The sequence below is a fragment of the Kaistia terrae genome (assembly GCF_026344005.1).
Taxonomy (GTDB): Bacteria; Pseudomonadota; Alphaproteobacteria; order Rhizobiales; family Kaistiaceae; genus Kaistia; species Kaistia terrae.
This window is the reverse complement of record NZ_JAPKNH010000008.1, coordinates 1-55861: the sequence shown is the minus strand read 5'-3', so window position 1 is coordinate 55861 and position 55861 is coordinate 1. Positions and strand designations below refer to the sequence as shown.

General features: G+C 64.4%; 56 protein-coding genes (1 of these 56 cut by a window edge). 37 read left to right on the top strand and 19 right to left on the bottom strand.

Annotated features, from left to right (window positions below; translation table 11 throughout):
- From OSH12_RS20010 to OSH12_RS20000, 3 genes are all read right to left on the bottom strand, one after another.
- A protein-coding gene (locus OSH12_RS20010; RefSeq protein WP_380224476.1) for a carbohydrate ABC transporter permease crosses the window boundary here: on the bottom strand, nt 1-97 show its start. 848 nt of this gene lie to the left of the window's left edge; 97 of the gene's 945 nt are visible here — the first part of the coding sequence; the start codon lies at nt 95-97; the stop codon falls past the left edge of the window.
- A gap of 92 nt (nt 98-189) precedes the next feature.
- A complete protein-coding gene (locus OSH12_RS20005; RefSeq protein WP_380224519.1) occupies nt 190-1488 on the bottom strand; it encodes a type 2 periplasmic-binding domain-containing protein in 1299 nt (432 codons plus the stop codon).
- A 297-nt stretch (nt 1489-1785) separates the two neighbouring features.
- On the bottom strand, nt 1786-2649 hold the full coding sequence (locus OSH12_RS20000; protein WP_266345386.1) for a LysR substrate-binding domain-containing protein: 864 nt from the start codon (nt 2647-2649) through the stop codon (nt 1786-1788).
- Nucleotides 2650-2792: 143 nt separating this feature from the next.
- On the opposite strand from OSH12_RS20000, the gene OSH12_RS19995 reads away from it, so the two are divergent.
- Complete coding sequence (locus OSH12_RS19995) at nt 2793-4334, top strand: MFS transporter (RefSeq protein ID WP_266345385.1); 1542 nt, start codon at nt 2793-2795, stop codon at nt 4332-4334.
- A gap of 252 nt (nt 4335-4586) precedes the next feature.
- Here the strand turns inward: OSH12_RS19995 and OSH12_RS19990 are convergent, their stop codons facing one another.
- Entirely contained in the window at nt 4587-5426 is an 840-nt protein-coding gene (locus OSH12_RS19990; protein WP_266345384.1) for an SDR family NAD(P)-dependent oxidoreductase, read from the bottom strand.
- A 175-nt stretch (nt 5427-5601) separates the two neighbouring features.
- Between OSH12_RS19990 and OSH12_RS19985 the strand changes: the two genes are divergently transcribed.
- From OSH12_RS19985 to OSH12_RS19965, 5 genes are read left to right on the top strand one after another with little or no spacing between them, the layout of a single operon-like run.
- Nucleotides 5602-6615, top strand: a complete 1014-nt coding sequence (locus OSH12_RS19985; RefSeq protein ID WP_266345383.1) for a BMP family ABC transporter substrate-binding protein — start codon at nt 5602-5604, stop codon at nt 6613-6615.
- A 20-nt stretch (nt 6616-6635) separates the two neighbouring features.
- Nucleotides 6636-8177, top strand: coding sequence for an ABC transporter ATP-binding protein (locus OSH12_RS19980; protein ID WP_266345382.1), 1542 nt, complete (start codon nt 6636-6638; stop codon nt 8175-8177).
- Nucleotides 8174-9202, top strand: coding sequence for an ABC transporter permease (locus tag OSH12_RS19975; RefSeq protein ID WP_266345381.1), 1029 nt, complete (start codon nt 8174-8176; stop codon nt 9200-9202). Before OSH12_RS19980 ends, OSH12_RS19975 begins: the two co-directional genes overlap by 4 nt.
- Nucleotides 9199-10128, top strand: coding sequence for an ABC transporter permease (locus OSH12_RS19970; RefSeq protein ID WP_266345380.1), 930 nt, complete (start codon nt 9199-9201; stop codon nt 10126-10128). The genes OSH12_RS19975 and OSH12_RS19970 overlap by 4 nt, the downstream gene beginning before the upstream one ends.
- Before the next feature lie 41 nt (nt 10129-10169).
- Nucleotides 10170-11123, top strand: a complete 954-nt coding sequence (locus OSH12_RS19965; RefSeq protein ID WP_266345379.1) for a nucleoside hydrolase — start codon at nt 10170-10172, stop codon at nt 11121-11123.
- Between the two features lie 201 nt (nt 11124-11324).
- On the opposite strand, the gene OSH12_RS19960 is transcribed toward OSH12_RS19965, so the two are convergent.
- Nucleotides 11325-12284 carry a bifunctional helix-turn-helix transcriptional regulator/GNAT family N-acetyltransferase gene (locus OSH12_RS19960; protein WP_266345378.1) on the bottom strand — a complete coding sequence of 320 codons (960 nt, stop codon included), beginning with the start codon at nt 12282-12284 and terminating at the stop codon, nt 11325-11327.
- A gap of 408 nt (nt 12285-12692) precedes the next feature.
- On the opposite strand from OSH12_RS19960, the gene OSH12_RS19955 reads away from it, so the two are divergent.
- From OSH12_RS19955 to OSH12_RS19930, 6 genes are all read left to right on the top strand, one after another.
- Nucleotides 12693-13556: an amidohydrolase family protein gene (locus tag OSH12_RS19955; protein ID WP_266345377.1), complete on the top strand. Its 864-nt coding sequence runs from the start codon at nt 12693-12695 to the stop codon at nt 13554-13556.
- Entirely contained in the window at nt 13553-15079 is a 1527-nt protein-coding gene (locus tag OSH12_RS19950; protein WP_266345376.1) for a sugar ABC transporter ATP-binding protein, read from the top strand. Before OSH12_RS19955 ends, OSH12_RS19950 begins: the two co-directional genes overlap by 4 nt.
- Entirely contained in the window at nt 15076-16062 is a 987-nt protein-coding gene (locus tag OSH12_RS19945; protein WP_266345375.1) for an ABC transporter permease, read from the top strand. Before OSH12_RS19950 ends, OSH12_RS19945 begins: the two co-directional genes overlap by 4 nt.
- Complete coding sequence (locus OSH12_RS19940) at nt 16059-17069, top strand: ABC transporter permease (RefSeq protein WP_266345374.1); 1011 nt, start codon at nt 16059-16061, stop codon at nt 17067-17069. The genes OSH12_RS19945 and OSH12_RS19940 overlap by 4 nt, the downstream gene beginning before the upstream one ends.
- Nucleotides 17070-17106: 37 nt before the next feature.
- Complete coding sequence (locus OSH12_RS19935; protein ID WP_266345373.1) at nt 17107-18108, top strand: substrate-binding domain-containing protein; 1002 nt, start codon at nt 17107-17109, stop codon at nt 18106-18108.
- A 119-nt stretch (nt 18109-18227) separates the two neighbouring features.
- Nucleotides 18228-18977 (top strand): SDR family NAD(P)-dependent oxidoreductase, encoded by a 750-nt coding sequence (locus OSH12_RS19930; protein WP_266345372.1) that lies wholly within the window; start codon nt 18228-18230, stop codon nt 18975-18977.
- Between the two features lie 153 nt (nt 18978-19130).
- On the opposite strand, the gene OSH12_RS19925 is transcribed toward OSH12_RS19930, so the two are convergent.
- Nucleotides 19131-20156: an aldo/keto reductase gene (locus OSH12_RS19925; protein ID WP_266345371.1), complete on the bottom strand. Its 1026-nt coding sequence runs from the start codon at nt 20154-20156 to the stop codon at nt 19131-19133.
- A gap of 309 nt (nt 20157-20465) precedes the next feature.
- On the opposite strand from OSH12_RS19925, the gene OSH12_RS19920 reads away from it, so the two are divergent.
- Nucleotides 20466-21503, top strand: a complete 1038-nt coding sequence (locus OSH12_RS19920) for a LacI family DNA-binding transcriptional regulator (protein ID WP_266345370.1) — start codon at nt 20466-20468, stop codon at nt 21501-21503.
- A gap of 1 nt (nt 21504) precedes the next feature.
- Here OSH12_RS19920 and OSH12_RS19915 read toward each other — a convergent pair whose 3' ends face one another.
- Nucleotides 21505-22605 carry a (Fe-S)-binding protein gene (locus OSH12_RS19915; RefSeq protein ID WP_266345369.1) on the bottom strand — a complete coding sequence of 367 codons (1101 nt, stop codon included), beginning with the start codon at nt 22603-22605 and terminating at the stop codon, nt 21505-21507.
- A gap of 21 nt (nt 22606-22626) precedes the next feature.
- Entirely contained in the window at nt 22627-24372 is a 1746-nt protein-coding gene (locus OSH12_RS19910; RefSeq protein WP_266345368.1) for an FAD-binding oxidoreductase, read from the bottom strand.
- A gap of 64 nt (nt 24373-24436) precedes the next feature.
- Between OSH12_RS19910 and OSH12_RS19905 the strand changes: the two genes are divergently transcribed.
- From OSH12_RS19905 to OSH12_RS19890, 4 genes are all read left to right on the top strand, one after another.
- Nucleotides 24437-25357, top strand: a complete 921-nt coding sequence (locus OSH12_RS19905; RefSeq protein WP_266345367.1) for a LysR family transcriptional regulator — start codon at nt 24437-24439, stop codon at nt 25355-25357.
- 198 nt (nt 25358-25555) lie between these two features.
- The gene (locus tag OSH12_RS19900; protein ID WP_266345366.1) at nt 25556-26749 is read left to right on the top strand and encodes an amidohydrolase family protein; all 1194 of its coding nucleotides are present in this window, start codon (nt 25556-25558) and stop codon (nt 26747-26749) included.
- Nucleotides 26750-26772: 23 nt separating this feature from the next.
- Complete coding sequence (locus OSH12_RS19895; RefSeq protein ID WP_266345365.1) at nt 26773-27357, top strand: amino acid synthesis family protein; 585 nt, start codon at nt 26773-26775, stop codon at nt 27355-27357.
- Entirely contained in the window at nt 27354-27920 is a 567-nt protein-coding gene (locus OSH12_RS19890; RefSeq protein WP_266345364.1) for an amino acid synthesis family protein, read from the top strand. The genes OSH12_RS19895 and OSH12_RS19890 overlap by 4 nt, the downstream gene beginning before the upstream one ends.
- A gap of 231 nt (nt 27921-28151) precedes the next feature.
- Here OSH12_RS19890 and OSH12_RS19885 read toward each other — a convergent pair whose 3' ends face one another.
- Both OSH12_RS19885 and OSH12_RS19880 read right to left on the bottom strand, forming a co-directional pair.
- On the bottom strand, nt 28152-29294 hold the full coding sequence (locus OSH12_RS19885) for a CaiB/BaiF CoA transferase family protein (protein ID WP_266345363.1): 1143 nt from the start codon (nt 29292-29294) through the stop codon (nt 28152-28154).
- Nucleotides 29294-30472, bottom strand: coding sequence for an acyl-CoA dehydrogenase (locus tag OSH12_RS19880; RefSeq protein ID WP_266345494.1), 1179 nt, complete (start codon nt 30470-30472; stop codon nt 29294-29296). Before OSH12_RS19880 ends, OSH12_RS19885 begins: the two co-directional genes overlap by 1 nt.
- 198 nt (nt 30473-30670) lie before the next feature.
- Between OSH12_RS19880 and OSH12_RS19875 the strand changes: the two genes are divergently transcribed.
- Nucleotides 30671-31561 carry a LysR substrate-binding domain-containing protein gene (locus OSH12_RS19875; RefSeq protein WP_266345362.1) on the top strand — a complete coding sequence of 297 codons (891 nt, stop codon included), beginning with the start codon at nt 30671-30673 and terminating at the stop codon, nt 31559-31561.
- Between the two features lie 9 nt (nt 31562-31570).
- Here OSH12_RS19875 and OSH12_RS19870 read toward each other — a convergent pair whose 3' ends face one another.
- Both OSH12_RS19870 and OSH12_RS19865 read right to left on the bottom strand, forming a co-directional pair.
- Nucleotides 31571-32122, bottom strand: a complete 552-nt coding sequence (locus OSH12_RS19870) for a MarR family winged helix-turn-helix transcriptional regulator (RefSeq protein ID WP_266345361.1) — start codon at nt 32120-32122, stop codon at nt 31571-31573.
- A 3-nt stretch (nt 32123-32125) separates the two neighbouring features.
- A complete protein-coding gene (locus OSH12_RS19865) occupies nt 32126-32758 on the bottom strand; it encodes a cysteine hydrolase family protein (RefSeq protein ID WP_266345360.1) in 633 nt (210 codons plus the stop codon).
- Nucleotides 32759-33061: 303 nt separating this feature from the next.
- Here OSH12_RS19865 and OSH12_RS19860 point away from each other — a divergent pair, with 303 nt between their 5' ends.
- From OSH12_RS19860 to OSH12_RS19830, 7 genes are all read left to right on the top strand, one after another.
- Nucleotides 33062-34393: an extracellular solute-binding protein gene (locus OSH12_RS19860; protein WP_266345359.1), complete on the top strand. Its 1332-nt coding sequence runs from the start codon at nt 33062-33064 to the stop codon at nt 34391-34393.
- Nucleotides 34394-34540: 147 nt separating this feature from the next.
- Nucleotides 34541-35473 (top strand): sugar phosphate isomerase/epimerase family protein, encoded by a 933-nt coding sequence (locus tag OSH12_RS19855; protein ID WP_266345358.1) that lies wholly within the window; start codon nt 34541-34543, stop codon nt 35471-35473.
- A 2-nt stretch (nt 35474-35475) separates the two neighbouring features.
- The gene (locus OSH12_RS19850; RefSeq protein WP_266345357.1) at nt 35476-36420 is read left to right on the top strand and encodes a carbohydrate ABC transporter permease; all 945 of its coding nucleotides are present in this window, start codon (nt 35476-35478) and stop codon (nt 36418-36420) included.
- Nucleotides 36326-37291: a carbohydrate ABC transporter permease gene (locus OSH12_RS26220; RefSeq protein WP_323180697.1), complete on the top strand. Its 966-nt coding sequence runs from the start codon at nt 36326-36328 to the stop codon at nt 37289-37291. The genes OSH12_RS19850 and OSH12_RS26220 overlap by 95 nt, the downstream gene beginning before the upstream one ends.
- A 2-nt stretch (nt 37292-37293) precedes the next feature.
- Nucleotides 37294-38379, top strand: a complete 1086-nt coding sequence (locus OSH12_RS19840; protein WP_266345355.1) for a Gfo/Idh/MocA family protein — start codon at nt 37294-37296, stop codon at nt 38377-38379.
- Nucleotides 38379-39218 (top strand): NAD-dependent epimerase/dehydratase family protein, encoded by an 840-nt coding sequence (locus tag OSH12_RS19835; RefSeq protein WP_266345354.1) that lies wholly within the window; start codon nt 38379-38381, stop codon nt 39216-39218. Before OSH12_RS19840 ends, OSH12_RS19835 begins: the two co-directional genes overlap by 1 nt.
- 12 nt (nt 39219-39230) lie before the next feature.
- A complete protein-coding gene (locus OSH12_RS19830; RefSeq protein ID WP_266345353.1) occupies nt 39231-40040 on the top strand; it encodes an SDR family NAD(P)-dependent oxidoreductase in 810 nt (269 codons plus the stop codon).
- A gap of 112 nt (nt 40041-40152) precedes the next feature.
- Here the strand turns inward: OSH12_RS19830 and OSH12_RS19825 are convergent, their stop codons facing one another.
- Both OSH12_RS19825 and OSH12_RS19820 read right to left on the bottom strand, forming a co-directional pair.
- On the bottom strand, nt 40153-43305 hold the full coding sequence (locus OSH12_RS19825; RefSeq protein ID WP_266345352.1) for an efflux RND transporter permease subunit: 3153 nt from the start codon (nt 43303-43305) through the stop codon (nt 40153-40155).
- The gene (locus OSH12_RS19820; protein WP_266345351.1) at nt 43305-44420 is read right to left on the bottom strand and encodes an efflux RND transporter periplasmic adaptor subunit; all 1116 of its coding nucleotides are present in this window, start codon (nt 44418-44420) and stop codon (nt 43305-43307) included. The genes OSH12_RS19825 and OSH12_RS19820 overlap by 1 nt, the downstream gene beginning before the upstream one ends.
- A 131-nt stretch (nt 44421-44551) precedes the next feature.
- On the opposite strand from OSH12_RS19820, the gene OSH12_RS19815 reads away from it, so the two are divergent.
- Nucleotides 44552-45211, top strand: a complete 660-nt coding sequence (locus tag OSH12_RS19815; protein WP_266345350.1) for a TetR family transcriptional regulator — start codon at nt 44552-44554, stop codon at nt 45209-45211.
- On the opposite strand, the gene OSH12_RS19810 is transcribed toward OSH12_RS19815, so the two are convergent.
- The 5 genes from OSH12_RS19810 to OSH12_RS19790 all read right to left on the bottom strand — a co-directional run bounded on the left by OSH12_RS19810 (nt 45208) and on the right by OSH12_RS19790 (nt 49591).
- On the bottom strand, nt 45208-45384 hold the full coding sequence (locus tag OSH12_RS19810; protein WP_266345349.1) for a hypothetical protein: 177 nt from the start codon (nt 45382-45384) through the stop codon (nt 45208-45210). The two genes, OSH12_RS19815 and OSH12_RS19810, sit on opposite strands and share 4 nt — an antisense overlap.
- A gap of 188 nt (nt 45385-45572) precedes the next feature.
- Complete coding sequence (locus OSH12_RS19805; protein WP_266345493.1) at nt 45573-46685, bottom strand: glycosyltransferase family 4 protein; 1113 nt, start codon at nt 46683-46685, stop codon at nt 45573-45575.
- Entirely contained in the window at nt 46675-47811 is a 1137-nt protein-coding gene (locus OSH12_RS19800; RefSeq protein ID WP_266345348.1) for a glycosyltransferase family 4 protein, read from the bottom strand. Before OSH12_RS19800 ends, OSH12_RS19805 begins: the two co-directional genes overlap by 11 nt.
- Entirely contained in the window at nt 47808-48794 is a 987-nt protein-coding gene (locus tag OSH12_RS19795; protein WP_266345347.1) for an NAD-dependent epimerase/dehydratase family protein, read from the bottom strand. The genes OSH12_RS19800 and OSH12_RS19795 overlap by 4 nt, the downstream gene beginning before the upstream one ends.
- A 299-nt stretch (nt 48795-49093) precedes the next feature.
- The gene (locus OSH12_RS19790) at nt 49094-49591 is read right to left on the bottom strand and encodes a GAF domain-containing protein (protein ID WP_266345346.1); all 498 of its coding nucleotides are present in this window, start codon (nt 49589-49591) and stop codon (nt 49094-49096) included.
- 170 nt (nt 49592-49761) lie between these two features.
- On the opposite strand from OSH12_RS19790, the gene OSH12_RS19785 reads away from it, so the two are divergent.
- The 11 genes from OSH12_RS19785 to OSH12_RS19735 all read left to right on the top strand — a co-directional run.
- Complete coding sequence (locus OSH12_RS19785) at nt 49762-49992, top strand: hypothetical protein (RefSeq protein WP_266345345.1); 231 nt, start codon at nt 49762-49764, stop codon at nt 49990-49992.
- A 208-nt stretch (nt 49993-50200) separates the two neighbouring features.
- Nucleotides 50201-51358: a tyrosine-type recombinase/integrase gene (locus OSH12_RS19780; protein ID WP_266345344.1), complete on the top strand. Its 1158-nt coding sequence runs from the start codon at nt 50201-50203 to the stop codon at nt 51356-51358.
- On the top strand, nt 51355-52362 hold the full coding sequence (locus tag OSH12_RS19775; RefSeq protein WP_266345343.1) for a hypothetical protein: 1008 nt from the start codon (nt 51355-51357) through the stop codon (nt 52360-52362). The genes OSH12_RS19780 and OSH12_RS19775 overlap by 4 nt, the downstream gene beginning before the upstream one ends.
- 99 nt (nt 52363-52461) lie before the next feature.
- Nucleotides 52462-52647: a helix-turn-helix transcriptional regulator gene (locus OSH12_RS19770; RefSeq protein ID WP_266330495.1), complete on the top strand. Its 186-nt coding sequence runs from the start codon at nt 52462-52464 to the stop codon at nt 52645-52647.
- A gap of 366 nt (nt 52648-53013) precedes the next feature.
- The gene (locus tag OSH12_RS19765; RefSeq protein WP_266345342.1) at nt 53014-53307 is read left to right on the top strand and encodes a winged helix domain-containing protein; all 294 of its coding nucleotides are present in this window, start codon (nt 53014-53016) and stop codon (nt 53305-53307) included.
- Complete coding sequence (locus tag OSH12_RS19760; protein ID WP_266345341.1) at nt 53304-53552, top strand: hypothetical protein; 249 nt, start codon at nt 53304-53306, stop codon at nt 53550-53552. The genes OSH12_RS19765 and OSH12_RS19760 overlap by 4 nt, the downstream gene beginning before the upstream one ends.
- Nucleotides 53549-54244 (top strand): hypothetical protein, encoded by a 696-nt coding sequence (locus OSH12_RS19755; RefSeq protein ID WP_266345340.1) that lies wholly within the window; start codon nt 53549-53551, stop codon nt 54242-54244. The genes OSH12_RS19760 and OSH12_RS19755 overlap by 4 nt, the downstream gene beginning before the upstream one ends.
- The gene (locus tag OSH12_RS19750; RefSeq protein ID WP_266345339.1) at nt 54237-54848 is read left to right on the top strand and encodes a hypothetical protein; all 612 of its coding nucleotides are present in this window, start codon (nt 54237-54239) and stop codon (nt 54846-54848) included. Before OSH12_RS19755 ends, OSH12_RS19750 begins: the two co-directional genes overlap by 8 nt.
- Before the next feature lie 90 nt (nt 54849-54938).
- Nucleotides 54939-55244, top strand: a complete 306-nt coding sequence (locus OSH12_RS19745) for a DUF6074 family protein (protein ID WP_266345338.1) — start codon at nt 54939-54941, stop codon at nt 55242-55244.
- A complete protein-coding gene (locus OSH12_RS19740; RefSeq protein WP_266345337.1) occupies nt 55241-55498 on the top strand; it encodes a hypothetical protein in 258 nt (85 codons plus the stop codon). Before OSH12_RS19745 ends, OSH12_RS19740 begins: the two co-directional genes overlap by 4 nt.
- A partial coding sequence (locus tag OSH12_RS19735; protein ID WP_266345336.1) for a DUF3102 domain-containing protein occupies nt 55491-55861 on the top strand: 371 nt, incomplete at its 3' end. The genes OSH12_RS19740 and OSH12_RS19735, both read left to right, overlap by 8 nt.

Below are 55861 nucleotides of genomic sequence, written 5' to 3'. Positions count from 1 at the left end.
GCCAGGTGAACGGGTTTGCTTCGATGCGTCGTGCGAGGCTGGGCCCGGCCACGCGGCGTTGCGCGGCGCCGATGGCGGCCGCCGTTGTCGTCGGCATGAGGTCACTCCTTGAACGCCCCTCGCGCCATGCGGAGGGGAAGGGCCCTGTCCTGGGGGGAGAAGGACAGGGCCCTGTCGCGAATGCCGGGGTCAGAGGCGCGCGAAGGCGGCCTGGACTGCGGTATTGGCGGCGTCGAGCGCCGCTTCCGGCGTCTTCGTGCCGGAGAGCACGTCGCCCATCATGACCTGGATCTGGTTCGAGATCTCAGGATAGATCGGCACGCCTGGACGGGCCTGGCCGTTGACGAGCGCCTTGGCGAAGGTCTCGTTCGCCTCGGTCTTGAAGACGTCGTACTTGCCGTAGAGGGCGGCGGCCGTCGGCAGCTGCTGCTGCAGCGCATTGCCGGTGCCGGCATAGACTTCCTTGATCACGGCCGCGCACATGGCGACCTTTTCCGGATCGTTGGAGAAGGCGCCGAAGGTCCAGCCGCCGGTGCCGGTCGAGCGCTGGTCGGCGGTCGGGCCGGGGATCTCCGAGAAGGTCCACTTGGCGAACTCTTCCGGCTCCAGCGTGTTCTTGAGCTGGCCGTACTGCCAGTTGCCGCCGATGAACAGCGCCGCCGTGCCGGCTGCCGCCGCCGCGTTGAATTCGTCATAATTGACGATGGTGGCGACGCGCTTCGGAGCAGCGCCCGAATCGACCAGATCCTTGAAGTAGTTGACGGCCTTCAGGAACTTCTCGCGGTTCTCGCCCTCGGCGAAGATCGGCTTGCCCTTGTCGTCGACGAGCTTGCCGCCCTGGGCCCAGAAATTGGCGAGCCAGTCGAAGGTGGTGCCTTCCCAGCGGCCGCCATTGAACAGCACGCCTTCGCCGCCCTTTTCCTTGGAAGCGAGGGCTGCTGCCTTCAGCTCGGCCCAGTCCTTCGGCGCATCCGGAACGATTTCCTTGTTGCGGTAGAGCACGCGCAGATCGGTGTTCCACCACCAGGCGTAGATCTTGCCATCCGGGCCGGTGATGCCTTCGCGGATGAACGGGAACAGGTCGGCGACTTCTTCCTTGGTGAAGTATTCGTCGAGCGGCTTCAGCACGTTGGCGCCCTTGAACAACGCCAGCACGAAGCTGTCGACCGCGGCGCAATCCGGGCCGTTGCCGGACTTCGCCTGCTCGAGCATGCGGGCCTGTTCCTGGCCGATATTGTCGGACATGCGCTCGAGATCGATGCGCCAGCCCGGATGGCGCTGGATGAACTCGCTGAACAGCTTCTGGTAGCCCTCGGCCCAGACCGGATCGGTGCTGGTCGGGCCGTCATTGGTCAGGCGGAGCGTGAAGGATTTGGGCGCATCGGCAGGGCCGACGCGGTCCTTGGTGACGAGATTGTCGGCATGGGCAGTGACGGCGACGAACGCGGCGGCGGATGCCAGCAACGCGGTGCAAAGACGCAAGCGCATCATGAAATCTCCCGTGGGTGTTTCCTCGAACGGACGGCTGTGGCGCCGTCTCTCTTCTTCCGCTCCGCGTTTCCTGCGGCAGCTGAGGCGGATTAAATCACATCGATTTTATATTGCAAGCGGAGTCGCGAAGGGGCTGGCCGCCGGAGCGTGGCGGCGGGGCGGAGGGAGTGTGTGGAGGCGGGCGCGAAGATGTCGGTCGCGCGCCGGTGCAAGCTTCGGAATCGAGGAAGCGCGCCGGCGAAAACCCTCTCCCGCGAGCGGGAGAGGGTAGGGTGAGGGGCTTGCTTTCGCGCCTCAGCCCGTCATCGTCGCGCCGCGATGCTCGCGGAACGCGGCGGCGAGCGTGCGCAGCGCGCCGCGCGACTTGGCGTCGGTCAGCGTCGAATGCAGCACGATTTCCGACGACGGCAGTTCCGGCAGCCCGAAGCGCGGGCCGATCTCGACCGTACCGGCTGGCGCCAGCCGGCAGGAGAACGCGCCGATGGCAAGGCCGGCCGAGACCGCCGCTGTCACCATCGACGAACTGCCGCCGAGAAACACTTCGGTCCAGGGAATGTTGCGGGCGTCGAGCGCGCGGGTGGCGATGTCGCGCACGCCGCAGGAGGGGGCAAGCGCCGCGAGGCGCACCGGTTCGCCCTGGCGGTGCTCGAACTGCGGCACGGCGTACCAGCCGAAATGTTCCGGCCCGATGATCTCGCCATCGCGGCGATCGTCCTCGCGGCGAATGATGGCGGCGTCGAGCTCGCCTCGGTCGAAGGCGTCGAGCAGGGTGCGCGAATTGTCGAGCCGTACCTCGATCGTCAGCCCCGGATCATGCGCATTGAGCCGCGCCAGCAGGGTCGGCACTTCCGGCCCGGCGACATGGGCGGCGATGCCGAGCGTGAAGCGGCGGCGGCAATCGGAGAGGCCCGCCAGCGCCCGTTCATGTGCGGCGAGGAAGCCGCGCGCGCCGTCGAGGAACAGCGCGCCCTGCGCCGAGAGCCGCACCGCGCGCGGCGTCCGCTCGATCAGCCGCTGGCCGATCTTGTCTTCCAGCCGCTTCAGCTTGACGCTGATCGCCCCCTGCGTCGTCCCCAGCGCCTCCGCCGCGCGGGTAAAACTCTGGAAATCGGCAATGGCGACGAAGGCCTGAACCGACTCGACATCCAGCACGGTCATGGAGTGTATCCGGATTTGTTGTCTCTGAAATAGATATCCATCCGGTTTTGCTGTCGTCAACCTCCGGCTAAGGTCGCCGCCGAATCCCTCGCGACGCCAACCCTCCCGCTGGAGCCGTCGCAACCTTGTCGAAAGCCGACCGCATGTCCCATTCCCCATCCCCATCGCGTCGCGCCCTTGTCGCGCTTGCCGCCGTCTGCCTTTCCTCGCTGATGTTCGGCCTGGAGATTTCCAGCGTGCCCGCGATCCTGCCGACGCTGGAGAAGGTGATGCATGCCGATTTCATCGAGCTGCAATGGATCATGAACGCCTACACCCTCGCGGTGACGACGGTGCTGATGGCGACCGGCACGCTGGCCGATCGCTACGGCCGCAAGCGTGTCTTCCTGATCGGCATCGCCGCCTTCGGCTTGGCCTCGCTGATCTGCGGCCTGACGGAGAGCGTCTCGGTGCTGATTGCCGCCCGCTTCGTCCAGGGCCTGAGCGGGGGCGTCATGCTGATCTGCCAGGTCGCGGTGCTGTCGCACCAGTTCCGCTACGGCCGCGCGCGCGGCATGGCGTTCGGCTGGTGGGGCATCATTTTCGGCATCGGCCTCGGTTTCGGCCCGATCGTCGGCGGCGCCATCGTCGCGGTCTGGAGCTGGGAATGGGTGTTTCTCGTCCATGTCGCGCTCAGCCTGGTGACGCTGGGACTGGCGCTCGGCGGCGTCGAGGAATCGCGTGACCCCGAGGCGACGCATCTCGATCTCGCCGGCATCCTGACCTTGTCGCTGTCTGTGTTCGCGCTCACCTTCTTCATCACCCAGGGCCCGGATCTCGGCTTTGCCAGTCGGGCGGCGCTGGCGATCCTCGCCGTCGCGATCGCGAGCTTCCTCGGCTTCCTGGTTGCCGAGAAGCGCAGCCCGCGACCGATGTTCGATTTTTCCGTGTTCCGCATCCGCCCGTTCTCCGGCGCGGTGATCGGCTCGGCCGCGATGAATGTCAGCTTCTGGCCGTTCATGATCTACCTGCCGATCTGGTTCCAGGCCGGCCTCGGCTATGACAGCGTCGCCGCCGGCACCGCGCTGCTCGCCTACACGCTGCCGACCCTCGTCGTGCCGCCTTTGGCCGAGCGCCTGTCGCTGCGCTACCGCCCCGGCCTCGTCATCCCGGCCGGCCTGTTTTTCATCGGCGCCGGCTTCCTGGCTATGAAGTGGGGCAGCAGCGTCGAGGCGGCGAGCTGGCTCACCATGCTGCCCGGCTGCGTGCTGGCCGGCATCGGCCTCGGCTTCACCAACACGCCGGTCACCAACACGACGACGGGCGCGGTCGCCGCCAACCGGGCCGGCATGGCGTCCGGCATCGACATGAGCGCGCGGATGATCTCGCTCGCCATCAACATCGCGCTGATGGGCTTCCTGCTGGTCGAGGGCGTACGCGCATCGCTTCAGTCGGCGCTGCCGGGCGACGTCGATGGCGCGACGCTGCGCCAGCTGGCGCAGCAGATCGCGGCCGGCGCGACGGTTCCGTCCGAGGGCGGCTTGTCGCCGGCGATCGTGCATCAGGCACTGACGCAGGGCTTCGGCTGGATCCTGCTCTATGGCGGCCTCGCCGTCTGGCTGCTGGCGCTGGCGAGCTATGTTGTGTTTGGGCGGGGTGAGGCGGAGACGAGGTCCGCCGTTCCCACGTGCCAGCCTGTGCCATAGCAAGAGAGCCGTCTTGGCCGCTCTGAGCCGGTCGGCCGGCACGACCATCGTCCTGAGGTGCTTCGCGCAAGCGAAGCCTCGAAGGAGGGTCCAGTTGGCACTCCACTCTGGCGAGCGTCGGAAGTCCGACGAGATCGACCCCGATTTCTCCATCAGGCGGTTCGCTGGACCCTCCTTCGAGGCCCGGCTCTGCCGGGCACCTCAGGATGATGGTCGAGCTTTGTCGGGAAAAGTGCCGGGGGCTTGCTTCCCTCAATAAGGCGTTTCGCCCGCGTCGGCGTTGATCGCCTGGCCGCGCACCAGCATGGCGTCGTCGCCGAGCAGGAAGGACGTGACCCGCGCCACCTCGACGGGCTGCAGATGGCGCACCAGCTGCGCCGACAGCATCTTGTCGAAGATCGCCGGCGCCGGCTCGGCGGTGAATTCCGAATAGGCTTCCGAGACCTCCTTCAGCATCGGCGTCGCCACGCCGCCGGGGCAGACGCAGTTGACGTTGATGTCGTAGGGCGCAAGGGCTTCCGACAGCATCCGGGTCATCGAGATCATGCCGGCCTTGGAGGCGCTGTAGGCGAGCGACTCGACATGGCCCTTCTTGCCGGCCTCGGAGGCGATCGAGACGATGGCGCCCTGGATGTCGTGCTCGATCATGTGCGCGGCGACGAGGCGCGAAATGTCATAGGCACCGAACAGATTGATCTCGAACTGCTTCTGCCAGTCGGCGCGCGAGATCGCCAGCGGGTCTGAGTGCAGCACGATTGCCGCGCAGTTGACGAGGCCGTCGACGCGGCCGAGCAGGTCGATCGCCTTGGCGACGCCTTCCGCGACCGCCTCTTCCCAGGCAACATCCATGGCGATGCCGAAACAGCCGCCGGCCGCGCCGCCCAGCGCTTCAGCCGTGGCGTCGACGCTTGCCTGCTTCAGATCCGCGATGACGACGTGGGCGCCCTGCGCGATCAGCAATTCCGCGATGGATCGGCCGATGCCGCCCGTGCCGCCTGTGACGAGGAAGCCCTTGCCGGCATGGATCGGAAAAACCGGTCCTTTGCGCACGGGCAGGGCCTTGTCGGGGCGGCGGGTCACGTATTTCGACATCGAGAATCCAATCGTCGGCAGAGGGTCGTTAAAGCCAGTACACAGGGCAAGTCACTGGACGCGCAGCGGTATCGCCTGCGCGCAGAATAGGCATGATCGATATGCGGTCAATCGTAGTTGTGGCGCCATCCTTGAGTCGATATCTTCCGGCCATTCCACATGCAGGAGATTGCAGATGAGGCTTCGGGGTCTTTTGGCTGGCGCGGCTGCGCTGATGGCGGTGACGACGGCTCAGGCGCAGGACGCCAAGCCGTTGGTCGTCTTCGTCTCGCCCAATCCGGTTGGCGTGAACGACTTCCTGAAGCTCGCCAAGGCCGGCACCGAGAAGGCGGCGGAAGCCGCGGGCGCCACCGCCAAGATCTATGAGAGCACAGACCCGACGACGATCCGCCAGAATCTCGACGCCGCCGCCAAGGAAGGCGCCAAGGTCGTGATCGCTGTCGGCTTCGAGTTCAACGACGTGCTGCCGGAAGTCGCCAAGGCCTATCCGGACACGAAATTCCTGCTCGTCGACAGCTGCCCGCAGACGCCGGTCGCCAATATCTATTGCTCGGTGTTCCGCGAGTATGAAGCCAGCTTCCTGGCCGGCGCCGTCGCGGGCCTGACCAGCGAGACCGGCAAGGTCGGCGCCATCGGCGCGCTCGATATCCCCTTCATCCATCGCTACACCGACGCCTTCGCCGAAGGCGCCAAGCATGTGAAGCCGGAAATCGAGATCGCCCCGACGCTCTGGATCGGCGGCAACAACCCGTTCTCCGATCCGGCTCGCGGCCAGCAGCGCGCCAGCATCATGGTCTCCGACAATACGGATCGGATCATGGCCGGCGGCGCCGGCTCGAATGGCGGCATCTTCAAGGCCATGGAAGACCTTCCGGGCGCCGCCGCTTTCGGCGTTGACAGCAACCAGTGCCCGCAGGCTCCCGGCCTTGTCATGGACAACGTCCAGAAGCGTACCGACATCGTCATTGAAAAGGGCGTCGCGGGCCTGTTCAAGGGCGACCAGCCGGCCTTCGCCACCTACGGCCTCGCCGAGGGCGGCATGACGCTGACCAGCCTGGAGCCGGGCATCGAGGATTCGGGCTGCCTGATCGCCAAATTCCCGGACGTGATCGCCAAGGTGAAGGCGCTGCGCGACGAGGTTGTCGCTGGAACGGTGAAGGTCGCCGATCCGATGCAGCTCGCGAAGTAAGCAGGCGGTTTTTCTGAGATATGTCGACGATCGAGCTCGAAGCCACCGGCATCGTCAAGCGCTACGGGCCGCTCGTCGCCAATGACCAAATCGACCTCTCCGTCTTGCGCGGAGAGGTTCACGCCGTGATGGGCGAAAACGGCGCCGGCAAGTCGACGCTGATGTCGATCCTCTACGGCATGCAAACCCCGGATGCCGGCCGCATCGTTCTACGCGGCACCGAGATGCACTATCGCTCCGCGTTGGACGCCATCGGCGCCGGGATGGGCATGGTGCATCAGGCGTTCAAGCTGTTCAATTCGCTGACTGTCTGGGAAAACGTCGTCTATGGCATGGAGCCGACCCGCTTCGGTTTCATCGACCGGCGCGAGGCGGCAAAGCGCGTCGCGGCGCTGGCCGAGCGCTACAGCCTGCGGGTCGATCCCAACGCCATCGTCGGCCAGCTTTCGGTCGGCGTGCGCCAGCGTGTCGAGATCCTGAAGGCGCTCTATCGCGACGCCCGCGTGCTGATCCTCGACGAGCCGACCGCCGTGCTGACGCCGCAGGAGCGCGACGGCCTGTTCGACATCATCCGCAACCTGACCGCCGACGACCGCACCATCCTGTTCGTCACCCACAAGTTGCACGAAGTGATGGCGATCACCGACCGCGTCACCGTGCTGCGCGACGGCAAGGTCGTCGACCGCATGGTGACGTCAGAGACCTCGGCGCGCGAGATCATCCGCGCCATGACGGGCAGGGCGGTCAACCTGACGGTCGAGAAGAGCCCCGGCAATCCGGGTGCGGTCGTGCTCGAAGCGCGTGGCCTCACCGTCGCCACCGATGGCGGCAAGCCGGTGGTCGACCATGTCGATCTCTCCATTCGCGCTGGCGAAATCGTCGGCATCGCCGGCGTCGCCGGCAACGGCCAGACCGAGCTGATCGAGGCGCTGACCGGCCTGCGCATTCCGGATGGCGGCACGGTCTCGATCCACGGCACCGACGTGACTGCCCTCGACGTCGAGCGCCATCGCGACGCCGGCCTTGCCTATATCCCGGAGGACCGCGCCACGACGGGCACGGCGCTGGCCGCCTCCGCCGCCGACAATCTGGCGATGGGTTTCCAACGCAAGCCACCGCTTTCGAACGGCCGCCTGCTCGATGGCAACGCCGTCACGGCGCATGCGAAAAGGTTGATCGAGAAGTTCGGGGTCAAGATCGGCTCCGAGCAGCTTGCCGTCGGCACGCTGTCGGGCGGCAATCTGCAGAAGGTGGTGGTCGCGCGCGAGCTCTCGCATGCCGCGCCGCTTCTGATCGCCGAGCAGCCGACGCGCGGCGTCGATGTCGGCGCCATCGAGTTCATCCACGGCCAGTTGGTCGCCGAGCGCGACCGCGGCAGCGCCGTGCTGCTGGTCTCGGCCGAGCTGACCGAAATCCTGGCGCTTTCCGACCGCGTCCTGGTGATGTTCGATGGCCGCATCCTGGCCGAACTGCCGGCGGCTGAAGCTGACGAGGAGACGCTCGGCTTGCTGATGGCCGGCCGCGTCCGCGACGCGCATCTCGACGGAACGGAGGCCGCATGAGCGAGCGTAGCGTGCGGGCCTTCCGGTTTCCGCGTATCCCGGCCGTGCCGCTGGCGATCGGCATCGGCATTCTGATCGGCGGGTTGCTGGTGCTGGCCTCGGGCGGTGATCCGATCGCCGCCTATCGCGAGATCCTGATCGGCGCCCTGGCGCCGCAAAACTGGCCGAACACGCTCAACTGGGCCGTGCCCTTGGTCGGCATGACGCTGGTGGCGGCGCTGCCGCTGCGTGGCGGCATGGTCAATCTCGGCGGCGACGGCCAGCTCGTCATCGGCGGCCTCGTCGCGGCGCTGGCAGCCCTCTATCTGCCGCTGCCGGGGCCGCTGCTGATCGCAGCCTCGATCCTCTGCGCCATGGTCGCGTCGGGCCTCTATGCCTCGCTCGCCGCCTGGGGCGAGACGCGCTTCGGTATCCCGATGCTTATCTCGACGCTGCTGCTTTCTTATCCGGTGATCGGCATCGCCTCCTATCTCGTCGGCTTCCCGCTACGCGACATGGCGACCGGCCTTGCCCAGACCCGGATGATCCCCGACGCGGCGAGGCTTCCGGTGATCTCCGGCCCGCTCAATATCGGCCTGATTTTGATGATCGTAGTCGCTGCTGCCGTCGTCTTCTATGACCGCCGCACGGTCGGCGGCTATGAGCTGCGCATGCGCGGGCTGAACGCGAAATTCGCCGGCTATGGCGGCGTCCGCCTGGCGGCGCAGCAGGTGCGCGTCATGTTTGCCTCTGGCGCCATCGCCGGCCTCGTCGGCGCCATCCTCGTGCTCGGCTCGCTCTATCGCTACCAGGACGGTGCGCTTTTGACCCCCGGTTACACCTGGTCCGGCCTGATGGCGGCGCTGCTTGCCGGCGGTGCGCCGCTCGGCGCGATCGCGGCCGGGCTGTTTTTCGCCGGCCTGCAGACGGGCGGCTTCGCCATGCAGCGCGAAACGGCGATCCCGCGCGTGCTCACCATGATCCTGCAATCCGTCATCATCCTGTTCCTCGCGATACGCCACGGCGTGGGCAGGAAATCGTCATGAGCCTGATGAGCTTCATCACGCCGTCGCTGGTCAATTCGGCGGTCCAGTCGATCACGCCGATCCTGCTGGCGGCGCTCGCCGGCACGCTTTGTGGTCGGGTCGGCGTCTTCAACATGGCTATGGAGGGCCAGCTGCTGGTCGGCGCGTTTGCCGCTGTCGTCGGCTCCTACGCCACCGGCAGCGCGCTCGGCGGCGTTCTATTCGCCATCGTCTTCACGGTGCTGTTCTCGCTGATCCTCGCCTATGGCGCGACGGTGTTCAAAGGCGACAGCGTCGTCATCTGCATCGGCATGAACCTGCTGGCCGCCGGGCTTACCGCCTATCTGCTGCGGCAGATGTTCGGCGTCTCCGGCACCTTTTCGGACCCCGGCATTGTCGGGCTGACAAAAATCCGCATCGACGCGATCAATACCATTCCCTGGATCGGCTGGATCTTCTCACGGCAAACCGCGATCACCTGGCTCGCCTGGATCCTGACCGCCGCCGTGACCATCATGATGTTCCGCACGCCGCTCGGCCTCCGGATGCGCGGCGTCGGCGAGGATGCGAGCGCCGCCGGCACGATGGGCATCGACGTCACCCGCTACCGCGTGCTCACCGTGCTGTTCGCCGGCGGCCTGACCGGCCTTGGTGGCGCCCAGCTTTCGCTCGGCACGGTCAGCATCTTTTCGGAAGACATGAGCGCCGGCCGCGGCTGGATTGCCGTCGTCGCCGTCATGCTCGGACGCAACCATCCGCTCTGGGCAGCGCTCGCCTGCGTGCTGTTCGGCGTCGCCGATGCGCTCTCCGTCCGCCTGCAGAGCCAGGGCCTGCCCAACCAGCTTACCGATATCGTGCCCTATGTGGTGACGCTGCTGGCGCTGGCGCTCAGCCATCGCAAGCGGCTGAAGCGCCGCGCCACGGAAACCATCACCGCGCACGCCTGATCGTTTTTCACGCCTATTCCACGAAACCGGGGAACCACGCCATGACCGAAACCTGCCGCATGATCCTCGACGTCGACACCGGCGTCGATGACGCCATGGCGATCTTCTATGCCGTCCGCCGCCCGGGCATAAAGCTCGAGGCGCTGACCACCACCTTCGGCAACACCGACACGGTGATCGCGACCGAGAACACGCTGAAGATCCTGGAACTGCTCGGCCGTCCCGAGATCCCGGTGGCGCAGGGCGTCGGCCGCTCGCTGATCCGCCCCTACAAGCGCATGGCCGATCACATCCACGGCTCCAATGCGCTCGGCGATGTCGAACTGCCCAAGCCGAAGATCAAGGCGACCGACGAGCACGCCATCGACCTGATGATCCGCGTCATCAAGGAGAACCCCGGCGAGATCACGCTCTGCCCGGTCGGCCCGATCACCAATGTCGCGCTCGCTATCACCAAGGCGCCCGAGATCGCCAAGCTGGTGAAGGAGATCGTCGTCATGGGTTCGACGGTGCTGCATCCGGGCATCCACGGCCCGATCGCGCCGATGGTCGACGCCAATTTCGCCAATGATCCCGAGGCCGCGCACATCGTGCTGCAGGCCGGCGCCAATGTCACGCTGGTCGGCATGGACGTCACCATGACGACGCTGCTCTCGACCGACATGATGGACGAGATTTCGCGCGAGGGTGATGATGCCGCCCGCACGCTGATGAAGATCACTTCGTTTTATGTCGACGCCTACAAGACGATGTATCCCGGCATCCAGGGCTGCGGCCTGCATGATCCGCTGGCGGTCGCCGTCGCCGAGGATCCCAGCCTCGTCGGGCTGGAGCGGATGTATGTCGACATCGAGCTCAACGGCGAATTGACGCGCGGTTCGACGGTCGCTGACCGCCGCCGCACGGCGATCCCGTTCCACAACGCCAATGTCGCGATGACCGTCGACCGCCCGCGCTTCGAGGCCGAATTCATGGCGCTGATGAAGGGCCACTGAGGCTTCCGAGCGCCCACGCCTATCGAATCGCTCTGCCATCATCCTGAGGTGCTTCGCGTCAGCGAAGCCTCGAAGGAGGGTCCAGCGGAGCGCTCTCTGGACCCTCCTTCGAGGCACGGCTTTGCCGTGCACCTCAGGATGATGGTCGAGTTTGGTCGCTGCCATCGATCGGACCCTTCGTGGTGGCTGGGCCTGCCGGCCCTACGCCCCTCCGCCCGGTCGCCGCCGCGAAAACTGCTGTTCGATCACCTCGGCGCCCCATTGGGTGCCGAGCCATTCCTTCGCCAGTTCGAAGCCATGCGCTTCGTAAAGCCGCCGCGCCGCGTCGAGGCCTTTCATGGTCCAGAGCTGCGTCGCGGCAAAGCCGGCCTGATCGCAGAAGGCGACGGCCTCGCTCAGCAGCCGGCGGCCGACGCCGCCGCCGCGACAAACCTCGTCGAGGATGAACCAGCGCAGATGCGCCTGGTTGTCGCCGAGATCCTCGCCGTCGATGGCGATCGAGCCGACGATCCGGCCGTTTTGGATGGCGGCCCATGCCTGGTTGCGTGGATTTTCGAGCCGGTTGGTAAACTCGGCTGCGCCGCTGGCCACCGTGCTCTCGAAGAACTGCCCGAAGCCCCAGTGCCGCGAATAGTGCGTGGCGTGCATCTCGGCCACCCGCCCGATCCATCCGGGCTGGTAGCCGGTGACGATTTCGATGGGCGGCGCCGCCGCTTCGCCAGCGGCCGGATCACGTGCCGCCAGGGCGCGTGCGTAAGACGAAAGCCCCAGCGCCACCGCCTGTTGCTCGGCCGGGTTCAGATGCGCGAGCGCCGCTGTCACCTGATCCCGAGCAAAGGCATGGATCCCGGCGACGGTGCGCTGGCCCTGCGCGGTCAGCATCAGCGGCTTGACGCGACCGTCCTCGTCGCCGGCAGCCTCCATCAGTTCGCCCGCGCCGATGAGCTTGCCGAGCATGCGGCTGATGCTGGATTTCTCCAGCTTCAGGACCTGAACGAGCTGGGCGGCGGTCATCGATCCCCGGCGCTCGACCTCCAGCAGCGCATGCACCGCCGAGGCGGAATAGGCGGTGCCGGCCAGCGTCGGGTCCATGAAGCCGAGTTCACGGACGATTCCACGCGATGCGGAACGGATTTCATCAACCAAGGCGACACTGGACACGCGGGAACCTCATTGTCTCGATAGTTGCATTATACAACCATATGGCCCGGTCCTGTCCAGCCGGACATTCGGGCGCAGTGCCGCGCCGTCAATCGGAAACGGGATGAGCAACGTTTCCATTCATCGCTGAAGGCCTGCCCGGATTTCACCACGGCGCATTTTTGAGCAGAAGCGGAGGCATATGAACGGTTTGTTGGATCTCGGCTCAAACAGCGTTGCGTGAAATCCCTGTTGCGTATGCCGAATGTCGCTTGACGTGCGCGGCATGGCATGTTGACGTTTACATGAGGAAAAGGCGCTGGGTGGAGGCGCCTTTGCGGCGTTGAGGAATGCCGTGGAAGGGGAGGGGAAGCGCGTGCGCAACGACGGCGGAGCTATGGTCGTGGCTATTCGGGCGAGAGACATTTGATGTCGCGCGGTCCGATCGTCGATACGCATCTCCATCTCTGGGATCCCAAGAGGCTGCGCTATGCGTGGCTCGACGGCAATGCCGTGCTCGACCAGGCCTATGGGCTCGACCGCTACAATGAGGCGACCGAAGGCCTTGGCGTAGAAGCCATGGTTTTCCTGCAATGCGAGGTCGATACCGCGCAGTATGAGCAGGAAGCCGAGTGGGTCGCCGGCCTCGCCAAAATCGATCCGCGCATCAAGGGCATGGTCGCCTGGGCGCCGCTCGAAAAGGGTGCCGCTGTCGCTGCTGATATCGAGTGCCTGGCCCGCCACGACATCCTGCGCGGCATCCGCCGCATTATCCAGTTTGAGCCGGATCTCGATTTCTGCCTGCGGCCCGATTTCATCGAGGGTGTGCGCACGCTCGCCGATTTCGGCCTCTCCTTCGATATCTGCGTCGATCATCGCCACATGGCGAACGTGCTGAAATTCGCGGCGCAGATTCCCGAAGTGCCGATGATCCTCGATCATATCGGCAAGCCGGCGATCGCGGATGGCCTGATGGAGCCGTGGCGGACCCAGATGCACCAGCTGGCCGAGCTGCCGCATGTCTCGTGCAAGATCTCGGGCGTCGCCACCGAGGCGGATCACGCCAACTGGACCGAGGACGAGCTGAAGCGCTACGTCCAGGTCGCCATCGACGCCTTCGGCTTCGACCGCGTGATGTTCGGCGGCGACTGGCCGGTCGCCGTGCAGGCGATCGAGTTCCGCCGCTGGGTCGCCATTCTCGACGACGTCCTCGCCTCGGCCTCCGACGCCGAGCGCCAAAAATTCTGGCGCGACAATGCCGTCCGCTTCTATCGGCTGGAGACGGCTCGATGACAGTTTCTGCGCCGCTCGTCTCCGCGCGCGGCATTTCCAAATCCTTTGGCGGCGTCGAGGTTCTGAGGAATGTCGACCTCGACCTGATGCCGGGCGAAGTGCACGCGCTTCTGGGGGAGAACGGCGCCGGCAAGTCGACCTTCGCCAAGATTCTCGCCGGCGTGCACCGGCCGACGCGCGGCACGATCGAGCTCGGCGGCAAACCCGTCGAGATCGCGTCTCCGATCGCCGCCCAGCGCCTCGGCATCACGCTGATCCACCAGGAGCCGATCTCGTTCCCGGATCTGTCGGTCGCTGAAAATCTGGTCATCGGCCAGGTCGGCGCCAAGCCGCTCGGCCGCGTCCGCTGGGCCGAACTCGCCAAGGAAGCCCGCCGCCTGATGGGCCTCTTGAACGTGCCGATCGACGTCACCGTGCCAATGCGCGGCCTGTCGATCGCCGACCAGCAGATGGTCGAGATCGCCCGTGCGCTCGCCTCCGATAGCCGGCTGATCATCATGGACGAGCCGACCGCCGCGCTGACGCCGAAGGAGGTCGAGACCTTGTTCAAGATCGTCCGCCGGCTGCGCGAGGAAGGCCGGACGATCATCTTCATCTCGCATCGCCTGGAAGAAGTGCGCGCCATCTGCGACCGCGTCACCATCTTCCGCGATGGCGACAAGATCGAGACGGCGACGACGGCGAGCCTGACCGACGCCGACATCATCCGTCGCATGATCGGTCGTCCTGTGGCCGACTACCTGCATCGCGGCACCAGCCATGTCGGCGAGGTCGCGCTTTCGGTGCGGGCGCTGACGCTGCCGGGCCGGTTCGAGAACATCTCGTTCGACATCCGCAAGGGCGAGATCGTCGGCCTCGGCGGGCTGGTCGGCGCCGGCCGCACCGATGTCGCCCGCGCCATCTTCGGCGTCGCGCCGGCGACCTCGGGTGTGATCGAGATCGACGGCAAGCCGGTGACGATCAACGAGCCGACCGACGCCATCGGCCTCGGCATCGCGCTGGTGTCCGAAGACCGCGCCATCGCAGGCATCTTCCGCACGCTGCCGGTCGAGACCAACATCACCGCCGCCGTCCCGAAGCGGATCGCGCCCAAGGGCATCATCCGCCGGACGGTCGAGAAGGCGCTGGCGAAGGAATCGGTCGAGAAGCTCTCGATCCGGCTTGCTTCCGTGCGCCAGCCGATCGGCGAGCTTTCCGGCGGCAATCAGCAGAAGGCGATCCTCGCCCGCTGGCTGCTGGCCGAGCCGGACATCCTGATCCTCGACGAGCCGACGCGCGGCATCGATATCGGCGTCAAGGCCGAGTTCTACGACATGATCGGCGAACTCGCCGCCGGTGGCCGCGCCATCCTGCTGATCTCCTCCGAATTGCCCGAGTTGCTCGCCTTGTCCGACCGCATCCTCGTCATGTCCGAAGGCAAGCTGACGGCCGATATTCCGCGCGCCGAGGCGAGCCAGGAGACGATCATGCATGCCGCCGTGCCGCGTTCCGGCCGCCATACGGTTTCGGGAGCAGCGGCATGAGCGAGATCGCCCGCCTGTTCCGCGCCCGCGAGGCCGGCATCCTCGTCATGCTCGTGCTGTTCGTGGCCGTCGTCAGCCTGATCCAGCCGCGCTTCTTCTCGACCGAGACGCTGCGCATCGTGCTGCTCGCCGTGCCGCTGATTCTGGTCGCGGCGATGGGCCAGATGATGGTGCTGGTCGCCCGTCACGTCGACCTCTCGATCGGCTCGATCCTCGGCTTCTCGGCCATCGCTGCCGGCATGGTGTTTCGCGATCATCCGGAGCTGCCGCTTTTCGTCGGCTTCGCCGTCGGCGTGCTGTCGGGCGCGGCGCTCGGCTTCGTCAACGGCCTGGTGGTGACGGTGTTCAAGCTGCCGTCGATCATCGTCACGCTCGGCACGCTCAGCCTCTATCGCGGCCTGCTGTTCATCCTGTCCGGCTCGAAGCAGATCGACCCGAACGATATTCCCGAGCCGTTGATCCGCATGGCGCAGACCTCGCCGATCGACATTCCGTGGATCGTCATCATCGCCTTCGGCGTCGCCTTCGCCACCTGGCTGTTCCTGACCTATAGCCAGATCGGCCGCCAGATCTACGCGATCGGCTCCAATCCGGTGGCGGCACCCCTGCGCGGCATCCGTGTCATGCCGGTGACGATCCTCGTCTTCACGCTGTCGGGCGCGCTGGCGGGCCTTGCCGGCCTGATTTACGCGGCGCGCTTCGGTTATGTGAACCCCGGCATCACCGGCGTCGGCTTCGAGTTCACCGTCATCGCGGCGGTGGTCATCGGCGGTGTCTCGATCAATGGCGGCGTCGGCTCGGTGCTCGGCACCGTGCTCGGTGTGCTGCTGCTCGGCTCCGTCCAGGTGGCGCTGCCGATCCTCGGCGTTTCCGGCTTCTGGCAGAACGCCATCTATGGAGGCATCATCCTGATCGCCCTCGTCATCGACCGCACCGTCCGCCAGGGCGGCCTTCGCGGCCTGCTTGCCCGAGGTGGCGCATGACTTCTATCGACAAGAACCCCGTCGCCCCGCGCGTGATCGTTCGCGAGGCCGCGGCACCCCGTCCGCGCTGGCAGGTCTGGCTGATCCGGCCGGAAGTGGTGACGCTGCTGCTTCTGGTGATCGCAGCGATTGTCGCGACCCGGCTGTCGCCCTTCTTCGCCGATCTCGGCTTCATCCTGGAAAGCTCGACCTATTACATCGAGTTCGCCATCGTGGCGCTGGTCCTGACCATCGTCATCATTTCCGGCGAGATCGACCTGTCGCCCGCCGCCCAGATGGCACTGTCCGCCTGCCTGTTCGGCACCGCCTTCAAGGCCGGCGCGCCGATCCCGGTCGCCATGGGCGTCAGCCTGCTGTCGGGCCTGGTGATGGGCGCCTTCAACGGCTTTTTCGTCACCGTGCTGCGGCTGCCGTCGATCATCGTCACCATCGGCACGCTCATCCTCTATCGCGGCCTGGCGCAGGTGCTGGCCGGCGACAAGTCGATCAGCGGTTTCCCGGGTTGGTTCGTCGGCATCGACTACCGCATGGTCGGCATCGTGCCGGTGCCGGTGCTGGTCTTTATCGCCGCGTCGATCCTGCTCGGCCTGTTCCTCGGTATCACCATCTATGGCCGCCAGATCTACCAGATCGGCACCAGCGAGATCGCCGCCATCCATGCCGGCATCCGCGTCCGCCGCATCAAGATGGGCCTGTTCATCGCCTCGGGGCTGACGAGCTCGATTGCAGGCCTGATGGTCGCGTCGCGTCTCGGCTCGGTCCGCTACGATCTCGCGACCGGCGGCGAGCTGACCATGGTGCTGATCGTCATGCTCGGCGGCACCTACATCTTCGGCGGTCGCGGCTCGATCCTGGGAACGTTCCTTGCCGCCTGGCTGCTCGTCATCATCGCCACCGGCATGACCGTCGCCAACATCGCCATCAACGCGCAGCTCACCATCATGGGTCTGCTGCTCATCGTCTCGATCATCGCCACCAACGCGATCTATGCCCGTAGCCAACGCTAACGGGCGCTAACGCAGCACTAACAGGGAGGAACTGAAAATGCTGAGAAGAAACCTGATGCTCGCCGTCGCACTCGGTGCGACGCTTCTCTCCGGAGCGGCCTATGCCGCCGACCCGGTCTCGATCGTCTACATCCCGAAGAACACGGGCAATCCGTACTTCGATTCGATCATCAAAGGCTTCGAGGACGGCTGCAAGACACTCGGCTGCGAGTTCACCACCGTCGCTCCGGCCTCGGCCGAAGCCACCTCGCAGATCCCGTTCGTCACCGCGCAGATCCAGCGCGGCGTCAACGTCGTCGCCATCTCGCCCAACAGCCCGGATGCGCTGAACCAGGTGTTCGACCGCGCCCGCGCCAAGGGCACGATCATCCTGTCGGTCAATTCCGACATGCCCGGCAACGAGACGCACCGCGACGCCGCCATCCTGCCGGTCGACTTCACCAAGACCGGCCCGTCGCAGGTCGAGCTGCTGGGTAAGCAGATCGGCTATGAGGGCGAGATCGCCATCCTCTCGGCCACCACCGACGCGCCCGACCAGAACGTCTGGATCGCGGCGATGAAGGAAACCCTCGAGAAGGATCCGAAATACGCCAAGATGAAGCTGGTCACCATCGCCTACGGCGATGACGACCCGCAGAAGTCGACCACCGAGACCGAAGCCCTGCTCGCGAACTACCCGAACCTGAAGGGCATCATCTCGCCCACCACGGTCGGTGTTGCCGCCGCCGCCCAGGTCGTCGAGACGGCCAAGAAGGCCGACAAGGTCAAGGTCGTCGGCCTCGGCACGCCGAACCAGATGCGCCGCTTCATCGAGAACGGCACGGTCGAGGCGTTCCAGCTCTGGAGCCCCTACAATCAGGGCCTGCTCGCCGCCAACTTCGCCGTCGGCGTCAAGAACGGCACGATCAAGAACGAAGCCGGTACCGTCTTCGAAGTGCCGGGCCTCGGCAAGGTGACCGTCGAGAAGGACAGCGTGATCAAGACGCAGGCCGACCTGACCACCTTCGACAAGACCAACATCGCCGACTTCAACTTCTAAGCTCTCGTCCAGGTTCGATGCCCGCGATGCGCTTCGGCCCGTCGCGGGCATTGTCATATCCACCCCCACATGCTGTGGCGAGCCCGCCGCAGCCGCGCGCCGTCGCAACGGAAGCCATCATGAACAGCTATGATTTCAAGGACCGCGTCGCCATCGTCACCGGCGGCGGCCAGGGCATCGGCCGCACCGTCGCCGAGCGCATCCTCGCCTCCGGCGGCAAGGTCTCGATCTGGGACCGCGACGCGGCGCTGCTCGAAAAGACCGTTGCCGAGATCGGCAGCGCGAATGTCGAGGGTCGCGCCGTCGACATCGGCGATCTCGCCTCGGTCGAGGCGGCAACGGCCGCGGTGATCGGCCATTTCGGCCAGATTGACATCCTGATCAACAATGCCGCCATCGTCGGCCCGAACGCGCCAACATGGGAATATCCGCCGCAGGCCTTCAGCGACGTCGTCCATATCGGCCTTACCGGCACGTTCCATTGCTGCCGCGCCGTCGTCCCGCACATGATGGCGCGCAACTATGGCCGCATCGTCAATGTGAGCTCGGTCGCCGGCAAGGAAGGCAATCCCAATGCCGTCGCCTATTCCTCGACCAAGGCGGGCGTGCTGGCGCTGACCAAGTCGCTCGGCAAGGAACTGGCGACCCAGAACATCTCGGTCAACGCCGTGACCCCGGCGGTCGCCAAGACGACGATGGCGCTGAGCCAGGCGCCGGAATTCCTGGCCTATATCCTGGCGAAGATCCCGCGTGGCCGCATGCTCGAGCTTTCGGAAGCCGCGTCGATGATCTGCTTCCTGTCGTCGGAGGAGAATTCCTTCACCACCGGCGCCACCTTCGATCTCTCGGGCGGCCGCGCGACCTATTAGTCCGGGCTGTCCTTGCTTCCCCTCTCCCGCTCGCGGGAGAGGGTAGGGTGAAGGGCTTGCTTGCTTCTGATTGCGACGGGGCGAAACTTCAAGAAGACCGTCACCCCAGCCCTCTCCCGCTCGCGGGAGAGGGGGTACGCCTGAGTCCTGCGCCTACGGCGTCGGCGCGTCGGCGCGGATCAGGCCTTCATGCTTCAGTTCGGCCCAGAGGTCTGCAGGGATCTCCATGCGGACGAGGTCGAGATTGGTGGTCACCTGCTCCGGCTTGAACGCGCCCGGAATGACCGAGGTCACGGCCGGATGGTGCAGCGGGAACTGCAGGGCCGCCGCCGGCAGCGGCACGTTGTGGCGCTGGCAGACCTCGGCGATGCGACGGGCCTTCTCCAAAATCTCCGGCGTCGGTTCGAAGTAATTGTACTTCGCGCCCGGCACCGGGCCGGTGGCATAGAGGCCTGACGAGAACACGCCGCCGATGACGATGCCGACATTGCGCTCGACGCAGAGCGGCAGCTCCTCCGTCAGCGTCTCCTGCTCGCCCAGCGTATAGCGCAGCGCCAGCAGGAAGAAGTCCATGTCGAACAGTTCGAGGAAGCGCGGGATCAGGCCGAGTTCGTTGATGCCGGCGCCGATGGCGCGGATGCGCCCGGCCGCCTTCAGCTCGGCCAGCGCGCGAAAACCGCCATTGGCGAGCTGGGCGAAGCCGGCTTGCACCATGGGTTCCGAGCCGCGATGCCACCAGTCGAGATCGTGGATGACCAGCGTGTCGATGCGGTTCATGCCCAGGCGCTGGAGGCTGTCCTCATAGGCGCGCATGACGCCGTCATAGCTGTAGTCGAAATAGTGATCGAAATGCAGGCCGCCGGACCAGAAGCCGGTGTCGAACTCGTCGGGCTTCTGGATCGGTGCGCGCAGGATACGGCCGACCTTCGTCGAAAGGATCAGCTCGCCACGATCCTGCTTGTAAAGGAAGCGCCCGACGCGGTGCTCGCTCTGTCCGCGACCATACCAGGGCGCGGTATCGTAATAGCGGACGCCCGCGTCCCACGCCGTCTTCAGCGTCGTCTCGGCATCGGCGTCCGACACCTTGGTGAAAAGTTCGCCGAGCGGCGCCGCGCCGAAGCCGATCTGCGGCAGCATCACGTCGGTGCGGCCGAGTTGTCGGCGCTTGAATGGATCCATGGTCTCTCTCCCTTTCGCGGCCTCGCCCATGACCTGCGCCGAGCTGCCTCATCCGTGCCGATATCGGCCGACAGGCAGGCGTGCGTCGAAGGGCCTGATGGCGAGCCGGCCCATAGAATGGCAGGATCGTGTAAACGTCAACACGGCACCCGAGCCGAGGTTTCGATATCCATCAATTCACATCAAGTTGCGCGATATTCCTTGCTTGTCCATGGGGGCGATGGCAGCTTGTGGGCCAGAGGAAACGCGCATGCGATCGCCGGTCCATGCCCCTGATCCGCAAGAAGACAGGGTAGGGATGTAAACGTTATGTCAGGGAAATTGCCGGGTGGCCGACGCCAGCCGACCATTCATGAAGTGGCGGCGACGGCGGGCGTCTCGATCGGAACCGTGTCGCGAGTCGCCAGCGAGAGCCCGCGCGTCGCGCCGGAGACGCGCGCTCGCGTGCTGGCGGCGATGGCCGAGCTTGGCTACCAGCCGAATGCGGCGGCGCGCGCCATGCGCACCAACCAGACCATGACGATCGGCTTCCTGATCCCGGACATGACCAACCAGGTCTTCGCCCGCGTCGCGCAGGGCGCGGAGACCGTACTGGCGCCGGAAGGCTACATGCTGTTCGCCTTCTCGTCGAACCGCTCGCCGGCGCGCGAGATCGAGTTCCTGCAGGCGGCCCGGCAGCGCCAGATGGACGGGCTGATCGTGACGCTCTCGGACGAGACGGCCACCGGCACGATCGAGGAAATCGCCCGCATGGGCGTTCCGGTCGTGGTGCTCGATCGCGAAATTCCGGTCGAGGCCGACGTCGTCTACAGCGAGCACATGCAGCCGATCGAGACCGTGGTCGAGCAATTGCTGCAACTCGGCCACCGGCGCATCGGCCTGATCACCGCCTCGCACAACATCCGCCCCGGCCGCGACCGCGTCGCCGGCTTCAAGCGGGCGCTGGAGAAGGCTGGCGTGCCGATCGACGACTGGCTGATCCGCGCGCGAACCCAGAGCGCCGAGCGCGGCATGGCCGAGACGCATGATCTCCTGACCGGTCCCAATCCGCCGACCGCCATCCTCGCCGCCGGCAGCGATATTTTCTACGGCGCGCTGAAGGCGGTGCGGCTGCTCGGCCTGTCGATTCCGGACGATATCTCCTTCGTCGGCGCCGACGATGCGCTGCTGGGCGAACTGGTCTATCCGCCGATCACCGTCATCGACCGCGACATGGTCGAGGTCGGGCGTCAGGCGGCGGGCCTGCTGCTTGAGCGGCTGAAGGGCCTCGACGTGCCGCCGCGCCGCATCATGCTCGGCAGCGACGTGCTGCTGCGCAGCTCGATCGCCGCGCCCAAGATTCGCTGACCTAGGCGGCTTTCAGGCCGGCGGCGATGGCGGCCATTGGGTGCGTGGCCGTGGTCTCCGACAGGCGCTCGACCTGGCAGCGGCAGGAAAAGCCGGTGGCAAGCACCGCGGCTTCGCCCTTAAGGGCCGGGGCCCAGGAAGCGTCGAACAGGGTTCGGCTCACCGTCTGTTGGCGTTGCTCATGCCCGAACAGGCCCGCCATGCCGCAACAGCCGGTCTGGGTCGGCCGCACCGCCAGCCCAAGCGCGGCGAACACCTCCTGCCATTGCCTGAGCGCCTGCGGCGCCGCCGAAGCTTCGGTGCAATGGACCATCAGTCTTGGCGCACTCGTGCCAGGCGCGGCCTGTGGCCACGGATCGCCGGCCTCAAGCCGCTGGCGCAGGAATTCCTGCACCAGCATCACCTTCGGCACGGAGGGCGTAACCTCGCGGAACTCGCTGCGGGTCATCAGCACGAAGGCGGGATCGACTCCGATCATCGGGCGGCCGATCTTCTCTAACTCGTTGAGCGCCGCGATCTGCCGTCCGGCCAGCCGGGCGAAGCGCCGGCGCATGCCTTTGGCATGCGCCGCCTTGGAGCCGGGGGGGAGCGTCACGATCAGTGGATGGTAGCCGAGCGCCGCCAGCCCGTCGCAGACCGCCTGAACCGCTCCGGTATCGAAGGTCGCGGTAAAGGCATCCTCCAGAACCAGCACGGTATTTTCGGCCGTGGCGATCGTCCCGATCCTGCTGTGGCGGACAACGGGATGGCCAAGCTGGCGCAGGCCGCGTCCCGAGATTTCAGGCAGATCGATGAAGCCGAGGGCGCGCGCCGCCACGCCGCTTGCCAACGGCATAAGCCGGCGTGCCAGTGGCCGGATGCTGGCCAGCATCGGCGCCATCGCTTCGACCGCGACCGCCGCATGGTCGCGCAGTGGCCGGCGATGGCCGGCATGATAGGCGTCGAGAAACTGCGACTTCAGGGCCGGAACGCTGACATGCGCGGGACAGGCGCTGCCGCAGGCGTTGCAGCCGAGACAGCTGTCGAGCGCTGAATAGGTGTCACGGCCGATCGCGGCGAGTTCTGGGTCCTGCGCTGCCTGTGCCTGTCGCCATTGCCGCACGGCGTCGGCGCGTCCCTTCGGCTACTGGCGCAGGTCACGCGTCGCCTTGAAGGAGGGGCAGATCGGCACGGTCTTGCTGTAGTTCAAGCAGGAGGCATTGCCGTTGCAATGAAAGGCCTTCTCGAAAGCCAGGTCGCCCGGCGCATTGCCCTGCCGAAACGGCAGGTCGACTATGCCGATCCGATGGCGATCGAGCGTGACGAGCTTGCCGGGATTGAAGCGCTCCTGCGGATCGAAGGCGCGCTTGATCTGCTGGAAGGCGGCATAGGCGACCGGGCCGACATAGTCCGGCAGATAGGCGCCGCGAATGCCCTTGCCATGTTCGCCCCAGAAGATGCCGCCATGCTTCGTGCAGAGCGAATAGACGGCATCGGAGATTGCCTTGAAGGTCGCCTGATCGGCCTTGTCGTCGAGATCGAGCGCCGGGCGGACATGCAGGCAGCCGACGTCGATATGGCCGTAGATGCCATAGCGCAGGCCGTGCCCCCTGAGGATCGCGTCGAATCCGTCGACGAAGGCGACGAGGTTTTCGACCGGCACGACGCAATCCTCGACGAAGGCGACGGGCCGCCTCGCGCCCTCGCGCTTGCCGAGCAATCCGACGGCGGCGGCGCGTGTCGACCAGAGGCGGGCGCTGTCGGCGGCGTCGCGGGCGCAATAGGTGCCGATGACGCCGCGAAGTCGCTGCGCGTCCTCGGTCAACCGGGCGACGGAGCGCGCCAGCGCGTCGGCATCCTCGCCGACGAACTCGACGAACAGATACGAGATCCTCGCCTCGGCCTCGCCCCGGATCCCGACGGGCAGGCTGTCCATCAGGCCGGCCTCGCGGGCAAGCCGCTGGACCCAGTCGTCCATGATTTCGATCGCCAGCGGTTCGTGGTCGAGCAGTGGCGCGCCCGCGGCAAGGGCGTCGGCGAAATTGTCGAAGGCGACGACGACGAGGCGCTTGTGCTTCGGCAGCGGCACCAGCTTCAGCCGGATTTTCGTCACGAGGCCGAGCGTGCCTTCCGCGCCGAGCAGCAGCCGCCACCATTCGAGCTGGTCCGTCGCCGGGCGGGCACGTTCGAGATCGTAGCCGGTAAAGCGGCGCGAGATGCGCGGCGTGTTTTCCACCAGTGCCTGCCGCCCGGCGTCGCAGGCAGCGGCAATCTCGTCCAGCATGGGTGCTGCCCAGGCCGGCGACGGCTCGAGGCTGCGGATCGTCCGGCCGCCACTCGTGACCAGATCGAGGCCGAGCACGTTGTCGCTGGTCTTGCCGTAGATCCGCGATCCCTTGCCGGAAGCATCGGTGCTCAGCATGCCGCCGATGGTGCAGCGGTTCGAGGTCGAGGTGTTGGGCGCGAAGAACAGGCCGGTATGGGCGATGGCCGCATTCAGTTCGTCGAGCACGATGCCCGGCTCGACTTCAACCCAGCCCTCCGCCTCGTTCAGCGCGAGGATGCGCGTCATGAAACGCTGGAAATTGACGATGACGCCGCGATTGAGGCTCTGGCCATTGGTGCCGGTGCCGCCGCCCCGCGCCGTGATCGGCAGGCTCTGGAATTCCGCCCGGTCGGCGACGGCCATCAGGGTCGCGACGTCAGCGGCGTCTCTCGGCGCGACGATGATGTCGGGTTCTACCTGATAGACGCTGTTGTCGGTCGCCATCGCGGCCCGGGCAGCGTGATCCATGGCGATGTCGCCGGCGAACCCGGCCTTGCGCAGGGCGCTGGCGAAGGCGGTCGGCGATGGAAGGCGGGGTGTCAGGGCGGCGCTGGCATGGAGCATTGGGAAAGAACCTCTCGGGGCTCTCCTTGAACCATGACCCGGGACTTCGTAACATTAGAATGAAATGAAGAAACATTCGAAAAATACGAACATAGGAATTCGCCATTTTCGCGCCGCCGTGACGCTTGCCGGCGAGCAGTCCTTTGCGCGCGCGGCGGATGCCCTTGGGGTTGTGCCATCGGCGCTGACGGAGACGATCAAGCAGTTGGAGGCGGATTGCGGCCTCCTCCTGTTCAACCGAGAGGCAAGGCCGGTGACGCCGACCGAGGCGGGGGCCGAGTTCCTCGTTACCGCCCAGCGCGTGCTTTCCGACTTCGAGATGGCGCTGCACGATCTCCGCCGCGTCGGCGGCATCGAGCGCGGCGCGGTCAAGGTGGCTGCCGCGCCCTCCGTCGTGCTCTTTCATCTCGCACCGGCGCTGGCGACGTTTCGCGCCGCCCACCCCGCGGTCGAGATCACTGTCTATGATGACGTCGCCGAGCGGATCGGCTCGCTGGTGCTGGATCGGGTGGCGGATTTCGGCATCGCCGAGCGCTGGCACCAGACCGACCAGCTCGACTACGAGCCGTTTCACATCGATCCCTTTGTGTTCGTTTGCCATCGCGGGCACCGGCTGGCGGGGCGGGCGCGAATTGGTCTCGACGAGATCGATGCGGACGAGGTGATCGCGCTCAACGAGAATACCGGCACCGGCAAGCTGATCGCCGCCGCCCCCGGGATTCCGCCGGCCTTTCTCAAGGGGCGGCTGCGCGCGCACGGGACGATTGCCCAACTCACCATGATCTCGCAGGGTATGGGCGTCGCCCTGATTCCGAAGCTGGCGGCGTCGGTGATCCAGAGCCCCGAAATCTGCCAGGTTGCCCTCGCGGATCTCGCGCTGGAGCGGACGCTGTGCATCGTGACGCGGGCGCGGATGGGGCTGTCGCCAGCGGCGGAAAGGCTGCTTCAGTGTCTCCGGCCGCTTGGATCGCTCGGCTCAGGCTGAAAAACAGGCGAAAGTTTGGATCCCGAACCTTCAAATGGTCAATTCTGCCTTGCCAATTCCGTTTGTCTACCTCCAAAGACGAATGACAAAGGCGTTGTTGTTAATGACGAATGGTGAGTCATTATTGTTTGAACTCATATGAATTCGCGTGTAGTGGATGAAGGTAACCTTGCCCATCGGACGCTATGGAGAAATGCGATGTCACACGATCCCGTCTCGGCGCAGCCGAAGGGCAAGCTGGTCATCCGCAACATCGGAATGGTGCTCAGCGGCGCCATGGAGAATCCGATCATCGAGGCGGATACGGTCGTTGTCGTGGACGGCAGGATCGCAGCCATCGGACGCTTCAAGGATGTTGATACCGATCACGCCGATCAGGTGATCGACGCCAACCAGGCCGCCCTCGCGCCGGGGCTGATCGACAGCCATGTCCATCCCGTCGCTGGTGACTGGACGCCGCGTCAAAATCAGATGGGCTGGATCGACAGCACCATGCATGGCGGCGTTACCACCATGATCTCCGCTGGCGAAGTGCATACGCCCGGGCGCCCGACCGACATCGTCGGCCTGAAGGCGCTGGCGATTGCCGCGCAGCGCACCTTCACCAACTTCCGTCCCGGCGGCGTCAAGATCCACGCCGGTGCCCCGATCATCGAGCAGGGCATGGTCGAGCAGGACTTCAAGGACCTCGCGGATGCCGGCGTGCGCCTGCTCGGCGAAATTGGCCTCGGCAGCGTCAAGGATGGCGAGACCGCCGGCAAGATGGTGGGTTGGGCGCGTAAATACGGCATCCAGTCGACGATCCATACGGGCGGCCCCTCGGTTCCCGGTTCGGGCCTTATTGGCGCCGACGTCGTGCTGGCGGCCGGCACCGATGTCGTCGGCCACATCAATGGCGGCCACACAGCGCTGCCGGACCTTGAGATCCGCTGCATCTGCGAAGGCTGCAAGGCCGGCCTCGAGATCGTCCATAACGGCAATGAGCGCGCCGCTCTCTATGCGCTGCGCATCGCCCGCGAAATGGGCGAGATGGAGCGCGTCATTCTCGGCACCGACGGCCCAGCCGGATCCGGTGTCCAGCCGCTCGGCATTCTCCGCATGGTGTCGCTGCTGTCGTCGCTCGGCGATGTGCCGGCCGAAATCGCGCTTTGTTTTGCCACCGGCAACACGTCGCGCATGCGTTCGCTCGACAGCGGGTTGATCGAAGTCGGCCGTCCCGCCGATTTCGTGTTCCTCGCCAAGGCGATGCACTCGGCCGGCCGCGACATGCTCGACAGCATCCAGCTTGGCGATCTGCCCGGCGTCGGTATGGTCGTCATCGACGGCATCGTCCGCTCCGGTCGCAGCCGCAATACACCGCCGGCCGAGCGCCTGCCCTTCATCTGCAACTGATCCGCCCCTTCAAGGAGTTTGAAATGACCGACGTCGTCGTCCGGAAGTTCCTCATCCGCATCGAAGAGATTTTCCATGAGGGCGGACCCGTTTCCGCCAATCCGCCGCGCCGCGGCACGATCATGGCCGTCGTCAAGAACCCCTATGCCGGTCGCTATGTCGAAGACATCACTGGCATGATGGAAGACCTGAAGCCGCTCGGTCTGGAAATGTCGACCCGCCTGCTCAATGCGCTCGGCGGCGACAAGTCCGTCATCGAGGGCTACGGCAAGGGCGCGATCGTCGGCGAGGCGGGCGAACTGGAACATGGTGCGCTCTGGCACATGCCCGGCGGCCACGCCATGCGGGCTCTGCTCGGCGACGTCAAGGCGATCGTTCCCTCGGCCAAGAAGGTCGGCGGCGTCGGCGCCAACATCGACATCCCGATCACGCATATCCACGCTTCCTATGTGCGCAGCCATTTTGACGCCATCGAAGTCAACGTTCCCGACGCGCCCCGCGCCGACGAGATCGTGCTGATCCTTTCGATGACGACGGGCTCGCGCGTTCATGCCCGCGTCGGCGGCCTTGCCGTCTCCGAGATCAAGGGCGAGGACGGCCTGCGATGAGCGTCATCCGCAAGATCGTCACGACGCTGGAAGAGACGCTGATCGAGGGCGACGTCGTCCTGCCGCATCCCTTCCGCAAGGTGTCGGCCGTCGCGGTCGTCTCGAACGCCGGCTCCGGCCGTTATGTCGAGGATCTGAGCGAACTGATGGATCTGGGCGAGCAGCTCGGCGACATCCTGCCGCGTCGCGCGGTGGCGTTGCTCGGCATTCCCGGCGATCAGGTCGAGAGCTTCGGCAAGGCGGTCATCGTCGGCGCCGAGGGTGAGTTCGAGCACGCGGCCGCGATCATGCATCCGAAGCTCGGCGCGCCGTTCCGGGCCGTGCTCGGCAAGGGCGACGCGTTGATCCCATCGGCGAAGAAGCGCGCCAATATTGGGGCCATCATCGATGTGCCGCTTGGCCACAAGGATCATGCGCGCGTCCGCAGCCATTTCGATGCCATGGAAATCCGTATCCCGGATGCTCCCAAGAAGCACGAGATGGTGGTGGCGATTGCCGTCACCGATTCCGGCCGGCCGTTGGCCCGCGTCGGCGGCATGCGCAAGGAAGATATCGGCCAGTAGGCGGGTCTGGCATAGCCTCAATGGCCAAGGGCCGCTGCGCAAGCAGCGGCCCTTTTTGTTTGCGGGATGTTGGGCGCTTTTACCTCTCCCTGAGGGAGAGGTCGGAGCGAAGCTCCGGGTGAGGGTTTAGGGAACGATCCGGTGATGTCGTAAACCCTCACCCGCCGACCTTCGGCCGTCGACCTCTCCCTCAGGGAGAGGTGAGGGCAGCGTTTTGCCCACTGCCGAAGGTCACACCTTGGCCGCCAGCTCGGCCCGGATCTCGTCGCCATGTTCGCCAAGGCGCGGAGACCGTTTGGCGAGCGCCAGTTCGGAGCCGGACATGGTGATCGGCGAACGGACACCGGGAATTCCATCCAGGTCGAGACGCATCGAGCGCGCCAGCACCTGCGGATCGGCGAAGACGTCTTCCAGCGTGTTGATCGGCCCTGCCGGCACATGCGCCACGTCGAGCTTCGCCAACAGCGCATCCCGCTGCCAGTTTGCCAGTTCGCCTGCGATCAACGCCGTCAAGGCGACGCGATTGGCGACGCGGAGCGAATTGGTCAGGAAGCGGGCGTCGGTGGCAAGTTCCGGCTTGCCGATCACTGCCGCGAAGCGCGCAAACTGGCCGTCATTGCCGACCGCCAGAATGAGATGGCCATCGGCGACGGCAAAGGTCTGGTAGGGCGCGATGTTCGGATGGGCGTTGCCGAGGCGGCGCGGCGGCTTGCCGGTGGCGAGGAAGTTCATCGCCTGGTTCGCCAGCACGCCGACCGAGGTATCGAGCAGAGCCATGTCGATATGCTGGCCGAGCCCGGTGCGGGAGCGCTGGGCGAGTGCCGCCTGGATCGCGATGACGCTGTAGAGGCCCGTGAAGATGTCGGAGAAGGCAACGCCGATCTTCTGCGGCTCGCCGGCGGGGTCGCCGGTCAGGTCCATGATCCCGGCCATGCCCTGGATGAGAAAATCGTAGCCGGCGCGCTCGCGATACGGCCCCGTCTGGCCGAAGCCGGTGATCGAGCAATAGACGAGCCGCGGATTGATCGCCTTCAGGCTCTCATAGTCGAGCCCGTACTTTTTCAGTCCGCCAACTTTAAAGTTCTCGATGACGACGTCGGCGTCCGCGATCAGCGCGCGGACCAGTTCGACGCCCTCGGGCGTGCGAAAATCGGCGACGATCGAGCGCTTGCCGCGATTGCAGGCGTGGAAATAGGCAGCGGATTTCTCGCCGCCATCCTCGATGAAGGGCGGTCCCCAGGTTCGGGTATCGTCGCCTTCCGGGCTTTCGACCTTGATGACGTCGGCGCCGAGATCGGCCAGCGTCTGGCCGGCCCAGGGGCCAGCCAGGATGCGCGCCAGCTCGATGACCTTCAGTCCCTCGAGCGCCTGCATCAGAAGAACGCCTGGATACCGGTCTGCGCCCGGCCGAGGATCAGCGCGTGGACGTCGTGCGTGCCCTCATAGGTGTTGACCGTCTCGAGGTTCTGGGCGTGGCGCATGACGTGGTATTCGATCTGGATGCCGTTGCCGCCATGCATGTCACGGGCCTGGCGGGCGATGTCGAGCGCCTTGCCGCAATTGTTGCGCTTGACCAGCGAGACCATCTCCGGCGCGGCCAAACCCTCGTCGAACAGCCGACCGACGCGCAGCGAGGCCTGAAGTCCGAGCGCGATCTCGGTCTGCATGTCGGCGAGCTTCTTCTGGAAAAGCTGCATGCCGGCCAGCGGCTTGCCGAACTGCTTGCGGTCGAGGCCATACTGGCGGGCGCGGAACCAGCAATCCTCGGCGGCGCCGAGCACGCCCCAGGAAATGCCGTAGCGGGCGCGGTTCAGGCAGCCGAACGGCCCCTTGAGGCCGGACACGTTGGGCAGGAGCGCATCCTCCGAAACCTCGACATCGGCCATGACGATCTCGCCGGTGATCGAAGCGCGCAACGATAGCTTGCCGCCGATCTTCGGCGCGGAAAGACCCTTCATGCCCTTTTCCAGTACGAAGCCTCGGATGGCGCCGTCATGGGCTTCCGACTTTGCCCAGACGATGAACACGTCGGCGATCGGCGAATTCGAGATCCAGGTCTTGGCGCCGTTCAGGACGTAGCCGCCCTCGGTCTTCCTGGCGTTAGTGATCATGCCGCCCGGATCGGAGCCGGCATCCGGCTCGGTCAGGCCGAAGCAGCCGATCCATTCGCCGGTCGCGAGCTTCGGCAGGAACTTCTGCCGCTGCGCTTCGCTGCCATAGGCATAGATCGGATACATAACCAGCGAGGACTGGACGCTCATCATCGAGCGATAGCCCGAATCGACGCGCTCGACCTCGCGGGCCACCAAGCCATAGGAGACGTAGGAAGCGCCGACGCCGCCATATTCCGCCGGCACGGTGACGCCGAGCAGGCCCATCTCGCCCATCTCGCGGAAGATCTCGGGATCGGTCAGCTCGTCCAGATAGGCCTTCTCGACGCGGGGCATCAGCCGGTCGGCGGCAAAGGCCTTGGCCGTGTCGCGGATCATCCGCTCTTCATCGTCGAGCTGTGCTTCGAAGTGGAAGGGGTCTTCCCAGGCGAAGCGCGACAGCGCCGGCTGATCCTTGGCCTTCAAGGTCGGGTTTTGAGCGGACATGGCTGTCACCTTTGTAGTCGAAATCGGGAGAGCGCATGGCGGAATGGCGCCGTGCATTGGCCTTAAAACTAGCAAATCGGCTCTGCACGCGATAACAAGGCTTTCAAAGAAGTTGATGAGTAATGGTAATAATAGCACGGTGAGCGACCGCCTATGCGTGAAGGCTATATTCCAACCATCACGGAGCTGCAGGCCTTCTCCGCCTGCGCCCGGCTTGGCGCGACCACGCGGGCCGCACTGGCGCTGAGCCTGACGCAAAGCGCCGTCAGCCGGTCCGTCGGCACACTGGAGGAGCGTCTCGGGGTTCGCCTGTTCCACCGGGTCAAGCAGCGCCTGATCCTCTCCGACGCGGGAAGGGCGCTGCATCGTGACGTCGACCGGCTGCTCAAGGATCTTCAGCAGGCGGCGATGACGGTGATGGCGTTTGGCGGCCATGCCGACGTGTTGCGGCTGGCTGTCCTGCCGACCTTGGGCAGCACCTGGCTGGTGCCACGATTGGCGGCCTATCGCAGTGTGGCACCCAATATGACGTTCGACATTTCAGCCCGTCTCGATGTCGTCGACTTCGAAATCGACGGTTTTGACGCGGCGATCCAGCGCGGCGATCACCGCGTCCCGGGCTCGCATGTGGACGTCCTGATGCAGGAGCAACTGGTCGTGTTGGCTGCGCCATCGCTGCTCGCGGGCCGGAGCATCCTGGCCGATGAGGAACTGTCGAACATGCCGCTGCTGCAGCAATCGACGCGTCCCACGCTCTGGCTTGACTGGTTTCGCGATGCCGGCCTCGACAGTCGAACCATCCTGCGCGGTGCCCGCCTCGAGCATTTCGACATGGTGGTCAACGCGGCCATCGCCGGCCTCGGCGTGGCACTCGTGCCGGAGGTTGTGGCGCGGGCGGCCCTGGCGGCGGGACACCTGGTGCTGGCATCCGAGCGCAGGCTGATCGGCGACCAGCCCTACACGCTGATTTATCCCCATCGCAGCCAGCAGCGAGAGGCCTTCATGCAGTTTCGCGATTGGCTGCTGAAGGAGATCGCCGAATGAGGCCGGGCTTCAGTCGTCGCTGATGCGCTGCAAGAGTTCCAGCAACAGCGCCTGTTCGGCGGCGGAAAGCGGCGCCAACAGCCGGGTGCCGGCCTCGGCGCTCTTGCCCAGCCGTTCGAGCGTGTAGTCGACGCCCTTGTCAGTCAGCGTGATGATCACCATCCGCTGGTCGGTACTCGACGTGCCACGCGTGACAAAACCCTGCTTGCGCAGTTTGCGCACGACCAGGCTGATGGTCGAGGGATCCATGGCCGTCAGCCGGCCGAGGTGGTTCTGCGAGACATCGCCATGCCGGAGAATGGTGGCGAGGGCGGCGAATTGCGTCGGCGTCAGGTCTTCGCCCGCCATGACCTGCTGAAAGCAGGTCGTCGCGCGCTGGTGAACCTTCCGGATGATGTGGGCCGGATGGTGATCCAGATCGTAACCGGTCGCGGCGATCATGTCCGCGATCTGCGACCGGCTATAGCTGGTGCCTGCAGCGGGCTCGTGGCCGGCCTCGCTGTCCTGGCTCTTGTCTTCAATCAATAGGTGTAGCCCCTTGCCCTGCTGGCGTTCAGACAATCCTTAAACCTGACGCAGCGCAAGACCATCCTTGAGGGATGCAACCACGTCGGCAGCGTTAGTCACAACGCCGAAATGGGTCGCGATGTCATAGAGCGTGCTTTCCTGCTCGCGCGCTCCAGTTGCGGCGCAGCAATCCTGCGGAACGGCGACGTCGTAGCCGATGAAGAACGCGTCGTGGACGGTCGAGCGGACGCAGATATTCGTCACGACGCCGAAGACCACGAGCTGCGTGATCTGCATGTCCTTGAGCGTCATGTCGAGATCGGTCTGGAAGAACGCCGAATAGCGACGCTTGATGATGTGGATTTCGTCATCCCGCGCGCCCAGGTCCTCGATGATCTCGGTGCCCCAGCTGCCCTCGACGCAATGCGGGGTACGCTTCACCCATTCACGGTCGCGGCGCATGTTGGCGCGGTGGACGTCGTGAACCCAGAAAACGGGTGCGCCGACGGCGCGGGCGGCCTCGATCACTTCGAGCTGTTGCGGCACCAGTTTCTCATAGCCCGGCAACACCATGGCGCCGCCCGGCTTGCAGAATTCATTGATCATATCGACGACGATGACGGCCGTGCGGCCCTTGTCCAGGGTCAGGGTCTCGCCATGGCGATGATCCGAGAAAACGTCAGCACTCATATGATCCTCCATGCGGGTCCTGCTGCATCACCTGCGCCCCGGCAGGGATCCATCACGCCCTCGGCGCTACGAACTTTATTTGGCTAGTAAGTATATTAGCAGCCTTGTGTCAACCGGATCAAGTTGTGCAAAAGGTAATCACAGTGGAGTCGTATCTGACTGATTTTAATGCAGATTCCGAAAATGAGCGGCGCGCCTCAAGATGCATTGACAAAGGGCGGGATTCGATCAGATTATTGTATGACTATCAATGAATGGAGGGGTCGAGGGGACCTGTTCTCGTCATTGATTGGAGGGACTTCCATGCTCATTCGCAAGCGAACCGTTTCGCGCCTGATGCTAGCCAGCGCCATGACCGTTCTGGCTGCCTTGTCTCCGTCGATTGCCAGTGCCGAGGGTGTCACCCTCAAGGTGTTCGGTGGATCGGCGCTCAATAAATTGGCCCCGCGTCAGGCTCCTGACGTGCAGAAGGCCATTCAGGACAAGGTGATCGCCGGCTTCCTCGCCGCCCACCCCGAGGTCAAGGCCGTCGAGTGGGACGCCCAGGGCCCGCAGGCCAACGACGTCCAGCGCCTGATGACGGCGCGTCTCGCCAATCAGGAAATGGACCTGATCGCGTGCTCGGCCTTCTACACCAACGGCGCCTATGTCCGTCGTGGCCTGCTTCGTCCGATCACCAAGGAAATCGAGGCGTTCTCCGCCAATCTCGACCAGCCGGCGATCGGCGCCTTCACCGTCCGCGGCGAAGTCTACGCCGTTCCGATCACGACGATGTCGACTTCGGCGATCTTCTACAACAAGAAGGCCTTCGCCGATCTCGGCATCCCGGTTCCGCCGAGCTATGAGGACCTGAAGGCCGCCGCGCCGAAGCTCGCCGCTGCCGGCATCATCCCGCTGCTGCATCAGGGCTCGAACACGCCGATGTGGCCGATGTGGTACTTCGAGACCTTCTCGCAGGCCTCCGGCGATCCGATCGGCCGCACGACGGCGATCCTCGACGGCAAGGCGAAGTTCAATGACGCCGACGGCGTCGCTGCCTTCGACCTGATCAAGACGTGGGTCGATGACGGCATCCTTTCGAAGGATTCGCTCGCGGTCGACCAGGATGGCATGCGCTCGGCCTTCGCCAGCGGCAAGAGCGCCATGTATTACGGCGGCACGTGGGAAGTCCCGTCGCTGCAGGAAAGCGTGAAGGGCTTCGAGTGGGGCACCTTCGCCTTCCCGAAGATGGCCGGCACTCCCGGCGAGCCGAAGCATGGCGGCGGCGCGGATAACGGCATGTGCATGTCGGCGACCATCGCGCCCGAAAAGGTCGCGCCCGCCGTCGCCTTCATGTCCTACCTGACCCAGCCCGAAGTCGCGACGCTCTATCTCGAGCCCGAGCAGCCGCTCGCCACCTCGGTCAAGGGTGTTCCGGTCGTCGAGGACGCCTACGCCAAGGACCTGCGCGTCAGCGCCTTCCCGAACACGGTGAAGTTCCTCGACTGGGTCTGGCCGGCTGAAGTCGCGACCGCCGTCTCGTCGTCGATCGCCGGCGTCGTCGGTGGCCAGTTGACGCCGCAGCAGGCGGCCGACGCCGTGCAGGCCGTTTATGACGACCTCGTCGCCCAGGGCAACTGGCCGCCGCAGGACTGAGCCTCGCACTCAATAGGAAGACCGGGCTCCGTAGCGGGCCCGGTCTTCCGCCATCAAGGCCAGTCGACCATTCCGTTTGCCGGGGCGGTTGACCCGTCCGGCGCCGGACTGACGCCCCCCGATCCGCATCCCGATAAGGACATGACCATGACGACCCTGAGCTCGAAGCCGCAGCGTTTCTCGATCGGCTATCATCTGAATAGCTGGGACCTCGAAGGCCTGCCGCTGCAGCCGGCCCTGAAGTTCCTGGCCGATCAGGGTTTTGGTTGGTTCGAGATCCTGGCCTTCACCAGCCTGTCGGATCAGTTCGCGCGCAAGTACATGCAGCTCGGTCACCAGGCGCCCATGGGCGTCACGACCGACACCGACATCCTGCGCCGCTACGCCATCCTGTCGAAGGCGCAGAGCGAGCTCGGCATCCGCCTGTCGTCGCTTTACGTTAACGCGGTCTTCGTCAATCCGGTCGCCTGGGAATATGAGCGCGACGTGCTGCTGTCGCTCGCCCGCCTGCTCAAGGGCTTCGATGCCCCCGTTCTGGTGCTGGGTGGCGGACCGTCGGTCGCTTCCGGCAATGCGCATGATGCCCAGGATTACCGCGATTTTGCCCGCTCGCTCGAGGATATCGGCCGTCGCACCAAGGATCTTGGCATCGACACGGTCTATCACCCGCATCTCGACACCTTCGTCGAGACGCGCGAGCAGCTCGATCGCCTGATGGATGTGCTCGACACCTCGGTCGCCGGCCTCTGCATCGACCCGGCCCATCTGGCCCAGACCTATTCCGACCCGGTCGACGCGGTGAAGACCTACATCTCCGCCATTCGCTACATGCACCTGAAGGACACCAAGGTCGATCCCGCTCTCAAGGGCTATGACCGCTACGCCGCGTTCTGCGAGCTGGGCGCCGGCGTCGTCGATCTCAAGGGTATCACCAAGGTCCTGCTTGATTCCGAATATGCCGGTCTCGCCATCGTCGAGCTCGATGCTTCGCAGAAGACCGCCGAGCAGAGCACGCTCGAGAGCATCGACTACCTGAAGAACACGCTCGGCCTCGTGCTGACGCCTGGCGCGCAGGGCTGATCATGTCGGTGTCGGCAACATCCATCACGCCCGCGTCGGCGACCCCGCGCGTCTCGCTTGCGAGACGCCTGGGGCGCAGCGACGGGTTTGTCGCGGCGATGATGATGTTGCCGGCCGGCATCCTGTTTGCGCTGTTTTTCCTCTGGCCCTTCGTCAGCGGCTTCTGGCTCAGCTTTCATCGCTGGGACGGCTTTTCCGACCCGCGCTTCATCGGCCTCGGCAATTACTGGCGGCTGATGAAGGACGGGGTGTTTCTCCTCGCCCTGAAGAACAGCTTCATCTTCGTCGTCGTCAGCATCCTGGCCAAGAACATCCTGGGTCTGGCGCTGGCGCTGCTTTTGAACCGCGTCACCTATATGCGCGGCTTCATCCGCGCCTCGGTGTTCGTGCCGGTGACGATCTCCTTCGTCGCCGCCGGCCTGCTCTGGGCCTGGATCTACAATCCCGTGTTCGGCCTGCTCAATGCCGGGCTCGATTTCGTCGGCCTGGCGTCGTGGAAGCGCAGCTGGCTCGGCGACGCGAATGTCGCGCTCTATGCGGTCATCGTCGTCGATGTGTGGAAATGGCTCGGTTTCCATGCCGTCATCTATCTGGCCGGCCTGCAGACCATTCCCTCCGAGCTCTATGAGGCGGCCCGCATCGATGGCGCCAATGCGCGTCGGCGCTTCTGGCACATTACCTTGCCGCTGATGGTGCCGGTGATCTTCATCAACACGATCCTGAGCCTATCGGGTGCCTTCGTCCGCAATTTCGACATCGTGCACGTCCTGACCCAGGGCGGCCCCAACCACGCCACCGAAGTCGTCATCACGGCGATGGTCAAGGCGGCCTTCACCAACAGCCAGATGGGTTATGCGGCAGCGATGGGCTACGCGCTGTTCGTTCTGGTTGGCGCCCTTTGCGCGGCGCTCGTCTATCTGCTCGGACGTACGAGGTTCAAGGTCTGATGGCTACATCATCCACGCACGGAGCGCCGCCGGATTCGGCCGGTTCATTCAGCGCCATGTTGGAACGGATCGGCATCTATGCGGCGCTCGCCATCGTGCTGTTCCAGACGCTTTATCCGCTGATCTGGGTGCTGTTCGGCTCGCTGAAGACCAAGTCCGAGCTGATCAACAATGTCTGGGGCCCGCCGACAAGCCCGGTCCTCGACAACTATATCCAGGCCTGGCAGATGGCCGAGATGGGAACGCGCATCGTCAACAGCGTCACCGTCACGTTGCTGTCGCTGGCGATCCTGATCCTGGTGGTGACGCCCTGCAGCTACGCGCTGGCGCGGCTCAAATTCCCCGGCCGCAACATTGTCACCGGCCTCGTCGTCGGCTCGATGCTGGTGCCGCCGCAGGTGTTGGCAATCCCGCTCTTCATGGTGGCGCGCGACCTCGGCATATCAATTCGACTGTCGGCATCTCGTTCATCTATGCCGCGTCGATCATGCCGCTTTCGATCTTCATCATGCGCAGCTTCTTCATGTCGCTGCCGTTCGACCTGGAGGATGCCGCGCGCGTCGACGGGGCAGGGCGGGTCGCGATCCTCGTCCGGATCATGCTGCCGCTCGCTCGTCCGGGCATGGCGCTGATCATCATCTTCGGCTTCATCGAAGTCTGGAACGACTTCTTCCTAGCCTTCCTGCTGCTTCGGCAGCCGGAGGTGCAGACCATCCCGCTCGGGCTGGTCAACTTCTTCCAACAGTACGACTCCATGTGGAATCTCTATTTCGCAGCGTTGATGATCACCACCCTGCCGGTGATCCTCCTGTTCGTGCTCATGCAGCGGCAGTTTATTGCCGGCCTGACCGCCGGCGCAGTGAAGGCCTGAGAATGACAAAGCGTAAAATCGGTGTCGGCGTCGTTGGCTGCGGCGAGATTGCCCAGCTCATGCATCTGCCGATCATCAAGGAACTGCCCCAGCTCGAGCTCGCGGCGCTGTGCGATCTGTCGCGTCAGGTCGTCGACAGCCTTGGCGACGCCTATGGCGTCGCCGGCCGCTACACCGACCATCACGACCTGATCAACGATCCGGCCGTCGATGTCGTGGTGATCTGCACCTACGACCACGGCCCGATCATCGAGGACGTGATCGCCGCCGGCAAGCATTTCACCGTCGAGAAGCCGCTCGCCTTCACGGCCGAAGAAGCCGCGCCGCTCATCGAGAAGGCGAAGGCCAGGGGCGTGCTCGGTCTTGTCGGCTACATGAAGCTTTACGATCCCGGCTATGTACTCGGCATTGAGCGGATGGCGTCGATCGAGGCGCTGAAGCAGATCCACGTCCACAACTTCGCAGGCCGCTTCGACCGCTATCAGACCCTGTACACGCAGGTTCGCGGCACCGATGTCGATCCGGCGAGCCTCGCCGCCGGCCGCGCTTCGGCCGACGCCCGCATCGAGGCCTCGCTCGGCCCCGATCACGCCGGCTACAAGGACACCTATCTGATGCTGCTGATGCTCGGCAGCCATAACCTCGCCGTCCTGCGCGGCGCCTTCGGCGTCGCCGAGAGCGTCGAATACGCCAAGGCGGTCGATCCCAACCACATTTTCGCGCTGCTCAATTTCGCCAATGGCGTACCCTGCGTGTTCGAAGTGTCGTTCGGCGCCCAGTATGAGTGGTGGGATGAATGGATCGCAGCCTATGGCAAGCATGACGAAGTGCGCGTCGACTTCCAGAATCCCTATGTCCGCAACACGGCGGCATTCGTGACCATCCGCGAGCCGCGCGGCAATGGTCCGTCCGAGACCGTCATTCCCGGCAAGCCCGACACGGCGTTCCGCCAGCAATGGCTGCACTTCATCGATTGCATCGAGAATGGTACCCAGCCGCTTACGGCGCTCGAAGGCGGTCTGGAAGATCTGAAGCTGGCGCAGGCCATCATCCAGGCGCTGCCGCCCCGGCCGAAGGCGTTGAACTGATGCGGATCGTCATCACCGGGTCCAGTGGCCTGCTCGGCCGACATGTCGCGGCGGCAGCCGTTGCCGCCGGCCATGACGTGCTCGGCATCGACACCGCGCCGCCGACAGAGGGCGGTTGGCGCCATATTACCGCCGATCTGACCGATCTCGGTGTCGCGCTGCAGCTCGTGCGCAATGCCGATGCCGTGTTCCACATCGCCGCCATCCCGCGCCCGATTGGCCGGGCCGAGGCAGAGGTGTTCCAGACCAACATGGCGCTGGCCTACAACGTCATCGAGGCGGCGGCGCTTTCGGGTATTGGCCGGGTCGTCTACGCCTCGTCCTTCAGCATCTTCGGCTATCCGTTCTTCACCAACTGGCCGGATCAGCTCTATCTGCCGATTGATGACAACCATCCGGCCGGCCCGCAGGATGCCTACGGGCTTTCCAAGTGGTTGGGCGAGGAGATGGTGCAGGCAGCCGTGCGCCGCGGCGCCTTTACGGCCGTCAGCCTGCGGATGCCATGGGTGCAGACGCCGGAAGGCTTTGCCGCCCAGATCGGCCCGCGCCGCGCCTCGGGCGATGCCGGACGCGATCTCTGGTCCTATATCGACGCGCGCGACGCGGCCGATGCCTTCCTGCTGGCACTGGAAGCGCCGGTCGAGGGGCATGCCCGTGTCATGATCAGCGCCGCCGACAGCTACATGGACGAGCCGACAGCGGATCTGGCAGAGCGTCATTTCCCGAAGGTGAAGCGCGGCGCCCTTCCGGGCTACGCCAGCACGTTCGATCTGGAGAATGCGCGCCAGACATTGGGCTATGAGCCCCGCCATTCCTGGCGCGAATACCCGGCAACCTGATCGGAGATCCCCATGACGAGATTTGCAGACAAGATCGCCCTGGTGACCGGCGGCGCGGGGGCGATCGGCCAGGCGGCGGTTCGGCGTTTCCTGGATGACGGTGCGCGGGGCGTCGCGATCCTCGACCAGGACGGCGCGCGCGCCTCGGCGCTTGCGGCGGAGCTTGGCGACCGGGCGTTTGCGGTTTCCGCCGATGTCACGGATCCGGCCGCTGTTGACGTGGCGCTTGCCGCCGTTGTCGAACATTTTGGCCGGATCGATATCCTGTTCAACAATGCCGGCATTTCCGGCACGCCGGCGCCCATTCCCGAGCTGGCTCTGGAGGAATGGGACCGGGTGCTGCGCATCAATTTGCGCGGCATCTTCATCGTGCAGCAGGCCGTCGTTCGCATCATGATTGCCCAGAAGCAGGGCGGCGCGATCGTCAACATGGGTTCGTCCATGGCCGGCTGGGACGTGCTGTCGGGCGGTTCGCCCTATACCGCCAGCAAGCACGCCGTCGTCGGCCTGACCAAGGTCGCGGCGCTCGATTGCGCCGGCTATGGCATCCGCGTCAACGCCGTCTGCCCGGGCGTCATCCAGACGACTCTCGGCGTGCCTGCTGCCGATCTGGCGGCCTTCGAGGCGAGCACAAAGCGCTTTTCCGATCGCATTCCGCTGCGCCGCATCGGCCAGCCGGAAGATGTCGCGGCGGTGGTTGCCTTCCTTGCCAGCGACGATGCCCGCCACGTCACCGGCTCGGAACTGCTGATCGATGGTGGCCAGACGCTGATGAGCTGGGCGAATGCCCCCGATGCGGACGCTTATCCGCGCTACATCTGAACGATCGTTGCGCTGTAAACGGCGCAAGATCCAGGCATGAAAAAGGGGCGACGCCGATGGCGTCGCCCCTTTTTGTTGATCAGGTTGAGGCGCTGGCGCCTCTGGCCGGCCCCTAGTGGGCCGGTTCCTGGTGCGCTGCCGCCGCCGGTACTGCCGGCGTGTTGGCTTCCACCTTCTTGTCCTTGCCCCCGCCGATCAGCTTGTAGAACAGCGGGATGAAGAAGATGGCGATGAAGGTTGCCGCCAGCATGCCGCCGATGACGCCGGTACCGATCGAATGGCGGCTGGCGGAGCCGGCGCCTGTCGAGATGGCCAACGGCACCACGCCGAGGATGAAGGCGAGCGACGTCATCACGATCGGGCGGAAGCGCAGGCGCGCCGCCTCGAGCGCCGCGTCGAAGGCGCTCATGCCCTCTTCGCGTTTGATCACCGCGAACTCGACGATCAGGATCGCGTTTTTCGCAGCCAGGCCGATCAGCGTCACCAGACCGATCTGGAAGTACACGTCATTGCTGAGACCGCGCAGCCAGATGGCCACGAGGGCTCCGAACAGCGCGAACGGCACCGCCAGGATGACGGCGAGCGGCAGCGACCAGCGCTCATACTGGGCGGCCAGGATCAGGAACACCATGATGATGCCGAAGATCAAAGCCTGCTGGCCCGAACCGCCGGTGGCGATTTCCTGGTAGGCCGAGCCCGTCCACGCCACCGTGTAGTTCGGCGGCAGCGCTTCCGCGGCCACGGCGCGGATGGCAGCCAGAGCCTGGCCCGAGGAATAGCCAGGCGCCGGGTTACCCATCACCTTCGCCGCCGGGAAGTTGTTGAAGCGCTCCAGCAGGTCTGGTCCGATCGTCCGGTCGACATGCACGAGCGCGTCGAGCGGGATCATGCTGCCGCTGTCGGCGCGGACGAAGACCTGGCGCAGGTCCTCCGGCTTCTCGCGGAAGTTTGCCTCGGACTGCAGCTTGACCTGGAAATTCCGGCCATAGAGCGTGAAGTCGTTGACATAGAGGCTGCCGAAGGTCGCCTGCATGGTGGCGAAGATCGAGGTCAGCGGCACGCCGAGGGCCTTGGCCTTCTCGCGGTCGACATTGATCTTGTACTGCGGAACGTTGGTCGTCAGCGTCGTGCGGACGCCGGCGAGTTCCGGCCTCTTGGCTGCCGCGTCGACCAGCGCCTGCGTCGTTGCCAGCAATTGCGGCGTGCCGGAGCCGGCACGGTCCTGGACGTACAGCTCGAAGCCGCCCGTCGTGCTCAGGCCCTGGATCGGCGGCGGGTTGAACGCGAGCACCATGCCGTCCTGGATGCCGGCATTCATGCCCATGACCTGGCCTGGCATGGCGCGGGCGTCGAGATCTGGCGTCTTGCGCTCGGACCAGTCCTTCAGCTTGACGAAGGCGGCGCCGGCGCTGGGCGACTGCGAACCGGCGAGCAGGTCAAAGCCCGAGAAGGCAAGGACGCTCTGGACCGCCGGATGGTTCGACACGTTCTCGCTCACCGTCGACATGACTTCGGCGGTGCGCGACAGGGCAGCTGCCGGGGGCAGGATGCCGACCGTCAGGATGACGCCCTGGTCTTCTTCCGGCACGAGGGCGCCGGGGATCTTCATGGCGAGATAGCCCATCGCGCCGATCATGATCGCAAACAATGCGATGCCGAGCAGGGCGCGCTTCAGGAAGAAACGCACGCCGGCGGTGTAGCCGCGGGTCAACCAGTCGAAGAAGCGGTTGAACAGGCGGAACGGCAGGATCGGCTCATGATGGCCCGGCTTCAGCAACAGGGCGCACAGCGCCGGTGTCAGCGTCAGGGCGACGATGCCGGAGATCGTGACCGAGACGGCGATGGTGATGGCGAACTGGCGATACATTTCGCCCGCCAGGCCACCCATGAAGGCCACCGGCACGAACACCGAGACCAGCACCAGCACGATGGCGATGACGGGACCCGTCACTTCGCCCATCGCCTTGATGGTCGCCTCGCGCGGCGGCAGCTTTTCCGTCGTCATGATGCGCTCGACGTTTTCGAGCACGACGATGGCGTCGTCGACGACGATACCGATCGCCAGCACCAGGCCGAACAGGGTTAGCAGGTTGATCGAGAAGCCGAGCAGATACATGCCGGCAAAGGTGCCGAGGATGGATACCGGCACGGCAATCAGCGGGATCAGCGTCGCCCGCCAGTTCTGCAGGAAGACGAAGACCACGATCACGACGAGGATAAGCGCCTCGATGAAGGTCTTGATCACTTCCTCGATCGAGGCCTGCACGAACAGGGTCGTGTCATAGGGGATCTTGTAGCTGACGCCTTCCGGCATCCGCGTCTGGATCTCGTCCAGCTTGACCTTGACCGCTTCGATCGTGTTGAGCGCGTTGGCGCCCGGCTGCAGATAGATGCCGATCGGGACGGTCGGCTGGCCGCTCAGGATGGCCTTGAAGCCATAGTCCTGGGCGCCAAGGTCGATGCGGGCGACGTCGCGCAGGCGCAGCGTCGAACCGTTTGAATCCGAGCGCAGGATGATGTTGCCAAAGGCTTCGGCGTCGGGCAGGCGCCCGTCCGTGGTCACCGCGTAGGAATAGGTCAGCATGCCATCGGTCGGCGGGTCGCCGACGCGGCCGGCCGCGTATTGCTGGTTCTGCTCGCGGATGGCCGTGGCGACTTCATCCGTCGTCAAGCCGAACTGGGCGAGCTTGTCCGGCCGCAGCCAGACGCGCATGGCGTAGTTCTCGCGGCTGAACAGGTTCGCCTGGCCAACACCCGGCGTCCGCTTCAGCTCGTCGATGACGTTCAGCAGCGCGTAGTTGGCCAGGTAGACGGAATCATATTGCGGGTTGTCAGAGGTCAGCGCGACGACGGCGAGGATCGAGCTCGACTGCTTGTTGACCGTGACGCCGAGCCGCTGCACTTCCGAAGGCAGCGCCGAGACCGCACGCTGGACGCGGTTGTTGACGTTGATGGTCGCCTGGTCGGCGTCGGTTCCCGTCGCGAAGGTGACGGTCAGCTGCATCGAGCCAGAGCTCGAATTGACCGACTGCATGTAGAGCATGTCTTCGACGCCGTTGATCTGCTCTTCGAGCGGCGCGGCGACGGTCTGGGTCAAAACATCGGCGCTGGCGCCGGGATAGGTAGCGGTGACGACCACCTGCGGTGGCGTCAGTTCGGGATACTGGGCGATCGGCAGCGCGCGCATGGCGAGGATGCCCGCCAGCACGATGACGATCGAAATGACGGCCGCGAAGACTGGCCTATCGACGAAAAAGCGGTTCATCAGTTCGCCTGCGCAGTCTGGACAGTGGTCTTCGAAGCCGCGACCGGCGCGCCGGGACGGACCTTGATGACGCCGGAAGTGACGACCTGGTCGCCGGACTTCAGGCCGTCGGTGACGATCCAGCCGCCTTCAACCGACTGGCCGAGGGTGACGGGCGCCATGGCGGCGACATTCTGCTCGTTGACGGTATAGACAAACTTGCCCTGCGGACCCTGCAGGACCGCGATCTCCGGGACGACGATCGCCGAGGCGAGCGACATGCCGGAAATGGTGACGCGGACGAACTGGCCCGGGATCAGGTAGGAATCCGGGTTCTCAAAGATGGCGCGCGAACGGATGGTGCCGGTCTGCGTGTCGATGCTCGCCGAGGTAAAGTCGATCTCGCCCGGCTTGTCGTAGACCCGGCCGTCACCGAAGGTGATGGTGGCAGTCAGCTTGGTATCGGCCGTATGCGTCTTCTGGGCATCGGCGATACGGCGCAGCTCGGCCGCGTTCGCATCCGTGAACGAGAAGTTCACGTAGACCGGATCGAGCTGGGTGATGGTGGTCAGCAGGCTATCGCCGCTGCTGACGCCAACCAGACTGCCTTCCGGCACGACGTCGAGGCTGGTGATGCCGTCGATCGGCGCGCGAACCGTCGCATAGTCGAGATTGATCTGTGCCGCCTTCAACTGCGCCTTGGCAGCGGCTACGGCTGCCTCGGCGAGATCGACAGCCGAAAGCGCATCGTCGCGCGACTTCTGCGATCCGACCTGACGCGTGAACAGCTCGACCGCACGCGTCTTGTCGCGTGTGGCTTGCGCGAGCTGGGCCTCGGCGGTCTGCAGCTGCGCCGCGGCCCTGGCCACTTCGGCCTCATAGGTCTTCGGATCGACGCGGAACAGCACGTCGCCGGCCTTGACGCGCGCGCCTTCGATATAGGCACGTTCCATCAGGATGCCGCCCACCTGGGCGCGGACCTGGACTTCGCGGAAAGCCGAGATGCGGCCCGCATAGCTGTAGCTCAACGGTACTTCTCGGGCATTGAGGGTGGTCAGCTCGACGCTGGGCGGCGGCGGGGCGGCCGGCGCTTGCGCCATGGCTGCCGCCGGAAGGGCGAGCAGGCTAGTGCCCATGAGCAGTGCTGCTATGGTCCGGCGGGAGGGGAAGGGCAAACGCATGGCATTGCACCGCAAAAAGAGATGACTGGATCTATTGCGGCACAGCATATATACATTCATCGATGTATGTAAAGGAAATCTGCTAAGTGAGACGTACAAAATCTCAGTCTGAGGAAACTCGGCAACGCATCCTGGATGCCGCGGAAGTCGTTTTCATCGAGATCGGGGTCTCGAAGGCGTCGCTGGATCGGATCGCGGCAGAGGCCGGCGTGACCCGGGGCGCGATCTATTGGCATTTCGCCAACAAGCAGGAGCTACTGACGGCAATTTTCGCGCGGGTTTACGACCTGCACGTGGCTGTTCTGGCGCGCAGCTTCGAGGATGCGGTCGATCCGTTGCAGGTGGTGCTCGACTGGGCGCTCAACGTGATCGAACTGTTCGGAACCGATGAGCACACGCGCATGGTCTATAAGATCATCGTGACGCGCTGCGAGTATCTCAGCGAGATGCAGGAGGCATTCACCCTGCAGCGATCCATGCACGACACGATGGTTGAGAATTTCCGTCGCGCCTTCGAGCGGGCCGAGCAGGCAGGCCTCCTGGCCGAAGGTTGGACCGCGGCCACGGCCTCTACGACGCTGCATTGCTTCATGTCGGGTCTGCTCGACAATTGGCTTCGCTATGATTTCAACGCCGATGTCGCCAAAAACCTGCGGGCAGCGCTGCTGTGCCTGGTGGCCGGTTTCCGCCGTAATGTCGCCGTTCCGGTCCCGTCCGAGCGCGAGGCTCGGTCGCAATTGGCCTAGCCGAGGACGAGCCTGCCGAGGGCCCACCACAGCACGATGCTGGCCGCGATGAGGCCGGCGTAGACGAGCGTCCGTGCAATGGCCCTTGGGGCGTCCTTCAAGCGGACTGGATTGGCGTCGCGCCCCTTTGCTTTCGTGGCGTCCCCGGGGCTGTCGGGCATCTTGCTGCTCATGGGCGGAGAATTCCGGGCGGACTACAGGGCGCTCTATTCTGTATTGGAAAAAGCTCTCCGCAGGCGATTCGCGAACAAGCTCCGTAGAAGGATAAATGTACTATCTCTTGGCGCGAAGCATTGTCTTTAGCGCCCTGAGGTTTGCATGGCATTCAGGCTCGGCCGTCTGGCCGCTGACCGCAAAGCGTTCAGGATGAACGCAGAAGCGACTGGTAAATCGCCTCGTGGCGGACAGAGCTGGCTGAGCGCAAAAAGTGGTCTTCGACCCGACGCCGCCCCTCTGTGACCATGCGCCTGCGAAGCGCGTCATTTCCCAGAATTTCGCGAATGGCTTTCGCGTAGGCCATCGCGTCGAACCCGTCGATCAACCGGCCATTGACGCCGTCGATCACCACTTCATCCGTACCGCGAATGTTCGAGGCAATGACCGGCAAGCCGCAATAGAGCGCTTCGATTGGCGCGATCGGCAGTCCTTCCCAGAGCGAGGGCATCACCAGGAGCTTGGCCGAAAGGAAGGCGCTCAGGACCTCTTCGCGAGGCAATGCGCCCGTAAAGGAGATGCTATCGCTCTCCGGGCTGGCGGCAATTCGTGCTTTTAGCGCTTCTTCGAGTTCGCCTCCGCAGATCATTCGCAGTCGAATGCCGGAACCATGCAGCGCCTCCATGATCTCGACCATGAAGAGCGGGTTCTTCTGCGGATGGGCGCGCCCGGCAAATATCAGATCGAAGTACTCGCTCGAGGGCACTATCGCTTTGAAATCAGAGGGATCGATGCCGTTGACCACGATTGAACCCTTCCGACTGTCGCGGGGAAGGATGCGTTCACGGACAGCCTGTTCCCGGTCGCCCTCGGAGACGAAGATCACGGCATCGGCGCGCGTTGCGATGTGGCGCTCTGCCAATCTTCCGAGTTGGCGCAGCGGGAACGATTTCCGGGTGTGGTGAAAGCCATGCACGGTGTAGGCGAGCCGCGTCCCATTGCGGAGTTTCCTGGAGCAGAAGGGGAGGGCAGCCCGTGCGCCATGGGCATGCACCAGGTCGGGCCGGAATTCGTCGATGTGATGGGCCAGTCGGCTAGTGACGCGGAAATCGAGCCGCGACGTGAAGAAGTCGATGGGGAAAATGGTGATGCCGTCGCGCGCCGCCTGTTGCTCCACCCGCGAACCGGGAGCCGTTATCAGCGCGACGTCCCAGCTTCCCTCAGCACGGAGATCCGAACAGAGGCCCAGTACAGCCGTGCCGCCGCCGCCAGAGCTGCCATCCGGCAAGATTTGCAGGATACGGCGGGGACTAGCAGGCATGCGAGGGATCTGCCCCTGGAAGGGCAATGGATCGCGCTGGTTTCCAGCCGACCTGCTGCTCCAGCCTCTCGGCAATTCCGCCCCAGTCGAGCTTTTCCGCATAGAGGCTTCCGGCATGGGAAAAGGTTTCCCATGCATCAAGGATGGATTGGGCAGCGTCTGCCAAAGAGGCCGGCAGGGGTTCGGCAACGAGGCCACAGCCGGCTTCACGAACCACCTCCTTCGTGCCGTTGCCGGGATAGGCCGCCGTCAAAACCGGCAGGCCGCTTGCCATCGCTTCCGCAACGACGCGCGGAAAGCCTTCTCTTTGGCTGGTGAGGACCAAGAGATCGCTCTGCGCCAGAAGCTGGGCCTTTTCCGCGTCGCTGACCGGTCCCAGGAGCGCGATGTCGGCCGCAAATGGCGATGCCGCGACCGTCCGGCGCAGGTCGGGCATTGTCGGACCCTCGCCGGCGATCGTCAGCCCGCCGGGATAGCCGCGTCGTTTCAGGACGTCGAAGCACCTGACGAGCAAGGGCAGGTTCTTGTGTTCAACGATCCGGCCGAGTGAGAGAACGCCGCTCCGACGATCTTGCGGCGCGGCGCCATAGTCGCCCAGTCGCAGGCCGCTCGGCATTGTGAAGATCGGGCGGCCGGACGTCCGCCGGATCTCGCTCGCGACGCCATCGCTGATCGCCGCGTTGTGTGTGACGAGGCGGGGAAGCCATTTCTGCAAAGCGCCATAGAAGCGGCCTTCGCGGATTTCGCACCAGTGCAGCACCGAGCGCCGACGCAGGTCGCGGGGCAGGGTGACGGCATGCAACAGCGGCCACTGATTGAGCACGACCAAGTCGTATTCGCCCAGCTGGAGACGGAGTCGGGTCCAGGCCGCATAGCGGAAAATCGAAGGCCAGGCCCGCTTCATCCAGGCCTTGGCCGGCGTCTTGTAGTGAGGGTCCGAGGGAAAGCGATGGATGGTGATGTTGTGCACGATCTCCCGCGCCGGCAATCCCGCCGCATGGCCGACGCAAAAGACTTCGACGGAGTGACCGTGCTCGACGAGCGCCCGGCCGAGGCCTTCGAAGAAGAGTTCCTGGCCCCCGATACTGGGCGGATAGAGTTCGGTGAGAAGCGCGATCCGCATCATGTTGCCACGACCGGCCCGGCCGCAGGCCCAAACAGCCGAGGGCTGAAGTCGGGATGATGCCAGAGATCGCGCACCGCTTCCTGGATCGACCATGTCGGCCGCCAGCCGAAGCGCTCGCTGATCCGGTCGATGTCGGCAGCTAGAAAAGGGCGATCAACCAACCGCGTACGCGCCGGATCCTGGATGACGCGAAAATCGAAGCCTGCGGCCTGCCGCATGTGGTCGAGCATCTCGGCGACGGAGTGCTGGTGCGATGTGCCGAGATTGACCGCCAGCATCTCGCCTGGCGCCACGTCGCCCCGGAGAGCCAGTGCGGCAAACCCGGCGGCGGCGTCCTCGACATGGATGTAGTCGCGCTTCGGCCAGAGATTACCGAGCCGGACTTCGCGATCTCCGGTCCTTAGTTGCATCGCCACTTCGGGCAGGAGATGGGGGTTGGTCTCGCCGGAGCCCACGACGTTGAACAGGCGGGCCGCAACACCAGCAATCCCTCTTGCGCCGGCAAAATGCCGCAGAAATTGCTCCGCCTGCAGCTTGGTCAGCCCGTAGATGTCGCTGGGCGCTAGTGCAGATACATCTTCCCTATGCGGTGCTTCGTCGGGGCGGTAGACCGCGCCGCTGCTGGCCAGCACGAAGCGGCACCCGGCGGGCGCCGCCGTCAGCAGATTGACGGTGCCGGCCACGTTGACCGCGAGGGCTGTTGCCGGGTCGCGCTCGCAATGCGGGATGAAGTGGATCGCTGCGAGGTGAATCAGGATTTCGGGAGCGAAGCGCGCGATCGTCTGCGCGACGGCAAGCGTGTCGCGCACATCGCCCTCGACCAGTTGTATCCGCCCGAGTTCCGCTGGCGTGAAACGATCCCTCCCGAAGGTGAGGGCGTCGAAGACGAGAACCTCATGCTCGGCGGAAAGAAGGCGGACGAGCGCGCGCCCGACGAAACCAGAACCGCCGGTGATCAGGATTCGGCTGCGATGACCCGTCATCGGCACTGCCCCCCGGCGTCGCGAGGTCGCCCGCAGGCTTCGAGCGGCGTCTCGCGGTGCTAAAGCTGGTTCGTATCGTCACTTCGATGGAAGGATGCCTTGTTCCTCATTCCTATGTGCGTAGATTGGAATGAGAATTTTGTATTAATGCAATATAGTCGCAATACGTCGTTTGTATCCATCCAAATTATTTTCGATTTTATTCAGTTTCCCTTGCGGAATTTTGGGTATGGTCCGACGCTGCCCGAGCCCTGGATTGAGGTGGCGCAGATTTTCCGAAGGTGGTGTGTTGGGCTGAGCTAGCCGGCCAGGCTGTCGAGGTAACGCGCAACGAGACGCTCAATGCCTGCCTGGTCGTCCGCATCGAAGCGACCGGCGCGCGGGCTGTCGAGATCGAGAACGCCCAGTACTTTGCCATCGCGGATCAACGGCACAACCAGCTCTGATTGGGACGCGGCATCGCAGGCGATGTGGCCGGGAAACGCGTGAACGTCGGCAACAAGGATGGTTTCGCGTCGAGCCACCGCCGTGCCGCAGACACCTTTGCCGATCGGAATGCGGACGCAGGCGGGCTTGCCCTGGAACGGGCCGACGACGAGAACGTCCTTGCCCTCCGGCAGGAAATAGAAGCCGGCCCAGTTCAATTCTGGCATTGCCATGAACAGCAGCGCCGACATGTTGGCGGCATTGGCAACGGCGTCATGCTCGCCTTCAAACAGCGACGCCAGTTGCTGATCGAGCTCCCGGTAGAAGACGGGCTTGTTGTCGGTGGGGGCAATGGGCGTCGTATCGAACATCGGGGGGCTCCTGTCTCTCGCCGGATCGTCACGCCTGGCGATCGCCGGCCACACCCTATAGGCCGCCCCATCGGCCCCTGTCCATTTCAGCCGTCTTCCGTGGCGGACGTCAGGCCGATACCGCAACAGCCCTCACGACGAAGGCTGTCTTGCCTTCGAATTCCCGTTCGATGATTGGTCGTATCATCTCTCCTGCTTTATCCAACTCCGTGATACAGGCGCTTTCGCTGCTCAGCAGGGCCTGGAATGGGCGGCAATGGCTGCTCCTGCATCGCGCCAATGTGGACGCGATCGTCTGCGGCAACGATGTGATGACGATCGGCGCCCAACCGCACGGTGCTGAGGCGGCAGGTTACTACCTTCCGCGCGCAGTCGGTATAAAATCCATAAAAATCAGTTAGTTAATGGCGGAGGGAGCGTCCGCCTCCGCCATATCCGGGATTATCCGGGAACATCCGGGATTCCGTGAGTAACCCTCATTTTTCGGCCCTTCCATTGTCCAGAATGTTCCGGTAATGTTCTGCTGCTTCTGTCATTCGGTGGGGGAAGGAATGGGGGAATGGATTGGTGCACCCTAGTAGTCGGCGACCCGAGAAGGCTCTGACGGCGTTGCTGGTCCGCACCGCGCAAGAGCCTGGCAAGTATTTCGACGGGCAGGGGCTCTATCTTCGGGTGGAGCCGAACGGGTCACGGTTCTGGGTCCAGCGCATCACCATCCGGGGAAAGAGGTGCGAACTAGGACTCGGGTCTCCGTCCCTCGTATCGTTGGCCGAAGCGCGAACCATAGCGCTCGACAACCGCAAGCTTGCCCGCGCGGGCGGCGACCCGCTGGCGAGCAAGCGGGAAGCCGCTGCAGTCCTTTCTTTCGAGGATGCCGCCCGCAAGGTGCATGAGATGCATTCGCCAACATGGAAGAATTCCAAGCATGCGGCACAGTTCATTTCGACACTTGAGACATACGCATTTCCGAGGCTGGGCCGGCTGAAGGTTCCTGAGGTGACGACGGCGGATGTACTGGCGGTGTTAAGTCCCATCTGGGTGGAGAAAGCCGAAACGGCGCGGCGAGTTCGCCAGCGTATCGGCACAGTTATGAAGTGGGCGATTGCTCAGGGCTGGCGTCAGGACAACCCTGCGGAGAACATCGCGCGGGCATTGCCGAAGGCCGAGACGGCGAAGGCGAACCGGAAGGCGCTGCCATATGCCGAGGTGGCCGGCTGTATCGAGGCGGTGAAGGCATCGGGTGCGGGGCTCGCGACAAAGGCGGCGCTGGAGTTGCTGGTGCTGACCGCGTCTCGGTCGGGGGAAGTGCGGTTGGCAGCGTGGAGTGAGTTCGATCTGAAGGCGAAAGTTTGGGAAATCCCGGCCGAGCGCATGAAGATGAAGAGGCTGCATCGCGTCCCACTATCCAGCCGTGCGCTTGCGCTGCTCGATCAGGCCAAGGCGCTTGACGATGGGTCTGGCTTGGTATTCCCCGGCACGAAAGCAGGAAAACCCCTCTCCGATATGACCCTTTCCAAACTGGTCAAGGAATTGGGCTTTCCTGTCGACGTTCACGGCTTTCGGACATCGTTCCGCACTTGGGCGCAAGAGCGGACAACATTCCCGCGCGAGGTCGCCGAGGCGGCGCTTGCCCATGCGGTCGGCGATGCTGTTGAACAAGCCTATGCGCGGTCTGACGTGTTCGAGAAGCGACGGAAGATGATGGACGCCTGGGCAAGCTTTTTGGCCGAGCGCGGCAACAACAATGTTGTGAGGATTGGGGCATGATTTCGGTTGAGGGATACAGCCCGCTAACGGAGTTTTACGCGGCTGCTCAGAGATCAATTCGGCTAAGACTTCAGCAGAAGCGCCAGAAATTGGAGCAGGATGGGGGCTGGAGGGCCGTAACTGGCCATCAGTCAAATGTACCTATCGCGGCAAAGTTTCTCGTCTATGACCTGTTTTTCAGATGTACGACCGGGGTGGCTGGCCAAGGTGTATTTATGCTTAGCGCGGATGGGACGCGCGCGAAGCTTGACCCAAGACTCTTGGAGCCCGCAGAAGAGACAAAGGAAGACCCGAGAGAAGACCTCAATGCACCGAAAGACGCCCCGAATGAAGCCCCGAAGGAAGTCGATGCTTCATTCTCGAAAGCCCGGGTGGAATTCTTCGGCGGGCGATGGGCGGCCGCAGGCGCGGGCATTTTCGGGCTGAAATCTCTTCGTTCCGAATATTGGCATTCCGCATTTCTAACAACTAAGGTTTTCCAGCCGAGAGAACGCCGCCTCATTCCGAGCGTCCGTGACATCACCCGCTACACGCCAATCGTGGATTGGCAGACTTCGACGATATCGCTCGCTGAGCTTCGACTGTTCGCGAAGTCAATGAGTTTGATCTACGAGGCAAATGCGGGGTTTGCTGCCCTTGGAATCGAGATGGGCAGCCGCAGTTTCGCGCGGGGAGTGGACACCCGTATCGGGTCCGCTGCGTCAATTCTGGAGATGATGAGCCCTTACGAGGGGCGCACTGTGATGGCGCCGTCCGAATGGATTGACGAATTCTTTGCCGATCTGCGCCCCCAAAGTATTGAAAAGCAAGCGAGGCAGGAAGACCGGGCGCCCAAGGACATGATCGTTGAGCTTTATCGCAGCAGCGCATCAATGACGCGGGACGAGATTAAGGAAGCACTTTTCCCCGAAATGTCAGCTCGTCAATTCGACCGCCATTGGAAACAAGCGACTGATGCCGCGCCCGAATTGAAGAGGCCGGGCCGTCGCTCAGCGAAATCCTAACGCCGTATCGATACGGTATTTTAATCGTGCAGACTATTTGATCAGCACGCCTTTCGGCAACTTCTCGACAGTGTCCAACGCCTGCCGAAAGGAACCGACATGGTTGAGAAGCATCTGAGACTGCCCGCCGTCATCGACGCGACTGGCCTAAGCCGCAGCACCATCTACGACAAGATGAAGGATGGCACGTTCCCGCGCCCGGTGAACTTGTCGAAGCGTGCGATTGCTTGGCCGGAGAGCATCATCGGCCAGTGGCTGTCTAGCCGCGTCCAGCGCGCCGCCTAAGAAAAAGCCCCGCCGCAATGGACGGGGCCGTAGGCTATCAGTTTCGCTTGTTCAGCATAGCCTCGACCGTCCTCTGGCGCAAAGCCGCAGAGGTTCAGTCATGACAATTGTCGTCCGAATACAGACACCGCCCAAACGAGGGCCGGCGCCATTCCCAAGCCCTGAAACGAGAAAAGCCGTGGCTGGTTGCACAGCGCACGGCCCTTCGAAAATCGATCATCTTGCAGAGCTGATCGGCGCGGAAGCTACCCCTTCCTCTTCACTCCATCAAGCCAGCCGTCGCTTGCAGAAGCGTTTCGGGCTGTCGGAATCAATCGCGACGGTCACGGCCATCAGCGCCGGCCTCGCCATGCGTGAGGTGCGCTAGTGAGCAATGTCACCAAACTTGAGATCCGCGTCGGCGGGCACGACGGCCGCATCCTGGTCCTGAAGGGCCGTGTCGCTTGGATGGTGGACCGCCTGATCAAGGCCGGGCCACGAGGCACAACCAGCATTGAGAGCCCGGCGCCCAGGATTAGCCACTATGTGTTTAAAGCCAGGGAAGCCGGCTTGAACATAGAGACCGTGGATGAGCCGCATGATGGCGCTTTCAGCGGACGGCACGGCCGCTACTTCCTTCGGTCCACGGTCGAGGTGCTGAGCCTTGAGGTCGCGGCATGAGCAACGTCGTCGCCTTCCCCCAAGCCGAGCCAGAGCAGCGGCACATTCTTATCGAGGCTGGCACTATCGCCGGCCCGTCCACCGATCCGAGCCTGGCCAGTAGCCACTACTTCGTCAGCATGGTCACGGGCGAGGACCATACCCGCATCTGGGAAGGCCGGTCGCGAGCGGACGCTGTGCGCATCGCCGGCCTCTGGACCAACTGGACGGTCATCGACGCGACCAAGCTTGGGGGTACAGCATGAGCATGACAAAGCTCGGCCACATCCCATCGCCCTATGGCGTTCCTATCGCTGTCTATCGGGACAAAGGCGGCGGCGAGGACGAGTTCCACCACGAACTCGACGGCTGCATGACCATGGCCGGCATCCACGGTAAGCACAACCGCGAACGCTGCGAAAAGGTCCTTGGCGAGGCGATGGGCAGGGGCGGCGTTCCCTTCCAGATATTCCTCGACCATGGGGGGCAGAAGGTTCCCCATGTCGCCATCCCGCGCCCCGAGCAGCCGGCCTATACCAACATGCCGAAGACACACGGCATTGAAGAGCCGCTGGAGAATTGGGTGACGCTCGCTCTGGATCATCCCTCATGGGACCGGCGAGCGGCGGCGTTCCTGCCCGTCCTCGAACACGCCATGGAAAGCACGAAGTCGTGGCAGGCCCCGCCCGAGGTTGCGGCGGCCGGGCTTTCGATGCTGCTGACTGCGGCTATCGAACACCTCGCGGAGGCCGAAATCGATTGTCTCGAAGCGGCGGCCTTCTACGCCGTATCGGCACATGACGATTGGCGCGTCGCCGGCATCGAATGGCTGAAGCCGGTTAGTGCTACCTGGTTCTGGGACTGGCAGAACGCCCGCCCGACCTACCGCACCTTTGCTGCAGCGTGCAGGAGCTTCTATGGCGACCTGCCCGAGTGGGTCGGCGGTGCGCATGAGTAACGCCATTTTCAACGCGCGCGACAAGAGCCGCACCTCGGGCGGCAAGACGTTCAACATGGTGCGGAAGCATACAAGCCCGCCGCGCAAAAGTGACGGTTTCGACAAGGGGGTAGATAGCAGCCGTAATTGGGCCTGGCTGACTATCGAGATAATGGAGTCCGTCGCCTTCCGATCATTGAGCGGGAACGCGACTAAGGCGTTCTTCCGCGTGGTTATAGAACACACGATGCATAGCGGGCTGAAGAACGGCAAGCTGGTGGTAACCCATGGCCAGTTTTCGGACTACGGCGTCACTGGGGAATACGTCGCCGATGCCATCGATGAGCTTGAGTACAAGGGCCTGATCAAGATCGATCGCGGGCGCGCCGGTATCGGCACCCCGCACGCGAACGTATTCAGGATTACTTATCTCGGCGACTTCGAGGGGGCGGCGCCAACCGGCGAGTGGCGCCGCTGCTCTCCCGAAAGGTGCAAGCAGTGGTCGGAGGTCGACCGAAAGAAGGCGGCCACCATACGCGGCAAGGTCGGTCGCAAAAAGAAAACCCCACTTCGGGATTCCGAAATATTGCCGCTTCGGAACTCCGAAATATTAAAGGCGTCTTGACCATGAGGGCGCCGGGAAACCCGCAGAAACCAAGGGTTCTAATATTTCGGGATTCCGAAATCCTATATAGATATTGGTGCGAGGCACGCCATGCGCGAAGCTAACGACCTTCCGCTGTTCCGTTGGACGCCCCCGACTGCACGCGTCATCGCCTTCCCGACCGAGCGTCGCATCGGCAAGATCCGCCGCGTGGTCGATGTGCTGTCCGGCCGGTCCGGCAAGGGTGCCGAGGTCTACTGGACCAAGACGGTTTCCGACATGACCCGACAGATGACTGCGGCTGGGATCGACGCCGCCGAAATCGACCGCGAGATCCAGGCGTTCACTGAATCCGTTCAGCGCGCCCTCTACGGCCATACCCTTCATGACCTTCGGCCGGACGGGGACGCAGCATGATCGATGCGACAGTCATCAGCAGCAGTAGTTGCCCAGCCGGATCCGCAAAACGGAGCAATATCGTGACAGAGCGAACCCCAGTGATCCATCAGCAGGACCGAACGGATATTGAGCCGGGTCTGGATGGTGGCGTGAATATCAGCCAGCGGTGGTCGTCTGATGGCAGTGACCACAGGATAGGTATCGTCGGTCGCGCCAATCTTCTCGCCCTCATCGCGGGGCTCCAACAGCTTGCGGAGGTTCCGCATGACTAATGCGCAAATCCAGACCGCCAGCGGAATCGATGCGCTTCCCCATCACGAGTTGACGCTCGCCGAGGGGGCATCGTTCGATTATGCGAGCATCGACCTAGAAGACGCCCAGCGCCTTCGTGGAGCCGCCGCTCAGATCCGTTCCTGGCGGAAAACGACCATCCGCTACATGATCGGCACCGGGGTCAATCTGCTCGCCGCCAAGGAATTGCTGGGCCACGGCAGATTCACCGCCTGGCTGGCCGCCGAGTTCGGCTGGACGGATCGCACCGCTCGGAACTACATGCAGGCGGCCGAGGCGTTCGAAACCAAAACGGAAATCATTTCCGATTTGCCTGCGACGGTCGTCTACCAGCTCGCATCACC

Excerpts from the sequence above, each read along its gene's own strand:
- OSH12_RS19895 (WP_266345365.1), top strand. The coding sequence starts at position 26,773 with ATGACCGACGTCGTCGTCCGGAAGTTCCTCATCCGCATCGAAGAGATT.
- OSH12_RS19760 (WP_266345341.1), top strand. The coding sequence starts at position 53,304 with ATGAGCAACGTCGTCGCCTTCCCCCAAGCCGAGCCAGAGCAGCGGCAC.
- OSH12_RS19860 (WP_266345359.1), top strand. The coding sequence starts at position 33,062 with ATGCTCATTCGCAAGCGAACCGTTTCGCGCCTGATGCTAGCCAGCGCC.
- OSH12_RS19900 (WP_266345366.1), top strand. The coding sequence starts at position 25,556 with ATGTCACACGATCCCGTCTCGGCGCAGCCGAAGGGCAAGCTGGTCATC.
- OSH12_RS19830 (WP_266345353.1), top strand. The coding sequence starts at position 39,231 with ATGACGAGATTTGCAGACAAGATCGCCCTGGTGACCGGCGGCGCGGGG.
- OSH12_RS19950 (WP_266345376.1), top strand. The coding sequence starts at position 13,553 with ATGACAGTTTCTGCGCCGCTCGTCTCCGCGCGCGGCATTTCCAAATCC.
- OSH12_RS19920 (WP_266345370.1), top strand. The coding sequence starts at position 20,466 with ATGTCAGGGAAATTGCCGGGTGGCCGACGCCAGCCGACCATTCATGAA.
- OSH12_RS19775 (WP_266345343.1), top strand. The coding sequence starts at position 51,355 with ATGATTTCGGTTGAGGGATACAGCCCGCTAACGGAGTTTTACGCGGCT.
- OSH12_RS19855 (WP_266345358.1), top strand. The coding sequence starts at position 34,541 with ATGACGACCCTGAGCTCGAAGCCGCAGCGTTTCTCGATCGGCTATCAT.
- OSH12_RS19985 (WP_266345383.1), top strand. The coding sequence starts at position 5,602 with ATGAGGCTTCGGGGTCTTTTGGCTGGCGCGGCTGCGCTGATGGCGGTG.
- OSH12_RS19795 (WP_266345347.1), bottom strand. The coding sequence starts at position 48,794 with ATGACGGGTCATCGCAGCCGAATCCTGATCACCGGCGGTTCTGGTTTC.
- OSH12_RS19890 (WP_266345364.1), top strand. The coding sequence starts at position 27,354 with ATGAGCGTCATCCGCAAGATCGTCACGACGCTGGAAGAGACGCTGATC.
- OSH12_RS19935 (WP_266345373.1), top strand. The coding sequence starts at position 17,107 with ATGCTGAGAAGAAACCTGATGCTCGCCGTCGCACTCGGTGCGACGCTT.
- OSH12_RS19800 (WP_266345348.1), bottom strand. The coding sequence starts at position 47,811 with ATGATGCGGATCGCGCTTCTCACCGAACTCTATCCGCCCAGTATCGGG.
- OSH12_RS19850 (WP_266345357.1), top strand. The coding sequence starts at position 35,476 with ATGTCGGTGTCGGCAACATCCATCACGCCCGCGTCGGCGACCCCGCGC.
- OSH12_RS19825 (WP_266345352.1), bottom strand. The coding sequence starts at position 43,305 with ATGAACCGCTTTTTCGTCGATAGGCCAGTCTTCGCGGCCGTCATTTCG.
- OSH12_RS19970 (WP_266345380.1), top strand. The coding sequence starts at position 9,199 with ATGAGCCTGATGAGCTTCATCACGCCGTCGCTGGTCAATTCGGCGGTC.
- OSH12_RS19745 (WP_266345338.1), top strand. The coding sequence starts at position 54,939 with ATGCGCGAAGCTAACGACCTTCCGCTGTTCCGTTGGACGCCCCCGACT.
- OSH12_RS19945 (WP_266345375.1), top strand. The coding sequence starts at position 15,076 with ATGAGCGAGATCGCCCGCCTGTTCCGCGCCCGCGAGGCCGGCATCCTC.
- OSH12_RS19820 (WP_266345351.1), bottom strand. The coding sequence starts at position 44,420 with ATGGGCACTAGCCTGCTCGCCCTTCCGGCGGCAGCCATGGCGCAAGCG.
- OSH12_RS19975 (WP_266345381.1), top strand. The coding sequence starts at position 8,174 with ATGAGCGAGCGTAGCGTGCGGGCCTTCCGGTTTCCGCGTATCCCGGCC.
- OSH12_RS19955 (WP_266345377.1), top strand. The coding sequence starts at position 12,693 with ATGTCGCGCGGTCCGATCGTCGATACGCATCTCCATCTCTGGGATCCC.
- OSH12_RS19740 (WP_266345337.1), top strand. The coding sequence starts at position 55,241 with ATGATCGATGCGACAGTCATCAGCAGCAGTAGTTGCCCAGCCGGATCC.
- OSH12_RS19885 (WP_266345363.1), bottom strand. The coding sequence starts at position 29,294 with ATGCAGGCGCTCGAGGGACTGAAGGTCATCGAGCTGGCGCGCATCCTG.
- OSH12_RS19875 (WP_266345362.1), top strand. The coding sequence starts at position 30,671 with ATGCGTGAAGGCTATATTCCAACCATCACGGAGCTGCAGGCCTTCTCC.
- OSH12_RS19965 (WP_266345379.1), top strand. The coding sequence starts at position 10,170 with ATGACCGAAACCTGCCGCATGATCCTCGACGTCGACACCGGCGTCGAT.
- OSH12_RS19910 (WP_266345368.1), bottom strand. The coding sequence starts at position 24,372 with ATGCTCCATGCCAGCGCCGCCCTGACACCCCGCCTTCCATCGCCGACC.
- OSH12_RS19990 (WP_266345384.1), bottom strand. The coding sequence starts at position 5,426 with ATGTCGAAATACGTGACCCGCCGCCCCGACAAGGCCCTGCCCGTGCGC.
- OSH12_RS26220 (WP_323180697.1), top strand. The coding sequence starts at position 36,326 with ATGCGGCAGCGATGGGCTACGCGCTGTTCGTTCTGGTTGGCGCCCTTT.
- OSH12_RS19865 (WP_266345360.1), bottom strand. The coding sequence starts at position 32,758 with ATGAGTGCTGACGTTTTCTCGGATCATCGCCATGGCGAGACCCTGACC.
- OSH12_RS19785 (WP_266345345.1), top strand. The coding sequence starts at position 49,762 with ATGATTGGTCGTATCATCTCTCCTGCTTTATCCAACTCCGTGATACAG.
- OSH12_RS19750 (WP_266345339.1), top strand. The coding sequence starts at position 54,237 with ATGAGTAACGCCATTTTCAACGCGCGCGACAAGAGCCGCACCTCGGGC.
- OSH12_RS19940 (WP_266345374.1), top strand. The coding sequence starts at position 16,059 with ATGACTTCTATCGACAAGAACCCCGTCGCCCCGCGCGTGATCGTTCGC.
- OSH12_RS19930 (WP_266345372.1), top strand. The coding sequence starts at position 18,228 with ATGAACAGCTATGATTTCAAGGACCGCGTCGCCATCGTCACCGGCGGC.
- OSH12_RS19790 (WP_266345346.1), bottom strand. The coding sequence starts at position 49,591 with ATGTTCGATACGACGCCCATTGCCCCCACCGACAACAAGCCCGTCTTC.
- OSH12_RS20000 (WP_266345386.1), bottom strand. The coding sequence starts at position 2,649 with ATGACCGTGCTGGATGTCGAGTCGGTTCAGGCCTTCGTCGCCATTGCC.
- OSH12_RS19805 (WP_266345493.1), bottom strand. The coding sequence starts at position 46,685 with ATGCCTGCTAGTCCCCGCCGTATCCTGCAAATCTTGCCGGATGGCAGC.
- OSH12_RS19840 (WP_266345355.1), top strand. The coding sequence starts at position 37,294 with ATGACAAAGCGTAAAATCGGTGTCGGCGTCGTTGGCTGCGGCGAGATT.
- OSH12_RS19835 (WP_266345354.1), top strand. The coding sequence starts at position 38,379 with ATGCGGATCGTCATCACCGGGTCCAGTGGCCTGCTCGGCCGACATGTC.
- OSH12_RS19755 (WP_266345340.1), top strand. The coding sequence starts at position 53,549 with ATGAGCATGACAAAGCTCGGCCACATCCCATCGCCCTATGGCGTTCCT.
- OSH12_RS19995 (WP_266345385.1), top strand. The coding sequence starts at position 2,793 with ATGTCCCATTCCCCATCCCCATCGCGTCGCGCCCTTGTCGCGCTTGCC.
- OSH12_RS19980 (WP_266345382.1), top strand. The coding sequence starts at position 6,636 with ATGTCGACGATCGAGCTCGAAGCCACCGGCATCGTCAAGCGCTACGGG.
- OSH12_RS19810 (WP_266345349.1), bottom strand. The coding sequence starts at position 45,384 with ATGAGCAGCAAGATGCCCGACAGCCCCGGGGACGCCACGAAAGCAAAG.
- OSH12_RS19770 (WP_266330495.1), top strand. The coding sequence starts at position 52,462 with ATGGTTGAGAAGCATCTGAGACTGCCCGCCGTCATCGACGCGACTGGC.
- OSH12_RS19905 (WP_266345367.1), top strand. The coding sequence starts at position 24,437 with ATGAAGAAACATTCGAAAAATACGAACATAGGAATTCGCCATTTTCGC.
- OSH12_RS19925 (WP_266345371.1), bottom strand. The coding sequence starts at position 20,156 with ATGGATCCATTCAAGCGCCGACAACTCGGCCGCACCGACGTGATGCTG.
- OSH12_RS20005 (WP_380224519.1), bottom strand. The coding sequence starts at position 1,488 with ATGCGCTTGCGTCTTTGCACCGCGTTGCTGGCATCCGCCGCCGCGTTC.